Source organism: Streptomyces sp. Edi2 (assembly GCF_040253635.1).
Classification (GTDB): Bacteria; Actinomycetota; Actinomycetes; order Streptomycetales; family Streptomycetaceae; genus Streptomyces.
Genome location: NZ_JBEJGX010000003.1, coordinates 1,945,075 through 2,002,000 on the forward strand (window position 1 = coordinate 1,945,075; position 56,926 = coordinate 2,002,000).

Here is a 56,926-nt window from a genome sequence, read left to right on the forward strand (position 1 = left end):
GCGGCACCCTCATCGAGCGCCGGCTCATCGACTGGACGGCCGAGCGGATCGGCCTGGGCGAAGCGGCCGACGGGATCTTCACCAGCGGCGGCAGCCAGTCCAACCTCCAGGCCATGCTGCTCGCCCGTGACGAGGCCTGCCGCCGCGCGCTGGCCGCCGACCGCGCACCGTCCCCCGACCTCTCCACTCCGTTCGAGCAGGGGGGACCCCCGGCCGCCCGTCGCACGGACGTCCTGCCCCGGCTGCGGATCCTCACGTCCGAGGCGGGCCACTTCAGCATCCGCAAGTCGGCCACCCTGCTCGGCATGGGCGCGGAGGCCGTCATCACCGTCCCCACCGACGAGCACAAGCGGATGCGCACCGACAGCCTGGCCGCGGAACTGGCGCGCTGCCACCGCGACGGCCTGATACCCATGGCCGTCGTGGCCACCGCGGGCACCACCGACTTCGGCTCCATCGACCCGCTCCCCGAGATCGCCGGCCTGTGCGCCGGTTACGGCGCCTGGATGCATGTCGACGCCGCCTACGGCTGCGGCCTGCTGGTCTCCCGCCGCCGCGCACTGCTGACCGGCATCGAGCGCGCCGACTCGGTGACCGTCGACTACCACAAGTCCTTCTTCCAGCCGGTCAGTTCGAGCGCCGTCCTGGTCCGCGACCGCGCCACGCTGCAGCACGTCACCTACCACGCGGACTACCTCAATCCGCGCCGGATGGCGGAGGCGCGCATCCCCAACCAGGTCGACAAGTCGATCCAGACGACCCGCCGCTTCGACGCCCTCAAGCTCTGGCTCACCCTGCGCATCATGGGCGCCCGCGCCGTCGGGGAGCTCTTCGACGAGGTCATCGACCGCGCCGCGGAGGCCTGGAAACTCCTCCACGACGACCCCCGCTTCTCCGTCGTCGTCGAGCCCCGGCTGAGCACCCTGGTCTTCCGCTACGTCCCCGGCACCGACCAGGACCCCGAACTCGGCGACCGGGTCAATCTGCACGCCCGCGAGGCCCTGGCCGCCTCCGGCGAGGCGATCGTCGCGGGCACCGTCGTCGACGGCCGCCACCACCTCAAGTTCACGCTGCTCAACCCGGAGACCACGTTGGAGGACATCGCCACCGTCCTCGACCTGATCGCCGAACACGCCGGCAGCTTCCTCGCCGGGCAGCCCCGCCCGGCGCTCAGCGCGCGCTGACCCTCCCCACGGCAGACCGCCACTGCAGACCTCCCCACCGCAGACCTCCCCCATCGGAGACCTCGTGTCCGCCCCTTACGACTTCATCGCCATCGGCCTCGGCCCGTTCAACCTGGGCCTGGCCTGTCTGACCGAGCCGATCGACGGACTCGACGGCCTGTTCCTGGACGACAAACCGTCCTTCGACTGGCACCCCGGCATGATGCTGGACAGCAGCCACCTCCAGGTGCCGTTCCTGGCCGACCTGGTCACCCTCGCCGACCCCACCTCGTCCTTCTCGTTCCTGAACTACCTCAAGGAATCGGGGCGGCTGTACCCGTTCTACATCCGCGAGAGCTTCTATCCGCTGCGCGCCGAGTTCAACGACTACTGCCGCTGGGCGGCCGGAAAACTGGACAACGTCCGCTTCGCCCACCGGGTCGCCCGCGTCGAGTACGACCAGGGCGCCGAGCTGTACGTCGTCCATACCGACCACCTGCCCACCGGCGAGCGCACCACCCACCGCGCCCGCAAGCTCGTCCTGGGCACCGGCACCCCGCCCTACCTCCCCGACGCCTGCCAGGGCCTGGGCGGCGACCTGCTGCACAACGCCGGCTACCTGGACGCCAAGCCCGCCCTCCAGGCCAAGGAGAGCATCACCCTCATCGGCAGCGGCCAGAGCGCCGCGGAGATCTACTACGACCTCCTCCAGGACATCGACAGCCACGGCTACCACCTGACCTGGGCCACCCGCTCCCCGCGCTTCTTCCCCCTCGAATACACCAAGCTCACGCTGGAGATGACCTCACCGGAGTACGTGGACTACTTCCACGCCCTCCCGCCGGACACCCGCGACCACCTCAACGCCACCCAGAAACACCTCTACAAGGGCATCGACTCGGCCCTGATCAACGACATCTTCGACCTGCTCTACCAGAAGAACCTGGCCGGCCCCGTCCAAACCCGGCTGCTCACCAACACCGCGCTGCACCAGGCCGTTTACGACGAGGCGAGCGGCACCTACACCCTCGGCCTGCGCCAGGAGGAACAGGGCGCCGACTTCACCCTCGACACCCAGGGCCTGATCCTCGCCACCGGCTACCGCTACCGCGTACCGGACTTCCTCGCCCCCGTCCACGACCGGATCGCCTGGGACGACGCCGGCCGCTACGACGTGGCGCGCAACTACAGCATCGACACCACCGGCCACGGCATCTACGTGCAGAACGCCGAGCTGCACACCCATGGCTTCGTCACCCCCGACCTCGGCATGGCCGCGTACCGCAATGCCTGCATCATCCGCGAACTGCTCGGCCGCGAGTACTACCCGGTCGAAAAGGCCATCGCCTTCCAGGAATTCGCCGCCCCGGCCGGCCCGCACCACCTCATGGAGGCCCCGGCATGAGCGCTCCGCTCTTCACCCGTACCGACCCCGCACTGGGGGAGTTCTCCGTGCGCCCGGTCGACCCGTCCGCCGACGCCGAGCTGCTGCACGGCTGGGTCACCCACCCCAAGGCCGTGTTCTGGCTGATGCAGGAGTGCGACCTCGCCGCGGTCGAGAAGGAGTTCCTGCGGATAGCCGCCGACCCCTTCCACGACGCCTTCCTCGGCCTGCACAACGGCACCCCGGCCTTCCTGATGGAGCGCTACGACCCCGCCCACCGGGAGCTGGTCGGCATCCACGCCGCCGCACCGGGCGACGTCGGCATGCACTTCCTGTCGGCCCCCACCGACACCCCCGTGCACGGCTTCACCCGGGCCGTCATCACCACCGTCATGGAGATGCTCTTCGCCGACCCGGCGACCCGCCGGGTGGTCGTCGAACCCGACGCCGGCAACACCGCCGTGCACGCCCTCAACAAGGCCGTCGGCTTCGAGATCCAGCGCACCGTCTCGCTCCCCTCCAAAGACGCGTACCTCAGCACCTGCACCCGCGAACAGTTCCTGGCCACCAGAGGAGACCACCGATGACCGCCGGCAACGGGCCGACCGCCCAGGACGCCGTCGCCCACCTCACCCCCGCGCTGTGGGCCCGCGCCAACCGCCTGCTGATCCGCAAGGGGCTCGCCGAGTTCGCCCATGAGCGGCTGCTCACCCCCCGGCGCCTGCCGCAGGACGACCACTACACCGTACGCAGCGACGACGGCACCACCGTCTACCGCTTCGCCGCCCGCCGGCAGGCGCTGGACCACTGGCAGGTCGACGCCGACAGCATCACCCGCCACCGCGACGGCACCGAACTCCCCCTGGACGCCCTGGAGTTCTTCATCGAACTGCGTGACGCCCTGGGCCTCGGCGAGGACATCCTGCCGGTCTATCTGGAGGAGATCAGCTCCACCCTGTCCGGCACCGCCTACAAACTGGCCGCCGGCCTGCCCAGCGCCGCCGAGCTCGCGAAGTCGCCGTTCCAGGCCATCGAGACCGGCATGACCGAGGGCCACCCCTGCTTCGTCGCCAACAACGGCCGCCTCGGCTTCGGCATCCACGAGTACCACGCCTACGCCCCGGAGACCGCGAGCCCGCTCCGGCTGATCTGGCTCGCCGCCCACCGCGACCACGCCACCTTCACCGCCGGTGCCGGTCTCGACTACGACACCCTCATACGCGACGAACTCGACGACACCACCCGCACCCGCTTCACCAGCACCCTCACGGGCCTCGGTCTCGACCCCAACGACTACTACTTCTTCCCCGCCCACCCCTGGCAGTGGTGGAACAAGCTCTCCGTCACCTTCGCCGCCGAGGTCGCCCAGCAGCGCCTGGTGTGCCTGGGCCCCGGCGACGACGACTACCTCGCCCAGCAGTCCATCCGCACCTTCTTCAACACCACCAGCCCCGCCAAGCACTACGTCAAAACGGCCCTCTCCGTCCTCAACATGGGCTTCATGCGCGGCCTGTCCGCCTCGTACATGGAAGCCACCCCGGCCATCAACGACTGGCTCGCCCGCCTGATCGCCGCCGACGACACCTTCCGGGCCGCCCGCTTCTCGATCATCCGCGAGCGCGCCGCCATCGGCTACCACCACCGCCAGTACGAGGCCGCCACCGCCAAGGGCTCCCCGTATCTGAAAATGCTCGCCGCCCTGTGGCGCGAAAGCCCGGTACCCACCGTCGAACCCGGTCAGCGGCTGGCCACCATGGCCTCGTTGCTGCACCTCGACGACGAGGGCGGCTCGTTCGCCGCCGCCCTGATCGAGGAGTCCGGCCTGGAGTCCGCCGTCTGGCTCCGCCGCTACCTGGACGCGTACCTCACCCCCGTCCTGCACGCCTTCTACGCCTACGACCTGGTCTTCATGCCGCACGGCGAGAACGCCATCCTGGTCATCGAGGACGGCGCCGTGGACCGCGTGATCTTCAAGGACATCGCGGAGGAGATCGCCGTCATGGACCCGCACGCGGTCCTGCCCCCGGCCGTCGAACGCATCCGCGCCGACGTCCCCGAGGACAAGAAACTCCTCTCCGTCTTCACCGACGTCTTCGACTGCTTCTTCCGCTTCCTGAGCGGCACCCTCGCCGACCGCGGCATCCTCGACGAGGACACCTTCTGGCGCACCGTCGCCGCATGCGTCACCGACTACCAGGCCACGGCTCCTCACCTGGCCGACAAGTTCCGGCAGTACGACATGTTCACCGAAGAGTTCGCCCTCTCCTGCCTCAACCGCCTCCAACTGCGCAACAACCAGCAGATGGTCGACCTCCAGGACCCGGCCGGCGCCCTCCAGCTCATCGGCACCCTCCGCAACCCCCTCGCCCCCTACGCACCAGCCCCCTGACCCACACCACACAAGCAGAAGGGCGGGCCCCCACACGGGGACCCGCCCTTCTCCTTACCTCAGCTCCTCAACTCCTCAGGAACTGACCAGCCGGCTCAGCCCTTCGCCGGCCCCTCATCGTCCCGTGCACCCTCGGCGTCCCGTGCGCCTTCGCCATCCTCCCGGTCGGCGTCCCGTGCACCTTCGCCGTCCTCCCGTGCGCCATCGCTCTCGGCCGCCTCATCCATCTCGTCGGCGTCCTCCTCCAGCGCATCGGTGAACTCCACCCCGTCCAGCTCGGCGAGCCGGTCCGAAGCATCCGTCGTGCCGCCCTGGTCGGCCTCCAGCGCCCTGGCGAACCAGTCGCGCGCCTCGTCCTCGCGCCCGACCGCCAACAGCGCATCCGCGTACGCGTACCGCAGCCGCGCCGTCCACGGGTGCACCGCACTCGACGCCAGCTCCGGGCTCTGCAGCGTCACCACCGCGGCGTCCGCCTGCCCCATGTCCCGCCGGGCACCCGCCGCGACCAGCCGCATCTCGACCTGTCCGGCCCGGTCCAGCTTCTGGACCTCGGGCTCACCGGCCATGGCCATCGCCTTCTCCGGCCGCCCCAGACCGCGCTCACAGTCCGCCATGACGGGCCACAGCTCCACGCTGCCGGTCATCCGCCGTGCCGCCCGGAACTCCGCCAGCGCCTCGCTGTACTTGCCGACCGCGTACGCCGCAAAGCCCGCGGCCTCCCGCACGGCCGCAACCCTGGACGCCAGCCGCAGCGCCACCCGCGAGTACCCGTACGCCTTCTCCGGTTCCTCGTCCAGCAGCTTCGCCACCATCACCAGGTTCTTGGCAACATCGTCGGCGAGCGTCTTCGGCAGACTCAGCAGCTCCTGACGCACATCCTTGTCGATCTCGTCACCGGTGACATCCTCCGGAATCGGCAGCCGCTTGATCGGCTCCCGGTCCCGGTCCCGCCGGTCATCGCGCCGGTCATCCCGGCGGTCATCCCGCCCACGCCCCGCGCCATACGGCCGACGCCCACGCTCGTCATCCCTACGGAACCCACCACGGTCGTCCCGCCGCGGCCCACGGTCATCCCGCCGGTCGCCCCCGCGGTACCCACCGCGGTCACCACCGGACGGACGGTCATCACGACGGAAACCACCACGGTCCCCACCGCGATCATCCCGCCGGTCACCACCGCGGAAGCCACCACGGTCACCACCCGACGGACGATCATCGCGACGGAAACCACCACGGTCCCCGCCACGGTCATCACGGCGGAACCCCCCGCGGTCGCCGCCGCGGTCGTCCCGACGATCGTCACGCCGGAACCCGCCTCGGTCGCCGCCCCGGTCGTCCCGCCGGTCGCCTCCGCGGAAGCCGCCCCGGTCGCCGCCCGACGGGCGGTCATCACGCCGGAAACCACCACGGTCCCCGCCACGGTCGTCACGACGGTCACCACCGGACGGGCGGTCATCGCGACGGAACCCACCGCGGTCGCCACCCGACGGACGATCATCACGCCGGTCGTCCCTGCGGAACCCACCACGGTCATCACGACGGTCACCACCGGACGGGCGGTCATCGCGACGGAACCCACCGCGGTCACCACCCGACGGACGATCATCACGACGGAAACCACCACGGTCCCCGCCACGATCATCACGACGGTCACCAGCACGGAACCCACCACGATCGCCACCCGACGGACGATCATCACGACGGAAACCACCACGGTCCCCGCCACGGTCGTCACGACGGTCACCACCGGACGGGCGGTCATCGCGACGGAACCCACCGCGGTCGCCACCCGACGGACGATCATCACGCCGGTCGTCCCTGCGGAACCCACCACGCTCGCCGCCACGGTCATCGCGCCGGTCGCCACCACGGAATCCCCCGCGGTCACCACCCGAGGGCCGATCGTCACGACGGAAGCCGGGCCGGTCGCCACCCCGCTCATCGCGCCGGAATCCGCCGCCACGCTCATCGTCGCGACGAGGCCCACGCGGCCTGTCGTCCCGACGGTCGCCTCCGCGGAATCCGCCACGGTCGCCGCCCGACGGACGGTCATCACGACGGAACCCACCGCGGTCCCCGCCACGGTCGTCACGACGGTCAGCACCGGACGGACGGTCGTCCCGCCGGTAACCCCCGCGGTCGCCGCCGCGGTTGTCGCCACGCGGCCCCCGGTCGTCACGCCGGAAACCACCGCGGTCGCCGTCGTCGCGCCGCTGCGGCCGGCGCTCCGAACGATCGTCGGAAGAGTTGGTGGACATCGACGTGACTCCTGTCTTCGGTACTGCATTCATTCTCACGCACCGATGACTTCGGCGCGCTTCGGCATAAAAACAAAAAGGACCCTTGGTCCCAGCGTGAACGCTGGGACCAAGGGTCCTGAAAGATTGTTCGGCGGCGTCCTACTCTCCCACAGGGTCCCCCCTGCAGTACCATCGGCGCGGAAAGGCTTAGCTTCCGGGTTCGGAATGTAACCGGGCGTTTCCCTAACGCTATGACCACCGAAACCCTATCGGGTTCTAGCGAACAAGCACACTCTTCAGTTAATTGAAGTGAAACTTGGTTCAACCAGCGATTGCGACTGTTCGCAACCCGGGAACCACACAGTGGACGCGAGCAACTGAGGACAAGCCCTCGGCCTATTAGTACCAGTCAACTCCACCCGTTACCAGGCTTCCATATCTGGCCTATCAACCCAGTCGTCTACTGGGAGCCTTAACCCCTCAAAGGGGGTGGGAGTACTCATCTCGAAGCAGGCTTCCCGCTTAGATGCTTTCAGCGGTTATCCTTTCCGAACGTAGCCAACCAGCCATGCCCTTGGCAGGACAACTGGCACACCAGAGGTTCGTCCGTCCCGGTCCTCTCGTACTAGGGACAGCCCTTCTCAATACTCCTACGCGCACAGCGGATAGGGACCGAACTGTCTCACGACGTTCTAAACCCAGCTCGCGTACCGCTTTAATGGGCGAACAGCCCAACCCTTGGGACCGACTCCAGCCCCAGGATGCGACGAGCCGACATCGAGGTGCCAAACCATCCCGTCGATATGGACTCTTGGGGAAGATCAGCCTGTTATCCCCGGGGTACCTTTTATCCGTTGAGCGACGGCGCTTCCACAAGCCACCGCCGGATCACTAGTCCCTACTTTCGTACCTGCTCGACCCGTCAGTCTCACAGTCAAGCTCCCTTGTGCACTTACACTCAACACCTGATTGCCAACCAGGCTGAGGGAACCTTTGGGCGCCTCCGTTACTCTTTAGGAGGCAACCGCCCCAGTTAAACTACCCACCAGACACTGTCCCTGATCCGGATCACGGACCCAGGTTAGACATCCAGCACGACCAGAGTGGTATTTCAACAATGACTCCACAACCACTGGCGTGGCTGCTTCAAAGTCTCCCACCTATCCTACACAAGCCGAACCGAACACCAATATCAAGCTATAGTAAAGGTCCCGGGGTCTTTCCGTCCTGCTGCGCGAAACGAGCATCTTTACTCGTAATGCAATTTCACCGGGCCTATGGTTGAGACAGTCGAGAAGTCGTTACGCCATTCGTGCAGGTCGGAACTTACCCGACAAGGAATTTCGCTACCTTAGGATGGTTATAGTTACCACCGCCGTTTACTGGCGCTTAAGTTCTCAGCTTCGCCACACCGAAATGTGACTAACCGGTCCCCTTAACGTTCCAGCACCGGGCAGGCGTCAGTCCGTATACATCGCCTTACGGCTTCGCACGGACCTGTGTTTTTAGTAAACAGTCGCTTCTCGCTGGTCTCTGCGGCCACCACCAGCTCAGAGTGCAAGACTCATCACCAGCAATGGCCCCCCTTCTCCCGAAGTTACGGGGGCATTTTGCCGAGTTCCTTAACCATAGTTCACCCGAACGCCTCGGTATTCTCTACCTGACCACCTGAGTCGGTTTAGGGTACGGGCCGCCATGAAACTCGCTAGAGGCTTTTCTCGACAGCATAGGATCATCCACTTCACCACAATCGGCTCGGCATCAGGTCTCACCCTGCATGTCATCCGGATTTGCCTAGATGACGGGCTACACCCTTACCCCGGGACAACCACCGCCCGGGCTGGACTACCTTCCTGCGTCACCCCATCGCTTACCTACTACCACCTTGGATCGGCGGCTCCACCACGTCCCTTTGTCCGAAGACTCCAGGCCGGCTTCACGGCCTTAGCATTAATGGATTCGATACTGGGCGTTTCAAAGCGGGTACCGGAATATCAACCGGTTGTCCATCGACTACGCCTGTCGGCCTCGCCTTAGGTCCCGACTTACCCTGGGCAGATCAGCTTGACCCAGGAACCCTTAGTCAATCGGCGCACACGTTTCCCACGTGTGTATCGCTACTCATGCCTGCATTCTCACTCGTGAACCGTCCACAACTCGTTTCCACGGCTGCTTCACCCGGCACACGACGCTCCCCTACCCATCACAACGGACGTTGGTCCTCATGCTGCAATGACACGACTTCGGCGGTGTGCTTGAGCCCCGCTACATTGTCGGCGCGGAATCACTTGACCAGTGAGCTATTACGCACTCTTTCAAGGGTGGCTGCTTCTAAGCCAACCTCCTGGTTGTCTCTGCGACTCCACATCCTTTCCCACTTAGCACACGCTTAGGGGCCTTAGTCGATGCTCTGGGCTGTTTCCCTCTCGACCATGGAGCTTATCCCCCACAGTCTCACTGCCGCGCTCTCACTTACCGGCATTCGGAGTTTGGCTAAGGTCAGTAACCCGGTAGGGCCCATCGCCTATCCAGTGCTCTACCTCCGGCAAGAAACACACGACGCTGCACCTAAATGCATTTCGGGGAGAACCAGCTATCACGGAGTTTGATTGGCCTTTCACCCCTAACCACAGGTCATCCCCCAGGTTTTCAACCCTGGTGGGTTCGGTCCTCCACGAAGTCTTACCTCCGCTTCAACCTGCCCATGGCTAGATCACTCCGCTTCGGGTCTTGGGCACGCTACTCAACGCCCTATTCGGACTCGCTTTCGCTACGGCTTCCCCACACGGGTTAACCTCGCAACATACCGCAAACTCGCAGGCTCATTCTTCAAAAGGCACGCAGTCACGACTGCATGTGCAAGCACATACAGCGACGCTCCCACGGCTTGTAGGCACACGGTTTCAGGTACTATTTCACTCCGCTCCCGCGGTACTTTTCACCATTCCCTCACGGTACTATCCGCTATCGGTCACCAGGGAATATTTAGGCTTAACGGGTGGTCCCGCCAGATTCACACGGGATTTCTCGGGCCCCGTGCTACTTGGGTGGTTCTCAAACGAGCCGCTAATGTTTCAGCTACGGGGGTCTTACCCTCTACGCCGGACCTTTCGCATGTCCTTCGCCTACATCAACGGTTTCTGACTCGTCTCACAGCCGGCAGACTGCAAAAGAGAACTCCCACAACCCCAACCACGCAACCCCTGCCGGGTATCACACGTGACTGGTTTGGCCTCATCCGGTTTCGCTCGCCACTACTCCCGGAATCACGGTTGTTTTCTCTTCCTGCGGGTACTGAGATGTTTCACTTCCCCGCGTTCCCTCCACACTGCCTATGTGTTCAGCAGCGGGTGACAGCCCATGACGACTGCCGGGTTTCCCCATTCGGACACCCCCGGATCAAAGCTTGGTTGACAGCTCCCCGGGGCCTATCGTGGCCTCCCACGTCCTTCATCGGTTCCTGGTACCAAGGCATCCACCGTGCGCCCTTAAAAACTTGGCCACAGATGCTCGCGTCCACTGTGCAGTTCTCAAGCAACGACCAGCCACCCACCACCCCAACCCGAAGGCTGAGTTCACTGGGGCCGGCATCGCGAAGGTCCAGACTCAACGGTCCGTACCCTCAGATACCCAACAACGTGCCCGGCCCACTCCATCAATCCCCACGTTCCACGCCGAAGCAGTACTAGTGACAACCAACCGAGTGTGCCGAATAGTCAACGTTCCACCCATGAGCAACCAGCATCAGACATTCGCTGATGTACTGGCCTCTGACCCGGACAAGTCCGAGTAAGAAGTGCTCCTTAGAAAGGAGGTGATCCAGCCGCACCTTCCGGTACGGCTACCTTGTTACGACTTCGTCCCAATCGCCAGTCCCACCTTCGACGATTCCCTCCCACAAGGGGTTGGGCCACCGGCTTCGGGTGTTACCGACTTTCGTGACGTGACGGGCGGTGTGTACAAGGCCCGGGAACGTATTCACCGCAGCAATGCTGATCTGCGATTACTAGCAACTCCGACTTCATGGGGTCGAGTTGCAGACCCCAATCCGAACTGAGACCGGCTTTTTGAGATTCGCTCCACCTCGCGGTATCGCAGCTCATTGTACCGGCCATTGTAGCACGTGTGCAGCCCAAGACATAAGGGGCATGATGACTTGACGTCGTCCCCACCTTCCTCCGAGTTGACCCCGGCAGTCTCCTGTGAGTCCCCATCACCCCGAAGGGCATGCTGGCAACACAGAACAAGGGTTGCGCTCGTTGCGGGACTTAACCCAACATCTCACGACACGAGCTGACGACAGCCATGCACCACCTGTACACCGACCACAAGGGGGCGCCTGTCTCCAGACGTTTCCGGTGTATGTCAAGCCTTGGTAAGGTTCTTCGCGTTGCGTCGAATTAAGCCACATGCTCCGCTGCTTGTGCGGGCCCCCGTCAATTCCTTTGAGTTTTAGCCTTGCGGCCGTACTCCCCAGGCGGGGAACTTAATGCGTTAGCTGCGGCACGGACGACGTGGAATGTCGCCCACACCTAGTTCCCAACGTTTACGGCGTGGACTACCAGGGTATCTAATCCTGTTCGCTCCCCACGCTTTCGCTCCTCAGCGTCAGTATCGGCCCAGAGATCCGCCTTCGCCACCGGTGTTCCTCCTGATATCTGCGCATTTCACCGCTACACCAGGAATTCCGATCTCCCCTACCGAACTCTAGCCTGCCCGTATCGAATGCAGACCCGGGGTTAAGCCCCGGGCTTTCACATCCGACGTGACAAGCCGCCTACGAGCTCTTTACGCCCAATAATTCCGGACAACGCTTGCGCCCTACGTATTACCGCGGCTGCTGGCACGTAGTTAGCCGGCGCTTCTTCTGCAGGTACCGTCACTCTCGCTTCTTCCCTGCTGAAAGAGGTTTACAACCCGAAGGCCGTCATCCCTCACGCGGCGTCGCTGCATCAGGCTTTCGCCCATTGTGCAATATTCCCCACTGCTGCCTCCCGTAGGAGTCTGGGCCGTGTCTCAGTCCCAGTGTGGCCGGTCGCCCTCTCAGGCCGGCTACCCGTCGTCGCCTTGGTAGGCCATCACCCCACCAACAAGCTGATAGGCCGCGGGCTCATCCTTCACCGCCGGAGCTTTCCACCACCAGACCATGCGGTCGGTAGTCGTATCCGGTATTAGACCCCGTTTCCAGGGCTTGTCCCAGAGTGAAGGGCAGATTGCCCACGTGTTACTCACCCGTTCGCCACTAATCCCCTCCCGAAGGAGGTTCATCGTTCGACTTGCATGTGTTAAGCACGCCGCCAGCGTTCGTCCTGAGCCAGGATCAAACTCTCCGTGAATGTTTACCGGTAATCCGGTGAACACACACGAGAGCGGAACAACCAGACGGAATAAGTCCGGTCGTTCACAGCGTCCTCGCTGTGTGTGCCACCCCGACCGCATGGGCCGTGATGGACTTTTTCAAAGGAACCTCATCTCCCGGATGTTTCCGGTCGACGGGGTATCAACATATCTGGCGTTGACTTTTGGCACGCTGTTGAGTTCTCAAGGAACGGACGCTTCCTTTGTTCCTGTTTCACCAGGATCTCCGGGCGCTTCCCTTCGGTCTTGCGTTTCCGACTCTATCAGATCCTTGCGGGCCCGATTTTCGCCGGTGCGTTTCCGCCTTTCGGCTTCTTCGCGTTTCCAACCTTACCAGATCCGTTTCCGTCTCCGGCTCCCTGTTGGAGCGGGTCGGCCGTCCAGCTTTCGCTTTCCGGCCTTTCCGACTCTAGCAGACCCGGATTCTTTCGATTCCGGTTCCGATATTCGTCGGAGGTCCGCCGTGGGGCAGTTATTCACTGCGGCCCTTTCGGCGTGGTTACTACTTTAGCGGCTTACCCCGGCGACTCATAATTGAGGCGCCCGGATCAAATTTCGGCAACGCGAAATAGGACCCATTAGGGAGTCGATCGGAGTAGTTGGTTGTGCCGCCTGGCGGTCTGCGCAAATAGCGCTGCCCGTCTCCAGCGGCTCGGGCCACGTTAGGCGGTCGGCGACACAGAGTCAAGTAGCGGTGGTGGCGCGGCGCCGGGGGGTGTGGGGGCGGTAGGGGCTGACCGTGGGATCGTCCGCGATCCAGTAGCGCCAGGGGTGGTCGGCTCCGCCGCCGCCGACGCCGGTGCGCGGGCCGCTGCGTACCAGCTCGGGAGCGGGCGGGCGGCCGTGCAGGACGGAGAGGGGGGCGGTGGCGTTGCTGCACAGGTCGGTGCCGTCGAGGGTGCGGTCGATGTCGAGGGCGGTGGCCAGGCGGGCCGGGCCCTTGGCCAGTTCGTTGGTGTTGCGGGCCTTGGGACGGCGGGTGGCCGCCAGGGAGGCGCCGGTAAGGATCTCCCCGGCACGCAGGAGGACACCGCTCGCTTTGTCCTCGGGACCGCAGACCGCGTTGAGGCTGAACCACATCCCGTAGATGAAGTAGACGTACGCATGACCGGGCGGGCCGAACATGGTGGCGTTGCGCGCGGTGCGGCCTCGGTAGGCGTGGGAGCCGGGATCGGTGTCGCCGTCGTACGCCTCGACCTCGGTGAGACGGAGTTCGATCGGACCGTCCGGGGTGTTGCGGCAAAGGATGCGGCCCAGCAGGTCGGGGGCCACGTCCACCACGGGACGGTCGAAGAAGTCGTGGGTGAGCGGCATACGTTCCGGTACGTCGGTCATGCGGACCGAGAGTAGTGCAGCCGTTGGGGAGGCCGGCTGGCCATGGGGACCCCGGGGTTGGGAAAGTGTGGGCCGTGGAACCGGGTCGTACGGTTTCGCGTGCGTAGGGATCAAGCCGAGAGCTCGGCGCGCACTACACAGCACAGGCGTTCCGCCTGGGGAGGACGAGCATGGGATTCAAGAAGCTGCTGGCGAGCCTGGGCGCCGGGGGTGCGTCGGTGGAGACGGTGCTCTTTGAGGAGAACGTCGTCCCGGGTGGGGTCGTACAGGGTGAGGTGCGGATCCAGGGCGGGTCCGTGGCCCAGGACATCCAGGGGCTGTCCGTCGGACTGCAGGCGCGGGTCGAGGTCGAGAGCGGCGACGAGGAGTACAAGCGCAACATCGAGTTCACCAAGGTGCAGCTGGGCGGTGCCTTTGCGGTGCAGCCGGGTGCGGCGCACACCGTGCCGTTCGGGCTGGAGATCCCGTGGGAGACGCCGATCACCACGTTCCTGGGGACGCATCTGCACGGGATGAACGTCGGGGTGACGACGGAGCTGGCGATCGCGCGGGCGGTGGACTCCGGCGACCTGGATCCGGTGAATGTGCATCCGCTGCCGGCGCAGCAGGCGATCCTCGACGCGTTCGGGCGGCTGGGTTTCCGTTTCAAGGCCGCTGATCTCGAGCAGGGGCACATCAGGGGAACGCGACAGCGGCTCCCCTTCTACCAGGAGATCGAGTTCCACGCGCCGCAGCAGTACCGGGGCCTGAACCAGGTCGAGCTGTCGTTCGTGGCGGACGACCGGGAGATGGACGTCGTCCTGGAGATGGACAAGAAGCCCGGTCTGTTCAGCGAGGGGTCGGACACCTACCGGTCGTTCACGGTCGGGCTGAACGACTTCGAGGGGACCGACTGGGCGGGTTACCTCAACCAGTGGCTGGCGGAGGTCGGCGGTAAGCGGAACTGGCTCTAACCTGGCCGGACAGGTGTCAGCAAGCGACCAGGAGGTGTTGCAGTGTCCGAGCCGAAGCGGCGGCCGCTCCCGCACGATTTCCATCCGCCGGTGCCGGAGTTCACGGCGCTGAGCGACGAGGTGGAGCCGGGCGGGACGCTGCGGCCCGAGCAGGTGTTCGCCGAGGGGAACCGTTCGCCGCAACTGCGGTGGGAGGGTGCGCCCGCGGGGACGAAGAGCTACGCCGTCACCTGCTACGACCCGGACGCGCCGACGGGCAGTGGTTTCTGGCACTGGTCGCTGTTCGACATTCCGGCGTCGGTGACGGAGCTGCCGGCCGGTGCCGGGTCCGGGGAGATGAAGGGGCTGCCCGAGGGTGCCGTACATGTCCGTAACGACTACGGGACGCGGGACTTCGGGGGCGCCGCGCCGCCGCCCGGGGACGGTCCGCACCGCTATGTGTTCACGGTGTACGCGGTGGACCAGGAAAAGCTCGGTCCGGACGGGGATGCCTCGCCGGCGGTGGTGGGCTTCAATCTGCGGTTCCACACGCTCGGGCGGGCTCAGCTGATCGCCGAGTACGAGATTCCCGCGGCGGGCTGAGCGCCGTAATTCCGTTGCGCCCCGGCGCTTCCCACACGACAGTGGTTGCCGTGCCGCCGCCCGTAAAAGGGGCGGCGGGCAGCAGGTACCGCAGTGGCGGGAGCGGCGGGGCGCAGGTGTGTCGCCCGCTGTTCGCCGGAGCCCGTTCGTGTCGCGGGTGTCCTCATCGGCTGCCGTTCGCTCCGGGTCCCGGTAATTCACGGGGGTGGGACCCGGAGCACACTCATTTCTGCGGCCCGTCCGGCGGCGCCGGTCAGCTCTTTTTTCATCTCCTGATCGTCCTCCATTTCCCTTGTGGCATGCGGAAATTGCGTTGTTCGGGGAATACCTGCCGCTGCACAGTGGAGCAGCTTCGCCGCGGGGGCGGAGCGGGTCCGGGAGGTGGGCGGGATGCGCGAGACGCTGGTGCTCAATGCGAGCTTCGAGCCGCTGTCGACGGTGTCGCTGCGGCGTGCGGTGGTGCTGGTCATGCAGGACAAAGCGGTCATCGAACACGCTCACCCGGGGCTGCGGATCCGGGCCGCCGCGGTGGACGTACCGGTGCCGCAGGTGATCAGACTCTGCCGGTACGTACGGGTGCCGTTCCGACAACGGGCGGCCTGGTCGCGGCGCGGGGTACTGGTGCGTGACCAGTACCGGTGTGCGTACTGCGGGCGCCGGGCGACGACCGTGGACCATGTCGTGCCGCGGTCGCACGGGGGCGGGGACACCTGGCTGAATACCGTTGCCTCGTGCGCGGAGGACAATCACCGCAAGGCGGACCGGACGCCCGAGCAGGCGGGGATGCAGCTGCTGCGGCGGCCCTTCGAGCCGACGCCGGCCGATGCGCTGCTGTCGACGCTGGGGGTGTCGGTGCGGGAGGGGCTGCCGGAGTGGCTGGCGCTTCCTGCGTAGGGCGCGGCCGCCCCGCCCGCCGGGCACCGGGCCACCGGGTACCGGGCGGTCGCCCGACTCGCCTTATTTGAGGACGAGTTGGGCGATGGCCAGCAGGCCGACGATGACGATGATGGCGCGCAGGGCGGTGGGGGGCAGACGGCGTCCCACCTTCGCGCCGACCTGGCCGCCGAGGGCGGACCCGACTGCGATCAGGCCGACGGCGGCCCAGTCGAAGTGCGCCACGAAGAGGAAGAAGACCGCGGCGACGCCGTTCACGATCGCGGCGAGGACGTTCTTGAGGGCGTTGAGCCGCTGCAGGTCCTCGGAGAGCAGCAGCCCCATCAGGGAGAGGTAGAGCACGCCCTGGGCGGCGCCGAAGTAGCCCCCGTAGGCGCTGGCGACGAGCAGGCCGGCCGGCAGGGCGAGGCCACCGTCGGGGTGGGGGGTGGTGCCGTTGCGCTCGCGGCGGGCGCGGAGTGCGGCGGCCAGCTTGGGCTGGACGATGACGAGTACCAGCGCGACGGCGATCAGGGCGGGGACGATCGCGTCGAAGGCCTTCGAGGGCAGTGCGAGCAGCAGGATCGCGCCGGCCAGGCCCCCGAGGAGGGCGACGAGGCCGAAGCGGAGGATCCGGCTGCGCTGGCCGGCGAGTTCGCGGCGGTAGCCGATGGCTCCGCTGATCGAACCGGGCACCAGGCCAAGGGTGTTGGACACATTGGCGGTGACGGGTGGCACGCCGAAGGCGAGCAGCACCGGGAAGGTGATCAGGGTGCCGGACCCGACGACGGTGTTGATCGTGCCGGCGCCGATTCCGGCGGCGAAGATGGCGATGGCTTCCCAGATGGTCACGCGGATCCCCCCGTGCATGAGCGGTACGGTTCCGCCCGATCATGCACCAGGGCCCGGCGGTGTCGGCCGATCGGGGGGGTCAGTCGATCGGGGGTGCTTCGCGGTTCGGCGAGCTGGGCTTGGGGATGGAGCCGCCACCGGTCGGCGGGGTGAAGTTGCCGAGGGCGCCGCCGAGGCCCTTGAGGGCGTCGCCGATCTCGCTCGGCACGATCCAGAGCTTGTTGGCGTCGCCTTCGGCGATCTTCGGGAGCATCTGGAGGTACTGGTAGGAGAGCAGCTTCTGGTCCGGGTCACCGGCGTGGATCGACTCGAAGACCACCCGGATCGCCTGGGCCTCACCCTCGGCGCGCAGGGCCGCGGCCTTGGCCTCACCCTCGGCGCGCAGGATCGAGGACTGCTTCTCACCCTCGGCGGTGAGGATCTGGGACTGCCGGACACCTTCGGCCTGGAGGATGGCGGCGCGCTTGTCACGGTCGGCGCGCATCTGCTTCTCCATCGAGTCCTGGATGGAGGTCGGCGGCTCGATGGCCTTCAGCTCGACGCGGTTGACGCGGATGCCCCACTTGCCGGTGGCCTCGTCGAGCACCCCGCGCAGCGCCGCGTTGATCTCCTCGCGGGAGGTCAGGGTCCGCTCCAGGTCCATGCCGCCGATGATGTTCCGCAGGGTGGTGACGGTCAGCTGCTCGATGGCCTGGATGTAGCTGGCGACCTCGTAGGTCGCGGCGCGGGCGTCGGTCACCTGGTAGTAGATGACGGTGTCGATGTTCACGACCAGGTTGTCCTGGGTGATCACCGGCTGCGGCGGGAACGGCACGACCTGTTCGCGGAGGTCGATGCGGTTGCGGATGGAGTCGATGAACGGGACGACGATGTTCAGGCCCGCGTTGAGGGTGCGGGTGTAGCGGCCGAAGCGTTCGACGATGGCGGCGCTGGCCTGTGGGATGACCTGGATCGTTTTGATGAGTGCGATGAACACGAGCACCACCAGGATGATCAGGACGATGATGATCGGTTCCACAGCGGCTCCCGTGCCCTTCGTTGCTGGTCCGCGCCGGCCGGATGACCGGCTTGCCATTGATCAGTCTTTCAGAGTCGTGGCTCGTCGCGCAGCGTGTTCGGGTCAGATGACGACGGCGGTGGCGCCTTCGATCTCGACGACGTCCACCTGTTGGCCGGGCTCGTAGACCTGGCTGCCGTCGAGGGAGCGGGCGGACCAGATCTCACCCGCGAGTTTGATACGGCCGCCGACCCCGCCGTCGACCCGCTCCAGGACCGTGGCGCTCCTGCCCTTGAGCGCGTCGATGCCGGAGGCGAGTTGGGGGCTCTGGCCGCGGTGGCGGTTGGCGAGGGGGCGCACGACGGCGATCAGCGCCACCGACACGGCGGCGAACACGAGGAATTGCGGGACGGTGCCGCCACCGAGGCCCGCGGTGACGGCACCGGCGACGGCACCGACCGCGAGCATCCCGAATTCGGGCATCGCGGTCACGACGAGGGGAATGCCCAGTCCTACGGCGGCGATCAGCCACCACACCCATGGATCCACGGCTTCATGGTAGATCCGTGGGGCGGCCCGGGACAGGGCGCGATCGGTCAGGGGCCGGAAGCGCGCGGTGCCGCGGCCGGATCCCCGGACGGTGGCCGGGGGACGGCTCGTTGAGGGGCGGCTCGTGGAGGGGGCGGTCCGCGACGGACGGTCAGGTCAGGGGCAGGCCCTGCGCGGTCCAGCGGTCGTTGCCGTTGCGCTCGACGACCAGCGGGAGGCCGAAGCAGTGGGAGAGGTTGCTGGAGGTGAGTTCGAGCTCCAGGGGGCCGGCGGCCAGCACCTTGCCCTGACGGATCATCAGGACGTGGGTGAAGCCCGGGGCGATCTCCTCGACGTGGTGGGTGACCATGATCATCGAGGGGGCGTACGGGTCGCGGGCCAGGCGGCCGAGGCGGCGGACCAGGTCCTCGCGGCCGCCGAGGTCGAGACCGGCGGCCGGCTCGTCCAGCAGCAGCAGCTCGGGGTCGGTCATCATGGCGCGGGCGATCAGGGTGCGCTTGCGCTCGCCCTCGGAGAGGGTGCCGAACTTCCGGTCCAGGTAGTCGTTCATCCCGAGGCGGTCGAGGAAGGCGCGGGCGCGCTGCTCGTCGATGTCCTCGTAGCTCTCCTGCCAGCCCGCCGTCATGCCGTACGCGGCGGTGAGCACGGTCTGCAGGACGGTCTGGCTGCGGGGCAGCTTGTCGGCCAGCGCGATGCCGGCGATGCCGATGCGCGGGCGCAGGTCGAAGACGTCGACCCTGCCCAGCTGCTCGCCGAGGATCGAGGCGGAGCCGGAGCTCGGGAAGAGATAGCTGGAGGCGAGGTTGAGCAGGGTGGTCTTGCCGGCGCCGTTGGGGCCGAGGATCACCCAGCGCTCCCCTTCCTTCACCGACCAGGAGACCTGGTCCACCAGAGCCCGTCCTTCGCGGACCACGGATACGTCCACCAGCTCCAGCACATCGCTCATGAGCGCGTTGTCTCCCATTGCTTCTCGGTCGTCGCGTACACCTGTAGGCGCAGCCCCCTGCAAACCTACGCCACTCGTTGTCGGTGCTCTTCCCTAGGCTGGGGACCATGCTCGATGAACCACGTTCAGGACGGCTTGCGGCATGGGGAAATGCCCTTTTGGCCGGACTTGTCTCACCTGATGAAGCCGCGCACCGGATCGCGGACGACGATGCGGTGCACCGCGTGGAGGGCCTGCCCGGGGAGGAGGCGCCGGTCGGCCTGACACTCGCGCTGGGGCGGCTGCGGACGCTGGGGGCGAGGGGCCTGCAGGTGGCCCTGCCGGCTCCCGGGCATCCGCTGGGACTGTGCGGACCGCCGGAATTCAATGCGCGGGCGCTGGAGGCCGAGGAGGCGGTGCTCGCCCCGGGGGCCGGGCTGGGACTGATTCCGGAGACGTACGAGGCCGGGCCGGAGGGTGGCACCGGCCCCGATGTACATGTGGAGGTGGTCTGGCGCTGCCTGCCGGTGCGGGAGGCGCCGCCGGCCGACGTGCCCTCGCTGGGCGAGGCGGAGCGGGAGCTGGCTCAGGCGCTGCGGGAGGCCACCGAACTGCTCTCGAAGCTGGACGTGGCCGGGGCGGGCCCGGTGGCGCAGGCGGCGCTGGAGGCGTACCGGGCGCGGGCGGAGGCCGGCCGGCAGGTGCTGGCTCCCGGATATCCGCCGCGGGCGGTGCGGGTATTGGAGCTGGCGCAGCGCGTGGGCGCCCTCATCGATATCGCGCAGCAGGCCGGCGGGGACGGCAGGGAGCACGGTGCGGCGGTGAGCTCGTCCGAGATCGCGGCCCGCACCGAGGCGCTGCGGCCGGTGGAGCGGACGGCCCGGCGGGCGCAGGTGGCGGCGTACAACTCCGCGGTGGAGGAGAGGGAGCGGCACCGGGGGTGAACGGAAGCGGCCCCGCCGGACCATTGTGTGGTCGGCGGGGCCTTCGCCGAACGGGCCGGACGCCTCTGGGCAGGCGAAGCCGTCCGGTCCGTTCGGACAACCTCAGTTGTTCGCGGTGGCGTTGCCGAAGGCGGGGTTGAGCGCGCCGATGACGGTGGCGGTGTTGCCGGTGGCGTTCACGGGGACGTGCACGGGGACCTGGGCGAGATTGCCCGAGCCGATGCCGGGGGAGAGCACGGCCGTGCCGTCGGCCTGCGGGCCACTGGCCGCGAAGGCGGATCCGGCGGCCGCACCGAGGGCGATCCCGGTGGCGGCGAGGACGAGTGCGGCCTTCTTGGCGGTGTTCATGGGGGCGTGTTCCTCACGTGGTGGCACAGGGCCGTAAGACGATGGCGGAGGGTGGGGGACCGGCCGCACGTCCGAGCAAGGACGGGGCCGGTCCGGCCCGACCCGCGCGGACCATGGCATCGCGGGGGTCGGACGAGGTCCTGCGGACGTCCTGGGATCAGACGTTGACGCAGGGGTTGCCGAAGGTGGGGTTGAGGGCACCGATGACGGTGGCGGTGACGCCGCAGGCGTTCACGGGGACGTGCACCGGGACCTGGATGACGTTGCCGGAGACGATTCCCGGGGAGTGCACGGCGCCGCCCTGGGCCTGCGGGGAGTGGGCCGAGGCGACGCCGGCGCCCGCGAGGGCGAGACCGCTCGCCACCATCGTGATGGCCGCTGCGCGCTTGATGTTCTTCACTTCTCTAGCTCCTCGTTGCCGTTGCCGTGGCCAGCCGCCACGACTGCACTGGACAACGGCCCGGGCCGAGAAGGGATACGCCGAATGGGCTACGGCTACACGACAGTATGAATCTCGGATCTGAAGACGACATTCCGCTTGTGTGGACGGTAGAGGAGCACCGCCGTATCCGGTGCTCCCCCACGGGCGTTCAGGCCCCGATGCCGTGCCGTACGGCCCACAGTGCGGCCTGCGTCCGGTCGGCGAGGTCCAGCTTCATGAGGATGTTGGAGACATGGGTCTTGACGGTCTTCTCGGACAGCACCAGCGCCCGGGCGATCTCACGGTTGGAGCGGCCGTCCGCGATCAGGCCCAGGACCTCGCGCTCCCGGTCGGTGAGGGAAGTGCCGCGCCCCTGGCCGCCGTTGTTCTCCTCCTGGGACAGCAGTGCGCCGGCCACCTCGGGCTGCAGCAGGACATGGCCCGCGTGGACGGAGCGAATGGCGCCGGCCAGCGCGTCCGGGTCGATGTCCTTGTAGACGTAGCCGGCCGCGCCGGCGCGCAGTGCCGGGACGACGGTGCGCTGTTCGGTGAAGCTGGTGACCACCAGCACCCGGGCGGGGTTGTCCAGTTCGCGCAGCCTGCGGAGCGCCTCGATGCCGTCCATGCCGGGCATCTTGACGTCCATCAGGACGACGTCCGGGCGCAGCTCTTCGGCTGCGGCGATGCCCTCGGCGCCGTCGGAGGCCTCCCCCACCACCTCGATGTCGTCCTGGACCTCCAGGAACGTCCGCAGCCCACGGCGCACGACCTGGTGATCGTCGACGAGCAGTACGCGGATCGCCTGGCCGCCGTCCGCGGTGCGCCCGGAGGCCGCCCCTGCTTCGTCCGCGGGATTCCCCATCGCGCCGCTCCTGTCCGTGTCAGCCACCGGGCACCTCCATCTCGACAGTGGTGCCCTTGCCGGGCTCCGATTCCACGGTGAGCTTTCCGCCGACGCCGCTCGCGCGGTCACGCATCGAGACCAGGCCCAGGTGGCGGCCGGCCCGGCGGACCGCGCCGGGGTCGAATCCGCAGCCGTCGTCGGCGATCCGCAGCAGCGCGCCCTGGCCGCTGCGGGTGAGGGTCACCTCGACCTGCCCGGCACCGGAGTGCCGCAAGGCGTTGTGCAGCGCCTCCTGGGCCACCCGGAGCAACGCCTCCTCCTGGGCCGCGGGGAGCGCCCGGAAGCCGTGGGCCGCGAAGGTGACGCGTGCGGAGTGCGCCCGGTCCAGGACCTGGGCCTGGGAGCGCAGGGTGGCGACCAGGCCGTCCTCGTCCAGAGCGGCGGGGCGCAGTTCGATGACGGCGGCCCGCAGCTCGTCGGCGGCCTCCGCGGCCAGCTCGGCGACCTGGTGCAGCTCGTCCTTGGCGCGCGCCGGGTCGCGGTCGACCAGGGCGGTGGCGGCCTGGGCGGTGAGGCGGAGCGAGAAGAGCTTCTGGGCGACCGCGTCGTGCAGCTCGTGGGCGAGGCGGGCGCGCTCCCCGGCGATGGTCAGCTCGCGGCTGCGCTCGTAGAGGCGGGCGTTGGTCAGGGCGATGGCGGCGTGCTGGGCGAGTATCCCGAGCAGCCGCTCGTCCTCCTCGGTGAAACCGCAGCCGCCGGCCGGCTTGGGGCAGCGCTTGTTCGCCAGGAAGAGGGCGCCGAGGATCTCGTCGCCGTCGGCGACCGGCAGGCCGAGGAAGTCGGACATGTCCGGGTGGGCCGACGGCCAGCCGCCGAAACGGGGGTCCGCACGGACGTCGGCGAGCCGTTCCGGGGTGGCGTTGTGCAGCATCGCGGCGAGGATGCCGTGCTGGCGGGGCAGCGGGCCGATGGCCTTCCACTGGTCGGCGCTGACGCCGTCCACCACGAACTGGGCGAAGCCGCCGTGGTCGTCGGGCACGCCCAGGGCGGCGTACTCGGCATCCAGCAGCTCGCGGGCCGAGGCCACGATCGTCTTGAGGACGTCGCGCACCTCCAGATGCCTGCTCATCGCCAGGATCGCGGTGCTCACCGCGGGGATCCCGGCTCCCGGTCCATTGGTCATGGGCTCACCGTACCGGCGGGGCGACCAGGCCGTATCGGTCCGGCGGCGGCTGCCGTCTACGTCCCCCGGCCTAGGGCGAATGCCCTGGCCACAGAGGTCCGGCGCCCGACGTCCACGGGCCCTCGGCGTTCCTACGGTGAGGGCAGGGCCGGGATCCCGGCCCGGACCGAAAGGGGACGCGATCATGCCGGTGGCGGTCATCACGGGGGCATCGAAGGGACTGGGCCGGGCACTCGCCGCGGCGCTGGCGGCACGGGGGTGGGACCTGGTCGTGGACGCCAGGTCGGCCGGGCCGCTGGAGGAGGCGGCGCGGGAGCTGCGCGGGACGGGGGTGCGGGTGGTCGCGTTGCCCGGGGACGTGACGGACCGGGGGCACCGGGCGGCGCTGGTGGCCGCGGCCGGTGCACTGGGCGGGCTCGATCTGCTGGTGAACAACGCGAGCGTGCTGGGGGCCGAGCCGCTGGCGCGGCTGGCGGACCATCCGCTGGACGGGCTGCGGGCGGCACTGGAGGTGAATGTGGTGGCACCGCTCGGACTGGTCCAGGAGGCTTTGCCGCTCTTGCGGGATTCCTCCTACCTGCCCTCGTATGAGGAAGTTCTCCCCTATATAGGAAACACTCCTTATGGAGAGGATGTCGGAAATGGTGCGACATACGAATCGCACCCTTACATCGAGAATGACCGAAATGCCGGATCGTCCGATTCGCCCGCTTTTGGAGCGGTAAGCGATACGACTATCGGGGCGAAAGGGACATTTGCCCGGGCGGGTGGAGCGGTGCTCAACATCAGCTCGGACGCGGCCGTCGAGGCGTACCCGGCCTGGGGCGGGTACGGCGCCACGAAGGCGGCGCTGGACCAGCAGTCGGCGGTGCTCGCGGTGGAGGAGCCGGGGCTGCGGGTGTGGTGGGTGGACCCGGGTGACATGCGGACCGATCTGTACGCGGCCGCCGTACCGGACGAGGACACCTCGGGGCGGCCGCTGCCCGGGACCGTGGTCCCCGGACTGCTGCGCCTGCTGGACGACCAGGCCCCTAGCGGGCGGTATCACGCGGCGGCCGGGGCCGGCCCGTCCGACGGGGCACCCGCGTCCGAGGGGGCGGGCTCCCGGTGACCACGAAGGCGGTGGAGGCGGTAGAGGCGGTGCAGGTCCCGGCGGAGCTGTCGGCCGCGGTCCCGGCCGAGCAGCGGGGACCGGGCCTCGGCCGGGACGCGGTACGGCTGATGGTGAGCCGGGGTGCGGCCGAGACCGGCCACCACGGCTTCGACGAGCTGCCGGACCTGCTGGCCGCCGGGGATGTGCTGGTGGTGAACACCTCGCGGACGCTGCCGGCCGCGGTGGACGGCCGGGTCGGTGACGGCCGGGGGCGCGGCGAGCCGGTGGTGGTGCACTTCTCCACGCGGGCGGACCGGTGGCACCCGGCGGGACGGGCGGTGGCCGGCTGCTGGGCGGTGGAGCTGCGGAGTCCGGACGGGCGGGGCAGTACCGTGCCGCGGGCGGGCGGCCCGGCCGGCACGGTGGTGCGACTGCCCGGCGGGGCGCGGCTGACGCTGGAGGCTCCGCTGGACCCCGGAAGTACCCGCCTGTGGTGGGCGCGGGTGGCGGGCGCGGAGGTGCCCGGGCTGATGCGGCGCCACGGGCGGCCGATCCGCTACGGCTACACGGACCGGGACCAGCCGCTGGACGCGTATCAGACGGTGTTCGCGGTGGACTCCCCCGGCGGCGGCAGCGCGGAGATGCCGAGTGCCGCCCGGCCCTTCACCGCCGCGCTGGTGGCCCGGCTGGTCAGCAAGGGGGTGCAGTTCGCGCCGGTCTCGCTGCATACGGGGGTCGCCTCGGCGGAGGCGTTCGAGCCGCCGTATGCGGAGCGGTTCGTGGTGCCGCCGGCCACGGCGTGGCTGGTGAACGCCGCGCGGGCCCGGCGCAGGACGGCGGCGCGGCGGCAGCGTCCGGGCGCCCCGGCCGGGCGGATCGTGGCGGTGGGGACCACGGCCGTACGGGCCCTGGAGTCGGCGACCGGCACGGACGGGCGGGTGCGGGCCGCGGCCGGCTGGACGGAACTCGTGGTCACACCGGAGCGCGGGGTGCGGGCGGTGGACGGCCTGCTCACCGGGCTGCACGAGCCCACCGCCTCCCATCTGCTGATGCTGCAGGCGGTGGCGGCCGACGGAGAAACGCTGCGACGGGCCTATGCGGCGGCGGTGCAGCGGCGCTATCTGTGGCACGAATTCGGCGATCTGCATCTCGTGCTGCCCGACTGAGCTCGGGGCGCGGTGGGTGCGCAGCGGCACGCACCCCGGGCGGGCCACGTGACGGGGTATTCCAGGAATCCGTCGCCGGGTCGTAGGGGGGATATGACGCATACGGACTGTGCGTTTGCAATTACGTCCGGCGAGACAAACACCGTCGCACTGTGACGCCGCGCATAGGACGCAGGTCACTTACGAGCCGGGTTAGTGGACCACCCACTACTGCGTGAGCTGGGAAAGTCCTATTCGGGACGCAATATCAGCCGCCAGGGTTCCACTAACCCGGATCGTACGTCACACCTTTGCCGGGGGAATTTCCGGCCGCTAAGAATGGCCCCGTCGCTCGGCGCCGTGAAGGGAATTACGGCGTTCGCCACCATTCCGGGCCCGTGCGGCGTCCCCCCATCGGAAGGTCTGTCCCGCCATGCCTCAGCACGCCTCTTCTGGTCTCCGCCGCCTGACCCGGACGCAGAAGCTCTCCGTCGCCGGTGTCGCCGCAGCCGGTGCCGCAGCTCTGGTCTTCACCACCGTTCCGGGTACCGACACCGATCAGGGCACGGCGCAGGCCACCACTGTCGACGTGAAGCCGGTCGCCTTCAGCGCGGTCGGTACCGCCGCCCAGGCCCAGCAGGCCACGATCGCCAAGCAGGCCGACAGCTCCGCCGCCAAGGGCAAGGCCGAGGCCGCCGCCAAGAAGGCCGCGGCCGTCAAGGCCGCCAAGGCGAAGGTCCAGGCCGAGAAGGCGCGCGCCACGAAGGCCGCCGCGAACCGGTCCGCCGTGCGCACCGCGATACCCGCCGCCGCAAAGCCGGCCGTGAAGCCGGTGCCCGCGAAGACCGCCGCCAAGCCGGCCGCCAAGACCTACCCGGACAACCTGGACGGCTGGATCCGCGAGTCCCTGGCCATCATGGCCAAGAAGGGCATCCCCGGCTCGTACGAGGGCATCCACCGCAACATCATGCGCGAGTCCAGCGGTAACCCGATGGCCATCAACAACTGGGACATCAACGCCATCAACGGCACCCCGTCGAAGGGCCTGCTGCAGGTCATCGCGCCGACCTTCAAGACGTACCACGTCGAAGGAACCTCCTGGAACCTCTACGACCCGGTCGCCAACATCACCGCCGCCTGCAACTACGCGGCCGCCAAGTACGGCTCGATGGACAACGTCAACTCGGCGTACTGAGCCACCGGTTCAGGGCGTACTGAGCCGCCGGTTCAGGCAGTCCGCAGTCGCGCACACCGCCGAGGGGCGGCACCCGGTTCCGGGTGCCGCCCCTCGGGCGTGCGGTGCGGTGCGCGGTGCGGCGCTACTTGCGCATGACCTCGGGCTCGTGGCGGCGCAGCAGCCGTGCGACGGCGAAGGCGAGCCCGACGCCCAGGCTGATCAGGATGATCATGTCCATCACGTAGACGCCGGTCTGGTGCTTCCACAGCGGGTCCGGGTTGCCCGGCTCCCAGGGCAGCAGGGTGTTCATATCGGCGGTGGCGCCCATCGCCGCGACGGCCCAGCGCGACGGCATCAGCCAGGCGAACTGTGCGACGCCCGGGGTGTCGAAGAGCTGGAAGAGCACGCCGGTGAACACCACCTGGACGATGGCGAACATGACCAGCAGCGGCATGGTCTTCTCGGCGGTCTTCACCAGCGAGGAGATGATCAGGCCGAACATCATCGAGGTGAAGCCGAGCGCGATGATCGCCAGCGCCAGCTCGATCTGCGGGGCCTTCGCCAGGATCAGGCCCTCGGAGGGCAGGTTCCGGGTCGAGAAGCCGATCGCCGCGATGATCACGCCCTGGATGGCCGTGACCACGCCGAGCACGATCACCTTGGACATCAGATACGCCGACCGCGACAGGCCGGTGGCCCGTTCGCGCTCGTAGATCACCCGTTCCTTGATGAGTTCGCGCACCGAGTTGGCGGCGCCCGAGAAGCACATGCCGACCGCGAGGATCAGCATGATGGTGCTCGCATCGCGGTTGGTGCGGCCCCTGGCCATCGGCCCGTAGCCGAGGCCGTAGTCGCTGGGGATCAGCAACGAGACCACGCCGAGCACCGCGGGCAGGATCACCATCAGCCCCAGGAAACCCCGGTCGGAGGCGAGCACCGAGACATAGCGGCGCATCAGCGTCCACAGCTGCGAGCCCCAGCTCTGGGACTTGTGTATCCGGGCCGGCGGCACCTGGACATTGACCGACTGCGGGGCGACGGCATCGATGTCCGCGGCGTACAGCTGGTAGTGCGGGGAGCCGCGCCAGCGCCCCATCCAGTCGTAGTCGCGGTAGTTCTCGAACGCCGAGAAGACATCCGCCCAGGTGTCGTACTGGAAGAAATTGAGCGCTTCCTCGGGCGGGCCGAAGTAGGCCACGCCGCCGCCCGGCGCCATCACCAGCAGCTTGTCGCACAGCGCGAGTTCGGCCACCGAGTGGGTGACGACCAGGACCGTACGGCCGTCGTCGGCGAGGCCGCGCAGCAGCTGCATGACATCGCGGTCCATGCCCGGGTCGAGACCCGAGGTCGGCTCGTCCAGGAAGATCAGTGACGGCTTGGTCAGCAGCTCCAGGGCCACCGACACCCGCTTGCGCTGGCCGCCGGAGAGCGAGGTGACCTTCTTGTCCTTGTGGACGTGGAGCTTGAGCTCGTGCAGCACCTCGTCGATCCGGGCCTTGCGCTCGGCGTCCGCGGTGTCACCGGGGAAGCGGAGCTTGGCCGCGTACCTGAGGGCCTTCTCGACGGTCAGCTCCTTGTGCAGGATGTCGTCCTGCGGGACCAGACCGATGCGCTGGCGCAGTTCGGCGAACTGCTTGTAGAGGTTCCGGTTGTCGTAGAGGACATCGCCCTGGTTGGCGGGGCGGTAGCCGGTCAGCGCCTTGAGCAGCGTCGACTTGCCGGATCCTGACGGGCCGATGACCGCGACCAGGGACTTCTCCGGGACGCCGAAGGAGACGTCCTTCAGGATCTGCTTGCCGCCGTCGACGGTGACCGTGAGGTGGCGGGCCGAGAAGGAGACCTCACCGGTGTCGACGAACTCCTCGAGGCGGTCGCCGACCAGCCGGAAGGTGGAGTGGCCGACGCCGATGATGTCGTTCGGGCCGACCGGCGCCTTGCCGGACTTGGGGACCGGCTGGCCGTTGATGTAGGTGCCGTTGTGGCTGCCGAGGTCGTGGATCTCGAACCGGCCGTCGGGGGTGGCGCGGAACTCGGCGTGGTGGCGGGAGACCTGGAGGTCGGAGACGACCAGCTCGTTCTCCAGCGCACGGCCGATGCGCATCACCCGCCCCGAGTCGAGGCGGTGGAACGTGGTCGGGCTGCGGTCGCCGTGGGCCGGGGTGCCGGCCTGCGGGGACTGCGGGGCGTGCTGCGGGGGCACGGCCTGCGAAGGCTGCTGGTCCTGCTGCGGCTGAGCCTGCGAGGGCTGCTGGGCCTGCTGCGGCGGGATGTACGGCGGCTGCTGCTGGTCCTGCGGCGGCGCCTGCCAGCCCTGCTGGGCGGGCGGCTGGTGCGCGGGCGGCGCCTGGTGCGCGGGGGGCGCCTGCCATCCCTGCGCGGGCTGCTGCTGCGGCGTCATGGCGGGCTGCGCGCCGAAGGCGTCGGCGGCCTGCGCCCCGGCGGACAGGGTCACCCGGGGGCCGTCGGTGGCGTTGCCCAGGTGCACGGTCGCGCCGGGGCCGATCTCCATCTGGTGGATCCGCCGGCCCTGGACATACGTGCCGTTGGTGCTGCCTTGGTCTTCGATGAGCCAGCTGTGGCCGGCCCAGCGCACGGTGGCGTGCCGCCAGGAGACCCTGGCGTCGTCGAGCACCATGTCGCCCTGCGGATCACGGCCCACGTTGTAGGACCGGGACGGGTCGAGCGTCCAGGTCCTTCCGTTCAATTCGAGTACGAGTTCAGGCACTCCACGCCCCAATACATAGTCCCCCGAGTGACGCCCTGTATGGGAAGTCCAGGGATGGTGAACATCGTGAGGAACTATTTCAGGCTCGGCGCCCGGACCGGTAACCGGGACGGGGCCGGGGTGCAAGTGCGCGCGCCGGTGCCCGCCAAAGCCTCCCGGAGGGCGGGAAGCACCCATGGATACCCGGAGATCATCGGATAACGGGTGTTCCGGACGGAAAGGGCTCCGTCGGGAGCGGTACGGCCCGCCGTGGACGCCATGCAGGTGCACGGCGGAGGCCGCATTATGGGAGAAAGCGGATACGTACCCGACCGGCCGCCCGGTCCGCCGCGTCTGCGCACCGTCGGCGCGCCGAATCCGCCGCCCCGGCAGACGGGTTGGCGCGCCGGGACGGACTCCCTGGTCGGACGGCGCGCGGCGCGCCGGACACGACTCGGTAACGATCGACGGACCGCCGGGGCCGGAGGCACAGGGGTGCGGGCGCGGCGGCACCGGGCCGCGCCGGTCCGAACCCCGGACACCCGTACGGACGCGACCGCCCGGCGGTTACCGTAAGGGCACCATGAGCGCATCGCAGACCCCGCCTGCCACCGCCGTACCGGGCGATGACGTACCGACCCTTCTCGTGAAGATCTTCGGGAAGGACCGGCCCGGCATCACCGCAGGTCTCTTCGACACCCTCGCTGCCTACTCCGTCGATGTCGTGGACATCGAACAGATGGTGACCCGGGGGCGCATCACACTGTGCGCGCTGGTCACCGCCCCCTCCCCCGCCGAGGGCTCCTCCGGCACCTCCGAAGGCGACCTCCGGGCCACCGTGCACAGCTGGGCCGAGTCGCTGAACCTCCAGGCGGAGATCATCTCCGGCCGCGGCGACAACCGGCCGCGCGGCACCGGGCGTTCGCACGTCACGGTGCTGGGACATCCGCTCACCGCGGAGACCGCCGCCGCGATCGCCGCCGCCATAACGGGCACCGGCGGCAACATCGACCGCATCTTCCGGCTGGCCAAGTACCCGGTGACCGCCGTCGAGTTCGCGGTATCCGGCGCGGCGACCGAGGCGCTGCGCAGCGTGCTGGCCCCCGAGGCCGCACGGCTCGGCGTGGATGTCGCGGTGGTGGCGGCCGGGCTGCAGCGCAGGGCGCAGCGGCTGGTGGTCATGGACGTCGACTCGACGCTCATCCAGGACGAGGTCATCGAGCTGTTCGCGGCGCACGCCGGCTGTGAGGCCGAGGTCGCCGAGGTCACCGCCGCCGCGATGCGCGGTGAGCTGGACTTCGAGCAGTCGCTGCACGCCCGGGTCGAGCTGCTCGGCGGGCTCGACGCCTCCGTGGTCGAGGCCGTGCGCAAGGAGGTACGGCTCACCCCCGGGGCCCGCACCCTGGTACGGACCCTCAAGCGGCTCGGCTATCAAGTCGGCGTCGTATCGGGCGGTTTCACGCAGGTCACCGACGCACTCCAGGAGGAGCTGGGGCTGGACTTCGCCTCGGCCAACACCCTGGAGATCGTCGACGGGAAGCTCACCGGCCGGGTCACCGGCGACATCGTGGACCGGGCCGGCAAGGCGCGGCTGCTGCGGGAGTTCGCGCAGCAGGCCGGGGTGCCGCTCGCGCAGACCGTGGCGATCGGGGACGGCGCCAACGACCTCGACATGCTCAACACGGCCGGGCTCGGTGTCGCCTTCAACGCCAAGCCGGTGGTGCGGGAGGCGGCGCACACCGCGGTGAACGTGCCGTTCCTGGACACCGTGCTGTATCTGCTGGGGATCACCCGCGAAGAGGTCGAGGCGGCGGACACCCTGGTCGGCTGAGCGGTCCGGGCCGACCCGGACCGGTCGGCGCCGAACTGCTCGGAGCGGCCCGGAACGGCCCGGTCGGCACGGCCGCGGCCCGGCCGGCGCGGAAACGGCTCCGACCGAAGCGGCCGCGGATACGGAGCCCCGCCCGGCGAAGGACGACGACGGAGAGAAGAGGGCCCCGGCACCTGTGTGCCGGGGCCCTCTCGCGTGCGTCATGCTTCCCCGCACCGCGTGCGCGCGGGGTTCTCGGCGTTATCCACGTTGTCCGCGTTATCCGTGGGGCGTCCAGTAGGCGACCAGGCGTCCGACGCCGTGCTCGACGGACTTCCAGGAGCCGTTGAAGGAGAGCACCGCGAGCGAGGCCGTGGGGAAGCCGCTGCGGTTCATCCGGGGCAGCAGATCGCCCTCGGCGTCGCCGGAGAGCGCGTCGGCGAGGGCGTGCACGCCGGGGTTGTGCCCGACCAGCATCAGGTCGGTGACGTCGTCGGAGGTCTCGTTCAGCAGCGCGATGAGCTCGCCCAGGGAGGCTTCGTAGATCCGCTCCTCATAGACGGTCTTGGGTCGCTGCGGGAGCTCGTGGACGGCGAGCTTCCAGGTCTCGCGGGTACGCGCTGACGTCGAGCACAGGGTCAGATCGGGGGTGATCCCGGCTCCGGCCAGCCAGCGGCCGGCGACCGGGGCATCCTTGCGGCCGCGCTCGGCGAGCGGACGCTCATGATCGCTGGTCTCCGACCATTCGGCCTTGGCGTGTCGGAGGAGGACAATCCGGCGGGGTGTATCGGCGCTCATGCGTCCCAGCTTCGCACGAAAGGCGGCACGGGGCGCGGGGTGTTGAAGTGCTCCCCCTGCGGGATGAGGCGCGGGCGGCGGGCCGGCGTCAGGCACCGCCGCGCACGATCCGGGCGAGGAGTTCCAGCAGCGCAACCAGGCCCTGCGGGGTGCTCGCGGCCCTCGCCTCGGCGGGAGCGGCGACGAGTATCAGCAGGGCCGCGAAGGAGATCACCGGCAGGGCCAGTGCCCACCACGGCAGGCGCATCCGCAGGCGGGGACGGCGGGCCTCGGCGGCGGCCGGCCGGCTGGACGCAGCGGACATGCGCATCGCCTCCGTGGCGCATCGAAGGGCGGCGCGACCGCGGACCACGGCGCACCCACCGCTGTGTGCGGTGCTCTTCGAAGCTACGGATTCCCGGCGGCCGTTCCTATCCGGGAAGCCCCCCACTCGACCCTGGCGTCGGCCCCCTAGGGGAACGGGGGGCACCCCCACCCGGGGCGGCCTCGGCCCGGCCGACCTCAGCCCGGCCGACCTCAGCCCGGCCGACCTCAGCCGGGGCGGCCCCTTGGCCGGGACGGCCGCCTGGCCGGGACACCTAGGGGATGCCCCTACGGCGCCGCGGCGCTCGCAATGATCGCGACGAGGACGGTCACGCCGAGCATGACGCCCAGCACGAGGAGCAGCTTCTTCTGGCTGCCCTGCGGATTCGGTTCGAGCACTGGCATGCGCCCAGTGTCGCACTCAGGTCTCGTCCTCGATCCGGCGGTCCCGCCCGGCCAGCACGCCCACCGCGATCTGCGGCACCATCAGCCCTGCCATCAGGGCGATCGGCAGCCCCCAGCCGCCGCTGTGCTGGTAGAGCGTGCCGACCAGCAGCGGCCCGGGAACGGAGATCAGATAGCCGACGCTCTGGGTGAAGGCCGAGAGCTTGACGACCCCGGCGGAGCTGGTCGAACGCATCCCGATCATCGTCAGGGCCAGCGGGAAGGCGCAGTTGGAGATGCCCATCAGCACCGCCCAGGCCCAGGCTCCGGCGGCCGGTGCCAGCCACAGTCCGGCGTAACCGGCCAGGCCGCACAGGCCGAGCAGCACCGCGAGCGGACCCTGATGCCGCATCCGGGCCGCCAGCCGCGGCAGGACGAAGGAGAGCGGGACGCCCATCGCCATGGTGACCGCCAGCAGCACTCCCGCGGTGCCCGCCGAGACCCCGGCGTCGCGGAAGATCTGCGGTATCCAGCCCATCGTGATGTACGCGGCGGTGGCCTGCAGGCCGAAGAAGACGGCCAGTGCCCAGGCCGTCGGTGAGGAGGTGATCCGTACGGTGGTTTCCGCGGTGGGTGCCGCGCCGTCCGCGGCCGGCCCGGCGGCGGCCCTGCGCTGCCGTGCCACCAGGAGCCAGGGCAGCACGGCGAGCGCGGCGAGCGCCGCCCACACCGCCAGGCCGGTCCGCCAACTGCCGCCGAGCGCATCGGTCATGGGCACGGTGAGCGCCGCGGCGAGCGAGGTGCCCAGGGCCAGCGCCATGGAGTAGAGCCCGGTCATCGGGCCGACCCGGTCGGCGAACCAGTTCTTGATGACCACCGGCATCAGGACGTTGCTGACCGCGATGCCGGCCAGGGCGAGCCCGCTGGCGGCGAGGAAGCCGCCGGTGCCGCCGGCATACGGGCGCACGGCAACGCCCACGGTGATCGCGACCATACCGGCGCAAACGATCGCCCCGGGCCCGAAGCGCCTGGCCAGGCGGGGTGCGGCGAGGCCGAAGGCGGCGAAGCACAGCGCGGGTACGGAGGTCAGCAGGCCGGCGACGGTGCCGCTCATGCCGAGGCCGTCACGGACCTCCTCCAGCAGCGCGCCGAGGCTGGTGATGGCCGGGCGGAGGTTGAGCGCGGCGAGGACGAGACCGGCGATCAGGATCCACCGCAGCCGGTGGCCGGCCGGCCCGGTCGCCGGGAGGCGGCTCTCCGTAGTGGCTCCGCCGAGGCCCGGCTGCGGGCGTCCGGTGCCGTGGGCGGGCCGGTCGGCGGGGGTCGTGCGGGGCTCGGCGGCGGGGCCGAGGGTCGCGAGGTCGTCGTCTGCCATGGACACCATCATAGAATCATGGGATGAATGCCTGTCCAGTCGATATCGATAGCCTCTGCTGTCGCGGCCGGCACCGGCGACCACCGGGCTCCGCCGGGCGCCGCACCGCCCCCTTCCGCCGTCCCCGTCACCCCGGAGTGCAGCCATGCCTCTGACTTCGCCCCGCCGGTCCGCGCTGGCCGACCAGGTGATCGCGCAGCTGCGCGCCCAGATCACGTCCGGCGAGTGGCCGGTGGGCTCCCGCATCCCGACCGAGCCGGCGCTCGTCGAGCAGCTCGGGGTGGCCCGCAACACCGTCCGCGAGGCCGTACGGGCGCTGGCGCACAACGGGCTGCTGGACATCCGGCAGGGCTCGGGCACGTACGTGGTGGCGACCAGTGAACTGGCCGGGGTGATGAACCGCCGGTTCGCGGCGGCCGAGCCCGGGCACGTCGCCGAGCTGCGCAGCGCGCTGGAGGCGTCGGCCGCCCGGCTCGCCGCCGAGCGCCGTACCGCACAGGACCTGCGGCAGATCGATGCCCTGCTGGAGCGGCGCGAGCGCGCCTGGGAGTCCGGCGGGGCGGCGGCCTTCGTGGAGGCGGACGCGACCTTGCACATGGCGATCGTGGCGGCCTCGCACAACGAGGTGCTGGCCGAGATCTACGCGGACCTCGGGGGCGTGCTGCGCGACTTCCTGCGGGCCGATGTGGGCGAGGAGCTGCGGCCCGAGGCGCATATGGACCATGCCCGGCTGGTCGAGGCGATCCGGGCGGGCGACGGCGACCGGGCCGCCGCCGAGGCGGGCGCCCACCCCTTCGGCTGCCGGCCCGGCCTCCCGGACCGGGGCTGACCCACAACACACCGCATACGCCTCACACGCCGCATACGCCTCACACACCGCACGCGCCACACACGCCGCACCCCCCGCCTCCGGCACACCGCACCCCGGCGTGGCCCCGCCGACTCCCGCCCCGTAAAGCCACACAACCCGCCCGCAAACGCGTCCTGCCCGCCCCGGCGGACCGGGACGGGCAGGACGGACGAGCAGCGCGGACGGGCAGCGCAAAGGCGCCGGCGCGTCAGGCACCCATCATGTGCACACCACCGTCGACGTGGACGATCTCGCCCGTCGTCCGGGGGAAGAAGTCGGACAGCATGCCGACGACTCCGCGGCCGGCCGGCTCCGGGTCGGCCAGGTCCCAGCCGATCGGGGCGCGGTGGTTCCACACGTCCGCCAGCTCCTCGAAGCCGGGGATGGACTTGGCGGCCATCGACTTGATGGGGCCGGCCGAGACCAGGTTGCAGCGGATGTTCTTGGCGCCGAGGTCACGCGCCAGGTAGCGGTTGGTGCTCTCCAGTGCCGCCTTGGCCACGCCCATCCAGTCGTACTTCGGCCAGGCGATCTGCGCGTCGAAGGTGAGGCCGACGACCGCGCCGCCGTGCTCCATGAGCGGCAGGCAGGCCATGGTCAGCGACTTGTACGAGTACGCCGAGACCTGCACCGCGGTGCCCACGTCCGACCACTCCGCCTCCAGGAAGTTGAAGGCGCCCTGCGGGCCGAAGGCGATGGAGTGCACGATGCCGTCGAGGCGGGCGCCCTCACCCTGGTGCTCGCGGATCTTGTCGGCCAGCCCGTCCAGGTGCTCCTGGTTGGTGACGTCCAGCTCGATGACCGGCGCGGGCTTGGGCAGCCGCTTGGCGATCCGCTCGACGAGCGAGAGCCGGCCGAAGCCGGTGAGGATGACCTCGGCGCCCTCGTTCTGGGCGACCTTGGCCGCCTGGAACGCGATCGACGACTCGGTCAGGACTCCCGTGACCAGGATCCGCTTGCCTGCGAGGATTCCACTCATGCTGATCAGTGACCCATGCCCAATCCGCCGTCGACAGGAATGACGGCTCCGGTGATGTACGCGGCCTCGTCGGAGGCCAGGAAGCGGACCGAGGCGGCGATCTCCTCGGGCTGCGCATACCGCGCGAGCGGTACCTGCTTGACGATGCCCTCCCGCTGCTCGTCGGTGAGCACACGGGTCATGTCGGTGTCGACGAAGCCGGGGGCGACGACGTTGACGGTGATGTTGCGGCTGCCCAGCTCCCGGGCGAGCGAGCGGGCGAAGCCCACCAGGCCGGCCTTGGAGGCGGCGTAGTTCGCCTGGCCCGGGGCGCCCATCAGGCCCACCACGGACGAGATCAGCACGACCCGGCCCTTGCGGGCCCGCAGCATCGCCCGGTTGGCGCGCTTGACCACCCGGAACGTGCCGGTGAGGTTGGTCTCCAGGACCGAGGTGAAGTCCTCCTCGGACATCCGCATCAGCAGCTGGTCACGGGTGACGCCGGCGTTGGCCACCAGCACCTCGACCGGACCCTGCTTCTCCTCGATCTCCTTGTACGCCTGCTCGACCTGCTCGCTGTCCGTGATGTCGCACTTCACGGCCATAAACCCCGCGGGCGGCTCGCCCGAGCGGTAGGTGATGGCGACCTTGTCGCCTGCCTCGGCGAAGGCACGGGCAATGGCGAGGCCAATGCCGCGGTTACCTCCGGTGACCAGAACCGAGCGGCTCAAGAGATCACCCTTTCCGTTTCCTGTCCGGCCTGCGTTCGATACGAAACTATCGGTCACGGAGCCTTTAGGTGGAATCCAGCACGGACAGGCACGGGCGCCGGTCACTGTCGGGTCTCCACAGAACCACCACCGCGGCACGCCCCCCGGCGGCCCCCGTGCGTGCCCCCGGCGCGCCCCCGGCGGCCACTTCCCGTGCCCGCACCGGCGCCCGGCACCTGCCGCACGCCCTGGCCGACACCCGGCGCCGCACACCGCCGCACACAGTCGTGCCCTGGGCCAACGGCGCCCGGCAGGGCATGATGCAGGCGCCGACCACGGGAGGACTCCTTGCCTGCACCCCATGCCGTTGACGAAACATTCCTGGCGCTGCCGTTGCACGCGCTGGCCGACGCGGCGCTGGCCCGCGCTCGCGCGCTGGGCGCCGACCATGCGGACTTCCGCCTGGAGCGGATCCGCAGCGCGTCCTGGCGGCTGCGGGACGCCCGTACGTCCGGGACCTCGGACACCACCGACCTCGGGTACGCGGTCCGGGTGGTGCACGGCGGGGCCTGGGGCTTCGCCTCCGGGGTGGATCTGACCATGGACGCGGCAGCGCGGGTGGCCTCGCAGGCGGTGGCGATGGCCAAGCTGTCGGCCAAGGTCATCCGGGCGGCCGGCTCCGACGAGAGGGTCGAGCTGGCCGACGAGCCCGCCCACCCGGACCGCACCTGGGTCTCCTCGTACGAGATCAACCCGTTCGACGTACCGGACGCCGAGAAGAGCGGGCTGCTGGCCGAGTGGAGCGCCCGGCTGCTGGGCGCCGAGGGCGTGGCCCACGCGGACGCCTCGCTGCTGGCCGTCCAGGAGAACAAGTTCTACGCCGACAGCGCGGGCACCGGCACCACCCAGCAGCGGGTGCGTCTGCACCCCGAACTGACCGCCGTCGCGGTGGACCCGGTGACCGGCGACTTCGACTCGATGCGCACCCTCGCCCCGCCGGCCGGCCGCGGCTGGGAGTACCTGACCGGCGACCACCACGACTGGGACGGTGAGCTGGCCCGTATCCCCGAGCACCTGGCCGAGAAGATGCGCGCGCCGCACGTCGAGGCCGGCACGTACGACCTGGTGGTGGATCCGTCCAATCTGTGGCTGACGATCCACGAGTCGATCGGGCACGCGACGGAGCTGGACCGGGCGCTGGGCTACGAGGCGGCGTACGCGGGCACCTCGTTCGCCACCTTCGACCAGCTCGGGAAGCTGGCGTACGGCTCCGCGCTGATGAATGTCACGGGCGACCGGACCGTCGAACACGGCCTCGCGACCATCGGCTACGACGACGAGGGGGTGGCCGCCCAGTCCTGGGACCTGGTCAAGGACGGGACCCTGGTCGGCTACCAACTCGACCGCAGAATCGCGAAACTGGCGGGCTTCGACCGCTCCAACGGCTGCGCCTACGCGGACTCCCCCGGCCATGTGCCGGTCCAGCGGATGGCGAACGTCTCGCTGCAGCCGGCCCCGGACGGCCCGTCCACCGAGGAGCTGATCTCCGGGGTGGAGCGCGGCATCTATGTCGTCGGCGACCGGTCCTGGTCGATCGATATGCAGCGGTACAACTTCCAGTTCACCCAGCAGCGGGCCTACGCGATCCGCAACGGGCGGCTGGCCGGGCAACTGCGTGATGTCGCCTACCAGGCGACCACCACCGACTTCTGGGGCTCGATGACCGCGGTCGGCGGACCCCGGACCTATGTCCTCGGAGGGGCTTTCAACTGCGGAAAGGCCCAGCCCGGACAGGTCGCCGCGGTGTCCCACGGCTGCCCCTCGGCGCTGTTCCGGAACGTGAACATCCTGAACACTGCGAAGGAGTCGGGGCGTTCTTGAGCCCTCAGCGGCCGACGAACGGCATCATGCCGGGGAACCCCCGACGTCGCGCCGGCTGGAAAGAGCCACCTGGCCAATCGTGGAGAGCTTCAGGGAGGCTTCTGCGTCGACGACGATCCACCCCTTTTCAAGAAGAGACTGGAGCTGTGTCCGGACCTCGTCACCCAGCTCTTCGGCCAGGTCGTCATCCGTCGGGGAGTCGCCGGACCGGAGTCGCTCAGCGATGCGGAAGATGAGGCCTTCTTCCTCCGCCGTGATGTGGAAGTCCATGGGAGGAAGGTACGGGCACAGACGCATGGGCGCCTCCGGTAATCCACCCCGAGCCGGCTCCGGCTGCCGCACCGGTACCCACAGCACCATGGGATCTCGCAGCTACGGTCCCACCGGGGCGCGTCTCTCCTCAGCGGGCGGCCGGTCTCTGCCTCCACCAGCCCGTAGCCCCCTCGTCAAGGTCTGCTCCCAGGTCGGCATCACGTCATCACCAGCCCCCCGAGGAGTCCGGTTCGAACCGGTGGGGACAGGGATGGAGGATCGCCCACGAAATGCCGTCTGACCTGCACAGATCACCGTCAGAGGGGTGTGCCCTCCGCTCCTCCGGTGAAGCGTCCGGCAGGCCGGCCGAGCCAGGACACGAACATCCCGTCCGGATCCCAGGTGGCACGGAGATCGTCGAGCCGGCGGAGGTTCTCGTCGGTCACGAAGCGGTAGGGGCGGTTGAGCAGGTTCTCGTCGGCCAGCTGGATGCCACTGGCGTAGGGCTCCCACGCGCGCATGCGGTCGGTCACCCACCGGGTGTACTTGCTGTCGTCGGCCGGATCGGTCCAGGCCGCATAGAGCGCGTAATACAGTTCGTCCTCCACGGAGTAGGCCATCGGCGGGCGTGGGGGCTGTCCCTCGCGGCCTGCCCAGTTGAACATCACCAGGTGCGACGGTGCCGGTGGCCAGGTCTTCAGCATCTCCTCGAAGTGGGGCCACAGGTCGTCGAACTAGGCGTGGGTCCACATGTTGCTTGGTCTCGTCGTAGTGCGGGTCGGTGCCGAAGCGGCTCAAGGTTGCGGTGTCCGTCACCTCGTTGAGGCGGGTCGTCAGCGCTTGAGCGCGTGCGGGACAGGACTCGTAGACCGACAGCTGCTCCCTCGCCTCCTCCTCGGTGTCGGTGAAGGCCGTCGCGTTGAGGGCGATGAGCGGCTCATCGCCGGTCATCGGGTCGCGGCTGCACAGGAGATTGATCTCCGCCGGCGTCCGGCGGCCGATCTCGTGCACGAAGCGGTAGACGTCGTACGCGGCCGAGGCCGGCCAGAAGTAGCCGCTGTTCATCGTGACCCGCCTGCGCGGATAGAGCTTGACGTAGAACCTGGTGACGACGGCGAAGAAGCCTGGACCGGCTCCGCGGGACGCCCAGAACAGGTCCGGGTTCTCCGTCTCGTCGGCATGGACCTGCTCGCCGGCGGCGGTGACCGCGTCGATGCCGGTGACCGACATGCAGGCCGGTCCGTAGTCCCGCCCGGCCCAGGCGAACCCGCCCTGCAGCAGGTACCCGCCGAGGGAGACACCTGAGCAGTGCCCCGTGGGAAAGAACAGGTTGTGACCTGCCAGCATCGAGCTGAGCTCTGATCCTTTGATGCCGGGTTGGGCGGTGCCGGTCGTCGCTTCCCGGTCGACCGTCACGTGCCGCAGGTGCGAGAGGTCGATCAGTACCGTGCCGTCACGCAGGTGCGAGGCGGACCAGCTGTGGCCGCCGGAGCGCACCGCGATCTGCAGGCCCTCCTGCCTGGCGAGCTTGACCGCTCCGACGACGTCGTCCTCGTTGTTCGCCGGCACGATCACTTCGGGGTATCGCTCCGGCACCCCTGCGTGCCAGCAGGCTGCACGACGCAAGCTCTCGTAGCGGTCGTCACCTCGCCGCAACACCCTGCCTTCGCTACGAGGCGCCATGCCCTCTCCCTCTTGGGGTCTTCCGTGAATTGGTTCCCGCTGCCCGCTGCAGAACGGCTCTTTACGGCTGGTCGCGCCCTTCATCGCGGGTGAACTCATCGAAGAGGTCCGGAAGAAACGCGGCGAGGTGGTTCATCTCCTGGGAGCAATGCACGACCATGGCACGGGCCTGCTCCGCGCCGGATTTCCTCAAGCCGTCAGCTGCCGTTTCGAGCTCACCGGTCAGGGATGCTGCTCCGCGGGGGGCGACGTACTTCCCGCCCATCCAGAAGCGTGAGCGCATCTCACTGCCGCCCTTCACCCGCCGTACGTGATGAATCAGATAGCCCCAGTCGAGCGGGACGCGGGACAGCCCGACCACACCGCAGACCGCGGTCGCCTCGTCCGGGTCGAGACTGTCTTCGCTGAACCCGAACCTGCTGGGCCGGACGAAGCGGATGGCGAGCTCGCCGAGGGCGCTGCCGACGTATTCATCGACGAACGACGTGCCCCCGATGTACCTCTCGCGGTACAGCGCACTTCGGTCCGCGGGGCCTCCTGACCATGCGGCGTAGACGTGGGCTCGCGGGTACCACAGTTTGTACCGCTGGGTCTCCGTGGCGTGCCACCAGAACCACCAGTCCAGCATGTCCGGGGATACCCCGGGCATACCGGTCAGCGTGGCGATGTGCAGGGAACCGTCGTCGCAGAGGCTGTATCCGTTCTCCAGGTCGTGGTAGCCGGTGTCGCTCAGCGTCCCGGCAGCGTCGAAGTCCAGGCACAGCAAAGGCGCCTGCGGACCGAGTGCGAGCGCCTCCCTGACGTGTTCCGGCAGCGGCGCCATTACGGGATTCCAGTACTTCGCGTACCACTTGCCGTCGAGTTCGCCGGCCTGCATTCCTATGTGGGGCCGGCGCCCCGGGTCGGCCCGTGGTTCCACCGCGTCAGCCATCCGACACCTCCCTCACGGCGCCGCAGGCGCCGTCATCCGGTCAGCCTCACGACTCTCGACGCCGCGAGCACCCGCCCTTTGGCGTCAAGTGCCCTGACCTGGAAGTACGGACCCCGGTTAGCTGTCGCGAGCGCCGTCTCGAACCCCGTCCGGGAGGCACGTCCGACGACCACCGACAAGGAATGGGGCTCCGTTCCGGCAAGCAGTTGCCACGCTCTGGTCTCCGTGGAGCCGTTCCACGAGGCATACACGACGCTGTGCCCATCCCTGAGTCGTGCCGCCGCACTCGGCGGGTAGTACGGCCGGCCGACCCATCGGTTACGGAAGGTGCGGTACGAGATATCGGAGCCCGGCATCTTCGCGTCGTAGAGCAGGCTCTGCAAGCCGTTGTTCTCGGAGTTCCCCGGATACGCGTACTCCGAGTAGTAGGAATTCTGGCCCCACCCGATGAACTGGTTCCCGTTGGGAAGAGCCTGGGTATTGCCTTGGGAGGCGGAAAACAAGGGCGGCGCGTGATAGTAGGTCGTTTCCACGGTCGCCCTGCGGCGGGGAAAGTCAAGGTTGAGGATCAGGCCGTGTGACTGCTGCTCCGGCGTGCCGTCCGGCTGGTTGCAGCAACCGTCATCGAACATGCTGATGCGGTTTCCGGGCCGGAACCTGGCGTCGTGCTGCCAGAAGAAGTCCGCGTTGCGGCCGAAGGTGAAGTCGCTCTTCTTCCCGCCGAGTTGCCAGCGGATCCGGCCGGACCTCTTGGAGATGTCGTAGACCGCCCACATGTTGCGTGCCGAGATCAGCAGCTCGCCGTCCGGTCCCTCGTCGATCGAGTTCATGTGGTAGGCATCCCACACCCCTCCGGATGAGGACGCATCGGACGCGGCAACCTCGGAGTCGGCCGGATCGACGTGATCCAGAATGTCCCACGAGAAGACGAGTTTCCCCGTGGCGAGGTCGACCTCCTGGACCTCGCTGTCCAGGATGGCCCCGTCCTTCGGACCGCCGTAGGCACTGAGGTCCATGGGAACCGGCCTGGACGCGATGAACAGCGCGGTTCCGCTGCGGGTCAGGATGAATTCGTGCTCGTCCGGATGGAAGCCGTGACGGGCGAAGACCGTCCTGACCAGGCGGTAGTGGCTGTCGTAGAGGTAGTAACACCCGCCCGGTTCCGGAGCGCCGCCCGGCAGGTTCGTGTACGCGGGGGGAATCGCAATGGACCCCTGCCACCAGGTCAGCACGGGTTCTGCGGTGCGTTTCCGGGAGTCGTAGTAGGTCTGAACCTTGAAGTCGGCGTTCTGGAGGCTGGTCGAGGGCAACGGCCGGAACCAGAACGGCTCACCCGAGTTGTCGGAGATCAGTGCCCCGGTCTGGCCGATCATGGTGCTGCCGATGGTGTACGGGGCGACGAAGATTCTGCCGGGTGCCGTTCCGGGGCGCTGCGCGGTCACCGTGACCCGCATGGGATGAAGTCGTGGCTCGGAGACGAAGTTCCACACCCCGCTGCCCGAAGTGACCAGCTCCGGCGCGGGCGGGCTCCCGGTCGGAGGAGCCGGCTCCGTCGCACACAAGCGAGGCTCCGTTGGCGGACTCGCCGCGGCGGGAGGTGCACCGCTCACGAAGGCCAGCCCCGCGGCCAGTGCGCAGGCCCCTGAGGTGCGGCTCATCCGGCTCATGGCCCTGCGGGCAAACAGCTTTCGCTCCGCCATCGTCTCTCCGTTGCGATGCGTCAAAGGCCTGAGCCCCGGGAGTCCCGGCAGCACGAGCAGGTCCCTGGGGTCCTGCGCTCTCTGGTGACGCTATGCACCACTGGCATGGGATGCCTGCTGGAGGGTCCGTCCGGAGGACCCTCGTACGGGATCGGCCGGATCTGCAGGGCGCTGACGTTGCATGTGCCCCGCATGGCCGGGCGTGCGAAGCGGCACCGGACTCTCGACGACCCCCGGAAAAGGACGATTCCGGACGCGGTGTGCGCAAGTGGCTCCTGGGCTGGATGAGTTCCGCGAGAATGCCGGACCGGCCGTGTGTCAGTTGGTGCCCCGGCGTCGCGCCGGCTGGAAAGAGCCACCCGGGCGACCGTGGCGAGGTTCAGCGAACGCCCCGTCTGCCACTGCGGGTACCCGGCACCCTAAGGTCTCTGCGCCCCCGCCCCCTGGGACGTCTCCCCCTCAGGCGGCCCCCTCGGGCGGCCCCTCAGCCCTGGCCCCGCTCGGTCGCCGAAGTGGCCTGGCCCCCCATCGGGCTCAGTCCGCCCTTGGCAGAGCACTCCATGGCCGTGCAGACCGCTCGATAAGCTCTGCTCCCAGGTCGACACCACATCCGCACTCCGCCCCGCACAGTGCGCTTTCCACCAGGAGGCCGGTCGATGAGCACCCGTACACCGCGCAGGAACAGGCCGCACGAGATCGTCGAGCGGGCTCTGGAGCTCTCCCGGGCCGACGGCTGTGTGGTCATCGCCGATGAGCGCTCCGGCGGCAATCTGCGCTGGGCGGGCAATGCGCTCACCACGAACGGCGTGACCCGCGGGCGCACCCTGACGGTCGTGGCGACCGTGGACGGCGGACAGGGCACGGCGTCCGGTGTCGTCTCCCGCTCCGCGGTGACCGCGGACGACCTGGAACCGCTGGTGCGGGCGGCCGAGGCGGCCGCCCGGGACGCCGGGCCCGCCGAGGACGCCCAGCCGCTGGTCGGCGGCGAGAAGGTGTCCGCCGACTTCACCGAGGCGCCCGCGGAGACCTCCTCGGAGGTGTTCGCGGCGTTCGCCCCGGCGCTGGGTGAGTCCTTCCGGCAGGCCCGGGCGGGCGGCCGTGAGCTGTACGGCTTCGCCCGCCACGAGGTCGTCTCCTCGTATCTGGGTACCTCGACCGGGCTGCGGCTGCGGCACGACCAGCCCACCGGGACGCTGGAGCTGAACGCCAAGTCCGCAGGTACTGGCGCGGCCGGACCCCGCTCGGCCTGGGCCGGCCGGGCGACCCGCGACTTCACCGATGTCGATCCGCGGGAGCTGGACGGTGAGCTGGAGCGGCGGCTGGGCTGGGCCGGGCGGCGGATCGAGCTGCCCGCCGGGCGGTACGACACCCTGCTGCCGCCGACCGCCGTGGGCGACCTGCTGGTCTACCAGATGTGGTCCTCCGGGGCCCGGGACGCCGTCGAGGGCCGCACGGTCTTCTCCCGGCCGGCCGACGGCGACGCGGCGGGCCGGCCCGGGGCGGGTACCCGGCTGGGCGAGCGGCTGAGCGAGCTGCCGCTGACGCTGCGCAGCGACCCGCGGGCGCCCGGTCTGGAGTGCGCACCGTTCGTGCTGGCGCACTCCTCCGGCGACGATGCGTCCGTTTTCGACAACGGGCTGCCGCTGACGGCCACCGAGTGGATGCGCGAGGGGGTGCTGAACCGGCTGCCGACCACCCGGCACAGCGCCGGGCTGACCGGCCTTCCGGTGGCGCCGGGGATCGACAACCTCCTCCTGGAGGGCGGTGGTTCACGCTCGCTGGAGGAGATGGTGGCCGCCGCCGGACACGACGGCCCGACGCTGCTGCTGACCTGCCTGTGGTACATCCGCGAGGTCGACCCGGCGACGCTGCTGCTGACCGGGCTGACCCGGGACGGGGTCTACCTGGTCGAGCAGGGCGAGGTGGTCGGTGAGGTGAACAACTTCCGGTTCAACGAGTCGCCGGTGGACCTGCTGTCCCGGGCCGTGGAGGCGGGCCGTACGGAGCGGACCCTGCCGCGGGAGTGGGGCGACTACTTCACCCGGGCCGCGATGCCGGCGCTGCGCGTCCCTGACTTCCATATGAGCTCGGTCAGCCGCGGGGTGTGAGGCCGCGGGCGTCCGCCCGGCCGGTGGCACGGGCCGGGCGGACGGCGGCGGGCCGGGCGGGCGACGGGCCGGCGGGCTCTGGGCAGCCGGCGGGCTGCCCGGTGGCAGCGGGCCGACCGGGCGGACCGCCGGACGGGCGCACGGCAGGCGGACCGCGGACGGCGGACGGCGGACGGCGGACGGCGGACGGCGGACGGCGCGGGAGCGTCCTCCAGGGCGAATAGACTGTCCGCTTGTCCACCCGTTCGGGAACCACGATCGATCAGGAACGCCATGACACGCCTCGGCGAATCCGTCGCCCGCGCCAGCACTCTGCTCTCCGCCGACCTCTCCTCGGACACCACCGTCCAGGAGCTGCTCCAGGAGACGGGCGCGCGGCGCTATCTCGACCTGACGGACCTGCCCGCCAAGGAGCAGGCCGAGCTGATCGCGGCCCGTACGGTCGAGGTCCTGCCGGGCGTGGAGAAGCTGGCCGAGCGGATCGAGGAGCGCCGGGCCGCCGGCAAGGGTCTGCACATCAAGTTGGGCATCGACCCGACGGCCACCGATGTGCACCTGGGACATGCGGTGCCGCTGATCGTCCTGAGCCGGTTCCAGCGGCTGGGGCATGACGTCACCCTGATCATCGGCGACTTCACGGCCAAGATCGGCGACCCATCGGGCCGTACGGCCGAGCGCCCGCCGCTGACCGACGAGGACATCGCGCACAACCTCGCCACGTACCGCGAACAGGTGCGGCCCTTCTTCGACTTCGAGAAGGTCAGCTTCCGGCAGAACAGCGAGTGGCTGGCGCCGTACACCTTCCCGGAACTGCTCATGCTGCTCGCCCAGGTGCCGGCCTCCCAGCTGCTGCAGCGCGAGGACTTCCGCAACCGGCTGGCGGCCGGCTCCGGCCTGACCATGACGGAGCTGCTGTACCCCGTCGCGCAGGGCCTGGACTCGGTGGCGCTGGAGTGCGATGTGGAGCTGGGCGGCTCCGACCAGCTGCTCAATCTGCAGATGGGCCGCAAGCTGATGGAGCTGCGCGGGCAGCGGCCGCAGCTGGTGGTGACCATGCCGCTGATCGAGGGCACGGACGGCACCGGCGCCAAGATGTCCAAGTCCAAGGGCAATTACGTCGGGCTGAGCGCCCCCGCCGACGATGTCTTCGGCAAGATCATGTCGGTGCCGGACCGGCTGATGGAGCCGTACCTGAAGGCCTGGACGGAGTGGACGGACGGGGAGATCGCGCTCGCCCTGGGCCGGGTCGCGGACCGCTCGCTGCACCCGATGGACCTCAAGAAGGTCCTGGCGGGCGAGGTCGTGGCGGCGCTGTACGGCATGGAGGCGGCGATGGCGGCGCGGGCCGGTTTCGTCGCGCAGTTCTCCAAGAAGTCGTTCTCCGATGTGGACTCGCTCCCGGTCGTCGATGTCGCCGCGCACGGCGCGGAGACGGTGGCGACGGTGCTGACCAAGATCCTGGAGTTCACGCCCAGCGCCTCGGCGGCGCGGCGGCTGGCCAAGCAGAATGCGCTGCGGCTGGTCGTGGAGGGCGAGGACGGGCAGCAGACCGTGACGCTCGCGGAGGCCGATTCGGTCCGGCCGCTGGGTGAGGTGCTGGCCGAGAAGCTGGCGGACACGGCCGGGGTCGCGTACCTCAAGGCCGGACGGAAGCTGGCTCAGCTCGACGGCCGCTGAGAGCGCGGATGACACGGGCGGCCGGTGCGCATCGCTGCGCGCCGGCCGCCCGTGTCATCCGCGTCTCGGGGAGACACCGCCTAGGCGGCATGTCTCTTGCGGCCGCGCATGGAGGCCCAGATGCGGTCACCGACGGCGACGACGACCACCGCGCCGGCCAGTTGCAGCAGGTGCCGGATCCAGTCGATGCCCCGGGTCTCGTTGACCCCGATGCCGGTCGCCACCCAGTTGCCGAGGACGCTGCCCAGCATGCCGAAGATCACGGTCAGCCAGAGCGGGATCTGCTGCTTGCCCGGGATGATGGCCTTCGCGATCAGGCCGAGCACCAGGCCCACGATGATGGCCCACAACCACGTCATGTCGACTCCTCCTGCGGCACCGTGCAGATGACACTCGCCCGCTCAGTGTCGCCCGGCATCGGCTACGGCGCACGCCGGGACCGTCGTACGCACCGGTGCGGTGAGCAGGCTCCGCCGGAACGCGGGGACAGACCCCGCGGAACGGGGCATGACCCGGTCTCGAAGGCGGCGCAGCCGCGGCGTACCGTGGAAACCGACCGGATAACGGGGAGAATCCGGCACGACTGAGCAGGCGGTGGAACGTGATGCGGAAGCAGAGCAGCGACCAGGCCTTCCGGATCACCGGGGCGCGGCAGGGCCTGTCCGAGGATGTGCGCGGACGGCAGCGGCGGTATGTGATCTCGATGGCGGTGCGGACGGTGGCCGTCGTGCTCACCGTCGTGCTGTGGAACATCGAACGGCCCGTCGCCATCGCGACGCTGGTGCTCGGTCTGACGCTGCCCTATATCGCGGTGGTGATCGCCAACGCGGGCCGGGAGAACGCCCCTTCGCTCCCGAAGACCTTTGTCGCGGGCGCGACCCGGCCGATGCTGACACCGGGGGCCGGCGACGCTCCGGCGGAATCCGTTCCGGAGCGGCCGGCGGCGGGCCCCACCGCGTCACCACATGACCCCAGCTGATCATCACCCGGTCTGCAAAGCTCAAGAAAAGCTCAGATCAATCATGGAGTTCCGGTGCACCAGGCACCCTCCCCCGTGACATACTGCGTACGCGCTCCGCATCCCCCGTCGGAGCGACGGACCGACGCCGGGCGGCTCCCCCCGTGGCTGCCCGGCGTCGTCATGTCCGCAGGTCCGCGGGGTGCGGTGGACCGGGCCCGGGGCTGTGCGCGCAGGACGTAGGGTTGAGGCCGTGAACTCCCCGAACTCCCAGGAACCCGCCGAGGACACCGTCATCTGTTCCGCGAAGGGCTGCCGCGCCGCCGCCGTATGGGTGCTGGCCTGGAACAACCCGAAGCTGCACACCCCGGACCGGCGCAAGACCTGGCTGGCCTGCGAGGAGCACCGGGAGCACCTGTCGCAGTTCCTCGGCGTGCGCGGTTTCCTCAAGGATGTCGTGAGGCTGGAGGAGTGGGAGGCGTCGTCGGCCGCCGGTCACTGACGCCGGCCTCAGACGCCGTTCACTGACGCCGTTCACTGACACAGGTCGCCGACGCAGGCCGCCGGCGCCGGACCGGCTCAGCCGCCGATCGAGGACATCGGGCGCTCCGGCTGCAGGAACGAGGGGTCGTCCAGGCCGGAGCCTGCCTTCTTGCCCCACATCGCGTGCTCCCATATGCGGGCGATCTCGTCATCCGGGGCCCCGGAGCGCAGGGCGGTACGCAGATCCGTCTCCTCGGTGGCGAACAGGCAGGTACGGATCTGGCCGTCGGCGGTCAGCCGCGTACGGTCGCAGGCCCGGCAGAACGGGCGGGTGACGGAGGCGATCACACCGACGCGGTGCGGTCCGCCGTCGACGATCCAGCGTTCGGCGGGCGCGGAGCCCCGCTCGTCCTGGCCCTCGGGGGTGAGGGTGAAGCGGGTGCGCAGCGAGGTGAGGATGTCGCCCGCGGTGATCATGCCGTCGCGCTTCCAGCCGTGCTGGGCGTCCAGCGGCATCTGCTCGATGAAGCGGAGCTCGTAGTCATGGGCGATGGCCCAGGCCAGCAGGTCGGGGGCCTCGTCGTCGTTGAGCCCCGGCATCAGGACGGTGTTGACCTTGACCGGGGTCAGACCGGCCGCGCGGGCCGCCTCCAGACCGCGCAGGACATCGTCGTGCCGCTTGCGGCGGGTCAGGGCCTGGAAGACGTCCGGCCGCAGGGTGTCGAGGGAGACGTTGACGCGGTCCAGGCCGGCGTCGCGGAGTGCGGCGGCGGTGCGCTGCAGGCCGATGCCGTTGGTGGTCAGCGACATCTGGGGGCGCGGGGCGAGGGCGGCGACGCGCTCGACGATGCCGGGCAGGCCGGGGCGGAGCAGCGGTTCACCGCCGGTGAAGCGGACCTCTTCGATGCCCAGGTCCCGTACGGCGATGCCGATCAGCCGGACGATTTCGTCGTCGGTGAGCAGGTCGGGCTTGGCCAGCCACTGCAGCCCCTCTTCCGGCATGCAGTACGTACATCGCAGATTGCACCGGTCGGTCAGTGAAACGCGCAGGTCGGTGGCCACACGACCATAAGTGTCGATGAGCACTGGGCCCCCTCCCCAAGAGTGTTGGCTCGGTACCTCTCCTCCGGTGGATCAGTACGCCTTCGAGCCTACGCGATGGGTGTGACAGTGAGCAGGGGGGAGAAGCACGAGGTGGGCGGGGTGGAGTCGTAGAGATCTACGATGCCACCCCGCCCACCTCCTGTAGGGACGGCTCAGCCGGGCCGCCGGCGGGGCCGCCTCAGTGCGCTCCGGTGCCGGTCAGCGAGCGGACCTCCAGTTCGGCGTACTTCTTGGCGTCCGGCTCCTCCTTGGACAGCAGGGACCCCAGCCAGCCGAGCAGGAAGCCCAGCGGGATGGAGATCAGGCCAGGGTTCTCCAGGGGGAAGACGGCGAAGTCGGCGCCGGGGAACATCGAGGTCTCCTTGCCGGAGACGACCGGGGAGAAGAGGACCAGGAGGACGGAGGAGACGAGGCCTCCGTAAATGGACCACAGGGCGCCCCGGGTGGTGAACCGCTTCCAGAACAGGCTGTACAGGAGGGTCGGGAGGTTGGCGGAGGCGGCGACCGCGAAGGCGAGTGCCACCAGGCCGGCGACGTTCAGGCCGCGGGCGAAGACCCCCAGGACGATGGCGACGGCTCCGATACCGACGGTCGCCCAGCGGGCCGCGCCGACCTCTTCCTTCTCGGTGGCCTTGCCCTTGCGCAGGACGTTGACGTACAGGTCGTGCGCGAAGGACGAGGACGAGGCGAGGGTGAGGCCGGCGACCACCGCGAGGATGGTCGCGAAGGCGACCGCGGAGATGACGGCGAGCAGGATCGCGCCCCCGGTGGAGCCCGCGCCACCGCCGATCTCCTGCGCGAGCAGCGGAGCCGCGGTGTTGCCCGCCTTGTTGGACGCGGTGATCGTCCCGGGCTTGATCAGGGCCGCGGCGCCGAACCCGAGCGCGATGGTCATCAGGTAGAAGACGCCGATGATGCCGATCGCCCAGTTCACGGACTTCCGGGCGGCCTTGGCGGTGGGGACCGTGTAGAAGCGGATGAGGATGTGCGGCAGGCCCGCGGTGCCCAGGACGAGGGCGAGACCCAGCGAAATGAAGTCGATCTTCGAGGTGACGGTGGCGCCGTACTTGAGGCCGGGCTCCAGGAAGGCGGCACCCTTGCCGCTGTTCTCGGCGGCGGCGCCCAGCAGGTCGGAGAGGTTGAAGTGGAACTTGAGCGCCACCAGGAAGGTGATCAGCAGGGTGCCGGCGATCAGCAGGACCGCCTTGACCATCTGGACCCAGGTGGTGCCCTTCATCCCGCCGATGGTGACGTAGAGGATCATCACGATCCCGACGAGGACGACGACCAGGATCTTGCCCGCCTCGCTGGTGATGCCCAGGAGCAGGGTGACCAGGGCGCCCGCACCGGCCATCTGGGCGAGCAGGTAGAAGATCGAGACGATGATGGTGGAGGTGCCGGCGGCGGTGCGGACCGGGCGCTGGCGCATCCGGTAGGCGAGCACGTCGCCCATGGTGAAGCGGCCGGAGTTGCGCAGCGGTTCGGCGACCAGGAGGAGCGCGACGAGCCAGGCGACGAGGAAGCCGATGGAGTAGAGGAAGCCGTCGTAGCCGAAGAGGGCGATGGCGCCGGCGATGCCGAGGAAGGAGGCGGCGGACATGTAGTCGCCGGAGATGGCCAGGCCGTTCTGGAATCCGCTGAACTGGCGGCCGCCGGCGTAGAAGTCCTCCACGCCCTTGGTCTGCCGGCCCGCCCAGACGGTGAGGCCGAGGGTGGCGGCGACGAAGACCGCGAAGAGGGTGACGATCAGGGTGCGGTGCTCGCCCGCGCCGCCGGCCGCGAGGCCGAGCGCGAGGGGAGGGTGCAGGGGGCTCATGCGTCACCTTCCAGGCGGGACTTGATGGCCTCGGCCTTGGGGTCGAGCCGGGTGGCGGCGTGCCGGGAGTACCACCAGGCGATGAGGAAGGTCGTGACGAACTGGGCGATGCCGAGGACGAAGGCCACATTGATATGGCCGAGGACCTTGGTGCCCATGAAGCCGCCGGCGTAGCTCGACAGCAGCACGTACCCGAGGTACCAGAGGATGAAGGCGACGGTCAGCGGGAAGGCGAACGAGCGGTGTGCGCGGCGGAGTTCATCGAATTCCGCACTCGACTGCACCTGGATGTAGTCGGGCGGCTCATGCGTCCCCGGGTCGAGGGTCGGTGCGGCGCTCACGGAATCTCCTGACGCGAAGGGGCGGGCCCGGGCCGGTCCGGCGGATCGGCCCGGGAAGAGCCCGGCCGACGGTAAAGCTCACGTAAGTGATCTGGATCACGCATGGTAGAGGCGCGTCAGACGATACGACAGGGGTCCGTTGGTTGAATCCCAGAAGAAACCGGGGGAATGCCCGCGCCGTACCGCCACCGCGCGCGGGGCGCTTCGTTGAGCCCGGTGTGAATCCGCCGCCACAGCAGGCCCCGCAGCCCCCCGTTCCCCGCCGGCGCCCCTACGGCAGCATCCGGCTGCCGGCGCCACTCACCCTCGCCCCGTCGGAACCACGGCCGGGGACGGCCACCGTCGCGCGCCGCTGGTACGGACCGCGGATCGCGCTGCCCCCGCTGAGCATCACCACCCTGCGGCGCGACGGCTAGACCGGACCAGGCAGGCGTCCAAGACGGACGAAATCGGGTGACGCACTATCAATTTCACACTCCTGGCGGGTTTTCTCCCCGTTTTTTCGCCGAAGTCCATTGCTGCACACGAGTGGTCGCCGATAACTTCACATCTCACTTGCAACCGCCCGTGCGCAACCCGCGCACGGGCGGTCTCACGGATGATGTGGAGTATCCATGGCACATCCTCGATCCAGACGCATGCGGGCGCTGGCCGTACCGCTCGGACTGGCTCTGACGGCGTCCCTCGGTTTCCTCCCGAACGCGGCCACCGCCGCGTCCCAGGACTCCGCCCCGGCCGCAGCGGCCTCGGCCGACGGCCCGCTGCTGTCGTACGTCGTGAACACCACGCCCGGCCATGCCGCGGTCGGCAAGGTCGAGAAGGCGATAGCCAAGGCCGGCGGGAAGGTGGTCATCGCCCACGATCAGATAGGCGTGATCGTCGTCCACTCGGCCAACCCCGAGTTCGCCGCGTCGATGCGCGCGGTACCGGGCGTGCAGTCGGCGGGCGCGACCCGCACCGCGCCGCTGAAGGCGCAGGGCACCACCGACGTCGGCAAGCCGCAGAAGATCGACCTGCCGAAGTCCCAGCTGGCGGCGGCCGGCAAGGCGGCGAAGGCGAACAGCGAGGAGCCGCTCGAACCGCTGCAGTGGGACCTGCCCGCCATCAAGGCCGACAAGGCCGCGAAGGTGAACCCGGGCAGCAAGAACGTCACCGTCGCCATCATCGACACCGGTGTGGACGACACCCACCCCGACCTGAAGGCCAACTTCTCCGCGAAGCAGTCCGCCAACTGCGTGGGCGGCGTGGCCGACACCTCCAAGGGCGCCTGGCGGCCCTGGAACCCGGACGAGGACTACCACGGCACCCACGTCGCGGGCACGATCGCCGCGGCCCGTAACGGCGTCGGCGTGGCGGGGGTCGCGCCGGGCGTGAAGATCTCCGCCCTCAAGGTCAGCGAGCCGGAGACGAGCCTCTTCTACGCCGAGAGCGTGGTGTGCGCCTTCGTCTTCGCGGCCGACCACGGCGTCGAGGTCACGAACAACAGCTACTACGTCGACCCGTGGATGTTCAACTGCAAGGACGACGCCGACCAGGCCGCCATCATCGACGCGGTCGGCCGTGCGGCGAGCTACGCCCAGCGCAAGGGGGCGATCAACATCGCCGCGGCGGGCAACTCGGGCCTCGACCTGGCGGCCCCTCAGCTCCCCGACGCCTCCAGCCCGAACGACTCCACCCCGGTCGAGCGCACCATCAACCCGAAGACCTGCTGGGACGTTCCCACCCAGCTGCCGGGCACGGTGACGGTCGCGGCGACCGGCGTCAACAAGGCCAAGTCGTACTACTCGAACTACGGCCTCGGCCAGATCGATGTGGCCGCTCCGGGCGGCGACTCGCGGCAGGTGCCCGAACTGCCCGCCAAGAACGGCAACATCCTCTCCACCATGCCGGGCGGTGACTGGGCCTACCTGGCCGGCACGTCCATGGCGACCCCGCACGTCGCGGGCGTTGCGGCGCTGCTCAAGAGCACCCACCCGAAGTCCAGCCCGCAGGAGATCCAGTGGCTCCTCAAGGAGCAGGCGGACAACCCCGGCTGCCCCACGGGTGACGCGACCTGCACCGGCACCAAGCATGTCAACGGCCACTTCGGCTACGGCATCGTCGATGCGCTGGACGCGGTGAAGAAGTAACTCCCCGGCTTTTCCGGGAGGTTGAGGGGAAGGGTCGGGTGGTGCGTCACCCGGCCCTTTGCCTTGCGGGTGCGCCGCCCCGGGCGGGTGCCGCGGGCCCGGGCGGGTGCCGCGGGCTCCCGGGGCGGGTGGTCAGGCCGGGGCGCGGCCGGGGGCGATCGGGTCGCGACCGAGGAAGGCGGCCAGCCGGTCCGTGGCGTGCGCGCCGGGCGGGGCGGGGCGCTCGGGGGCGAACGAGCTGCCCTCGGTGCGCGGTGCGGCGCCGTAGATCCGGCGGGCCGCCGCCAGGGTCTCCTCGGCGACCGCGGGTGCCAGGCCGGTCGGTGCGCCCGTCGCCCGGGCCAGGTCCCAGCCGTGTGCGAGGAGTTCGACCACCACCTGCTGGACGAGCATGGCGCCGGGCGCGTCGTAGGGACCGTAGGTGCGCCGGAGCATCCCGCTTCCGCTGAAGGCGGCGAGGGCGGCCCGCGCCGAGTCCTCGAAGGCGGCGCGGTGATCGTCGCCGAGGTGACCGGCGGCGTGGTCGGTGCGCGGGGCGTCCTCGGCGATCGAGGCGGCCATCAGGTTCTCCCACACCATGTGGTCGAGCAACTGCCGTACGCGCCACCCCGCGCACGGTGTCGGCAGGTCCAAGTCCTCGGGCCGTACGGCGGCGACCAGCGCGGACACGTCCCGGATCACCTGCTCGTAGGCGTACATCACCCGGTCCGGGTCGGTGCCGTCGAACGCGGACCGGTCCAGTTCGTACGGCCGGGGGTGGGCGCGCAGCGCGGCCGCGGTCCAGGCGCCCGCGCGGTCCCAGCGGGGCGGGGCGGGCCGGCCGGTGACGGTGCACAGCAATTGCCAGTAGCGCTCGACGGCCGGCTCGGCGGCGGTCTCCAGTTGCTCCAGCAGCCGACCGCGGGCCTGCGGGCCGTCCTCGGCGGGTGGGTCGGGGGTGCCGGCCTGGGTGGGGAGCCAGGCGGCGATCAGCTCGGCGAGGAAGGGCTCCGCGGCCGGGGAGTCGGGGGCGATGCCGGCCGCGACGGTCTCCTCTCCTCGCAGCCGCATCAGCTCCGCGACACGCACGGCGGCCTGTTGCTGCGCGGCCTGTTCTTGCGCGGCCTGCTCCGGCTCCCGTTCCTGCGCCGCTTGTTCCTGCGCGGCCGGCGTCTCCCCCGCGGCGCGCGTCCCGCTCGCGGCATGCGCCCCGCTCGCCGCCGGCCCGGTGCGCGCGCTGTACTCGGCCAGCCGGCGCAGCGCCGCCCGTAGGTCCGGGCCCCGGACCAGGGCGGTCAGTGCGGTCCAGGCGTCGATCTGCTCGGGGGTGGGGTCGTCGGGCAGATCGGGCACGGCGGCCAGCAGACCGCTGCGGTAGGCGGGGGCGTCCACACCGTCGAGGGCGTCCTCGACGAAGTCCGTGATGATGCGGCGGCGTTCCCGGTCCGACAGGCGGGCCAGCTCGGTCATGGTCGGCAGCTCCTCTGCTGCGCTCCCCCGCGCGGCCACCGACCGCAGCACGGCGCGCTGCAGTTGCAGAGTGCGTATCTGTGCGTCCAGCGCATCCGCCCACTGCGCGGCCGTCTCGGCGACGGTGCACTCGCGGTGCAGCACGGAGCGGATCGCCGCCAGCCCGATGCCCAGGTCGCGCAGGCTGCGCACGGTCTCCAGGCGGGCCGGGGCGTCCGCGCCGTACAGCCGGTAGCCCGCGGGGGTGCGGGCGGTGGGCGGCAGCAGGCCCTGCTCCGACCAATTCCTGATGGTCTTGACCGGAACGCCGGTCAGGCGCGCCAGCGCGCCGATGGTGAGCAGGTCCGTGCCGTCCTCGTACATGCCGTCCACTGTCGGGTCTCCCACGGGGGAGACTCAAGCGGCGGTGCGTCCGGCCACCCGGGCCCGCGCCGCACCGGCCTCCGGTGCGGGCCGGGGAGCGGTGCCGGCCGCGCGCAGCACACCGCCGGCCAGCGCGTACTGGGCCGCGATATAGGTGAACATGACGCAGAACTGCGGGGCGGGCAGCTGCGGCCAGTGGGCGATGCCGCTCGCGATCAGGGTGTCGGAGAGGAGGAAGAGCAGCCCGCCGGCGGCGGCCAGGGCTCCCGCCCGGAGCGCGCCGAAGGCCATCGAGGTGAGCAGCAGGCTGTAGCCGGCCACCGGGATCCGCAGATCGGCCGGGAGGTCCGGCCACAGGAGCACCACGGTGCCGGCGAGCAGCGCGGCATACGCAGCGGCGGCGGCGACCGTCCGCCCCCGCCGTCCGGCCTCCGGCGCCGCCCCGTGCCGGGCGAACAGCAGCAGATAGCAGACGTGTCCGGCGGCGAACGAGCCCATCCCCACCAGGAAGGCGACGTCCCCGCCGATCTGGAGGAAGGTGTCCCCGCCGAAGCCGCACAGCAGCGCACCGGCGAGCAGCGGGGGGCCGCCGCGCGCCAGCACGTAAGCGGCGAGCACCGGCATCAGCGCGGGCTTGGTGAGGTGTGCGACGGCCGTGACGCCGCCGAGCAGCGCCCCGAGGTGTACGACGGCCAGTGCGGCGAAGACCCACAGCAGGGGCCGGACGGCCCGCGGCCACCGCGCCGTCATGCGGCCGGCTCCCCGACGGAGGCGGGAGCCTCGGCCCCCGGCCGTCCATCCACCGGGGTCTGCACCGCGGCGGCCCGCCCGGCCGGCTGCCAGCCCGGCCCGCGGAACACCCGCCCGGCGCGCTCGCGCCAACTGTCCGCGGCCCGTATGTCGCGCGCGATGGCGGCGTACTCATGGGTGGCCACCCGCAGCGGGTTGAAGGTTTTGATGTTCTTGGTGAGTCCGTAGACCGGCCGCTCGGTTTCGGCCACGAACGAGCCGAACATCCGGTCCCAGATGATCAGGATCCCGCCGAAGTTGCGGTCCAGGTAGCCGCCCTGCGAGGCGTGGTGGACGCGGTGGTGGGAGGGGGTGTTGAGCACGAACTCGAAGGGCCGGGGCAGTTTGCCGATCCGCTCGGTGTGCACCCAGAACTGGTAGACGAGGTTGGCGCCGGAGGTGAAGGCGACCACGGCCGGATGGACGCCGAGCGCGATCATCGGGACGTAGAAGGGCCAGACGGTCCAGGTCGTCCAGGGCTGGCGCAGGGCGGTGCTGAGGTTGAACTTCTCGCTGGAGTGGTGCACCACGTGGCAGGCCCACAGGACGCGGATGACGTGGTGGCCGCGGTGCGACCAGTAGTAGAAGAAGTCCTGGGCGAGCTGCATCAGGGGC

At 69.5% G+C, this 56,926-nt stretch carries 49 protein-coding genes, 3 rRNA genes and 1 pseudogene (2 of these 53 running past the window's edge); 20 read left to right on the forward strand and 33 right to left on the reverse strand.

All coding sequences use genetic code 11. From position 1 onward, the window contains the following. The 4 genes from ABR737_RS12035 to ABR737_RS12050 all read left to right on the forward strand — a co-directional run. Window positions 1-1,184, forward strand: the 3' portion of a protein-coding gene (locus ABR737_RS12035; RefSeq protein WP_350250180.1) for a pyridoxal phosphate-dependent decarboxylase family protein. Its footprint begins 388 nt before the window's first position; 1,184 of the gene's 1,572 nt are visible here — the last part of the coding sequence; the start codon falls outside the window, past its left edge; the stop codon is at window positions 1,182-1,184. Window positions 1,185-1,248: 64 nt separating this feature from the next. Next, window positions 1,249-2,568 carry a lysine N(6)-hydroxylase/L-ornithine N(5)-oxygenase family protein gene (locus tag ABR737_RS12040; RefSeq protein WP_350250181.1) on the forward strand — a complete coding sequence of 440 codons (1,320 nt, stop codon included), beginning with the start codon at window positions 1,249-1,251 and terminating at the stop codon, window positions 2,566-2,568. Continuing rightward, complete coding sequence (locus ABR737_RS12045) at window positions 2,565-3,134, forward strand: GNAT family N-acetyltransferase (RefSeq protein WP_350250182.1); 570 nt, start codon at window positions 2,565-2,567, stop codon at window positions 3,132-3,134. The genes ABR737_RS12040 and ABR737_RS12045 overlap by 4 nt, the downstream gene beginning before the upstream one ends. Further along, a complete protein-coding gene (locus tag ABR737_RS12050) occupies window positions 3,131-4,936 on the forward strand; it encodes an IucA/IucC family protein (RefSeq protein WP_350250183.1) in 1,806 nt (601 codons plus the stop codon). Before ABR737_RS12045 ends, ABR737_RS12050 begins: the two co-directional genes overlap by 4 nt. A gap of 95 nt (window positions 4,937-5,031) precedes the next feature. Here the strand turns inward: ABR737_RS12050 and ABR737_RS12055 are convergent, their stop codons facing one another. From ABR737_RS12055 to ABR737_RS12080, 6 genes are all read right to left on the reverse strand, one after another. Next, the gene (locus ABR737_RS12055) at window positions 5,032-5,856 is read right to left on the reverse strand and encodes a tetratricopeptide repeat protein (protein ID WP_350256758.1); all 825 of its coding nucleotides are present in this window, start codon (window positions 5,854-5,856) and stop codon (window positions 5,032-5,034) included. Then, entirely contained in the window at window positions 5,793-7,097 is a 1,305-nt protein-coding gene (locus ABR737_RS12060) for a hypothetical protein (RefSeq protein WP_350257157.1), read from the reverse strand. The genes ABR737_RS12055 and ABR737_RS12060 overlap by 64 nt, the downstream gene beginning before the upstream one ends. A 225-nt stretch (window positions 7,098-7,322) precedes the next feature. Then, a 5S ribosomal RNA gene (gene rrf / locus ABR737_RS12065) occupies window positions 7,323-7,439 on the reverse strand. Window positions 7,440-7,555: 116 nt separating this feature from the next. Next, a 23S ribosomal RNA gene (locus tag ABR737_RS12070) occupies window positions 7,556-10,678 on the reverse strand. A 305-nt stretch (window positions 10,679-10,983) separates the two neighbouring features. After that, window positions 10,984-12,512 (reverse strand): 16S ribosomal RNA (locus ABR737_RS12075). Together the 16S, 23S and 5S rRNA genes form the textbook arrangement of a ribosomal RNA operon. 706 nt (window positions 12,513-13,218) lie before the next feature. Next, window positions 13,219-13,869, reverse strand: coding sequence for a DNA-3-methyladenine glycosylase (locus ABR737_RS12080; RefSeq protein ID WP_350250184.1), 651 nt, complete (start codon window positions 13,867-13,869; stop codon window positions 13,219-13,221). Between the two features lie 170 nt (window positions 13,870-14,039). On the opposite strand from ABR737_RS12080, the gene ABR737_RS12085 reads away from it, so the two are divergent. The 3 genes from ABR737_RS12085 to ABR737_RS12095 all read left to right on the forward strand — a co-directional run bounded on the left by ABR737_RS12085 (window position 14,040) and on the right by ABR737_RS12095 (window position 16,298). Beyond that, window positions 14,040-14,822 (forward strand): sporulation protein, encoded by a 783-nt coding sequence (locus tag ABR737_RS12085; protein WP_350250185.1) that lies wholly within the window; start codon window positions 14,040-14,042, stop codon window positions 14,820-14,822. A gap of 42 nt (window positions 14,823-14,864) precedes the next feature. Beyond that, window positions 14,865-15,404 (forward strand): YbhB/YbcL family Raf kinase inhibitor-like protein, encoded by a 540-nt coding sequence (locus ABR737_RS12090; protein WP_350250186.1) that lies wholly within the window; start codon window positions 14,865-14,867, stop codon window positions 15,402-15,404. A 390-nt stretch (window positions 15,405-15,794) separates the two neighbouring features. Further along, window positions 15,795-16,298: an HNH endonuclease gene (locus ABR737_RS12095; RefSeq protein ID WP_350250187.1), complete on the forward strand. Its 504-nt coding sequence runs from the start codon at window positions 15,795-15,797 to the stop codon at window positions 16,296-16,298. Between the two features lie 63 nt (window positions 16,299-16,361). Here the strand turns inward: ABR737_RS12095 and ABR737_RS12100 are convergent, their stop codons facing one another. The 4 genes from ABR737_RS12100 to ABR737_RS12115 all read right to left on the reverse strand — a co-directional run bounded on the left by ABR737_RS12100 (window position 16,362) and on the right by ABR737_RS12115 (window position 19,621). Next, window positions 16,362-17,129 carry a sulfite exporter TauE/SafE family protein gene (locus ABR737_RS12100; protein WP_350250188.1) on the reverse strand — a complete coding sequence of 256 codons (768 nt, stop codon included), beginning with the start codon at window positions 17,127-17,129 and terminating at the stop codon, window positions 16,362-16,364. Between the two features lie 79 nt (window positions 17,130-17,208). Then, window positions 17,209-18,147 (reverse strand): SPFH domain-containing protein, encoded by a 939-nt coding sequence (locus ABR737_RS12105; RefSeq protein ID WP_030087611.1) that lies wholly within the window; start codon window positions 18,145-18,147, stop codon window positions 17,209-17,211. A gap of 102 nt (window positions 18,148-18,249) precedes the next feature. Then, the gene (locus tag ABR737_RS12110; RefSeq protein ID WP_350256759.1) at window positions 18,250-18,663 is read right to left on the reverse strand and encodes an NfeD family protein; all 414 of its coding nucleotides are present in this window, start codon (window positions 18,661-18,663) and stop codon (window positions 18,250-18,252) included. A gap of 163 nt (window positions 18,664-18,826) precedes the next feature. Next, complete coding sequence (locus ABR737_RS12115) at window positions 18,827-19,621, reverse strand: ABC transporter ATP-binding protein (RefSeq protein WP_311626890.1); 795 nt, start codon at window positions 19,619-19,621, stop codon at window positions 18,827-18,829. Window positions 19,622-19,728: 107 nt separating this feature from the next. On the opposite strand from ABR737_RS12115, the gene ABR737_RS12120 reads away from it, so the two are divergent. Then, window positions 19,729-20,544: an Rv1486c family protein gene (locus tag ABR737_RS12120; RefSeq protein WP_350250189.1), complete on the forward strand. Its 816-nt coding sequence runs from the start codon at window positions 19,729-19,731 to the stop codon at window positions 20,542-20,544. Window positions 20,545-20,646: 102 nt separating this feature from the next. Here ABR737_RS12120 and ABR737_RS12125 read toward each other — a convergent pair whose 3' ends face one another. From ABR737_RS12125 to ABR737_RS12140, 4 genes are all read right to left on the reverse strand, one after another. Beyond that, complete coding sequence (locus ABR737_RS12125) at window positions 20,647-20,892, reverse strand: chaplin (protein WP_350250190.1); 246 nt, start codon at window positions 20,890-20,892, stop codon at window positions 20,647-20,649. Window positions 20,893-21,049: 157 nt separating this feature from the next. Next, window positions 21,050-21,292 (reverse strand): chaplin, encoded by a 243-nt coding sequence (locus ABR737_RS12130; protein WP_350250191.1) that lies wholly within the window; start codon window positions 21,290-21,292, stop codon window positions 21,050-21,052. A 190-nt stretch (window positions 21,293-21,482) separates the two neighbouring features. Beyond that, window positions 21,483-22,175, reverse strand: coding sequence for a response regulator (locus ABR737_RS12135; RefSeq protein ID WP_350256760.1), 693 nt, complete (start codon window positions 22,173-22,175; stop codon window positions 21,483-21,485). 19 nt (window positions 22,176-22,194) lie between these two features. Beyond that, on the reverse strand, window positions 22,195-23,340 hold the full coding sequence (locus tag ABR737_RS12140) for a GAF domain-containing sensor histidine kinase (RefSeq protein ID WP_350250192.1): 1,146 nt from the start codon (window positions 23,338-23,340) through the stop codon (window positions 22,195-22,197). 184 nt (window positions 23,341-23,524) lie between these two features. On the opposite strand from ABR737_RS12140, the gene ABR737_RS12145 reads away from it, so the two are divergent. The 3 genes from ABR737_RS12145 (at window position 23,525) to ABR737_RS12155 (ending at window position 26,773) form a co-directional block, all read left to right on the forward strand. After that, the gene (locus ABR737_RS12145) at window positions 23,525-24,451 is read left to right on the forward strand and encodes an SDR family NAD(P)-dependent oxidoreductase (protein WP_350250193.1); all 927 of its coding nucleotides are present in this window, start codon (window positions 23,525-23,527) and stop codon (window positions 24,449-24,451) included. After that, a complete protein-coding gene (locus ABR737_RS12150) occupies window positions 24,448-25,599 on the forward strand; it encodes an S-adenosylmethionine:tRNA ribosyltransferase-isomerase (protein WP_502964309.1) in 1,152 nt (383 codons plus the stop codon). The genes ABR737_RS12145 and ABR737_RS12150 overlap by 4 nt, the downstream gene beginning before the upstream one ends. Window positions 25,600-26,011: 412 nt before the next feature. Then, window positions 26,012-26,773, forward strand: a complete 762-nt coding sequence (locus ABR737_RS12155; RefSeq protein WP_350250194.1) for a transglycosylase SLT domain-containing protein — start codon at window positions 26,012-26,014, stop codon at window positions 26,771-26,773. Window positions 26,774-26,897: 124 nt separating this feature from the next. Here the strand turns inward: ABR737_RS12155 and ABR737_RS12160 are convergent, their stop codons facing one another. Further along, the gene (locus tag ABR737_RS12160; protein ID WP_350250195.1) at window positions 26,898-29,480 is read right to left on the reverse strand and encodes an ABC transporter ATP-binding protein/permease; all 2,583 of its coding nucleotides are present in this window, start codon (window positions 29,478-29,480) and stop codon (window positions 26,898-26,900) included. A 562-nt stretch (window positions 29,481-30,042) separates the two neighbouring features. On the opposite strand from ABR737_RS12160, the gene serB reads away from it, so the two are divergent. Next, on the forward strand, window positions 30,043-31,290 hold the full coding sequence (gene serB, locus ABR737_RS12165) for a phosphoserine phosphatase SerB (protein WP_350250196.1): 1,248 nt from the start codon (window positions 30,043-30,045) through the stop codon (window positions 31,288-31,290). Window positions 31,291-31,548: 258 nt separating this feature from the next. On the opposite strand, the gene ABR737_RS12170 is transcribed toward serB, so the two are convergent. The 4 genes from ABR737_RS12170 to ABR737_RS12185 form a co-directional block, all read right to left on the reverse strand. Then, window positions 31,549-32,067 (reverse strand): SixA phosphatase family protein, encoded by a 519-nt coding sequence (locus tag ABR737_RS12170; protein WP_336054676.1) that lies wholly within the window; start codon window positions 32,065-32,067, stop codon window positions 31,549-31,551. Window positions 32,068-32,155: 88 nt separating this feature from the next. After that, on the reverse strand, window positions 32,156-32,371 hold the full coding sequence (locus tag ABR737_RS12175; protein ID WP_350250197.1) for a hypothetical protein: 216 nt from the start codon (window positions 32,369-32,371) through the stop codon (window positions 32,156-32,158). Window positions 32,372-32,658: 287 nt separating this feature from the next. Beyond that, a complete protein-coding gene (locus ABR737_RS12180) occupies window positions 32,659-32,775 on the reverse strand; it encodes an SGM_5486 family transporter-associated protein (RefSeq protein ID WP_350250198.1) in 117 nt (38 codons plus the stop codon). A gap of 16 nt (window positions 32,776-32,791) precedes the next feature. Beyond that, entirely contained in the window at window positions 32,792-34,129 is a 1,338-nt protein-coding gene (locus tag ABR737_RS12185) for a CynX/NimT family MFS transporter (protein ID WP_350250199.1), read from the reverse strand. A gap of 145 nt (window positions 34,130-34,274) precedes the next feature. Between ABR737_RS12185 and ABR737_RS12190 the strand changes: the two genes are divergently transcribed. Continuing rightward, complete coding sequence (locus ABR737_RS12190; RefSeq protein ID WP_350250200.1) at window positions 34,275-34,958, forward strand: FadR/GntR family transcriptional regulator; 684 nt, start codon at window positions 34,275-34,277, stop codon at window positions 34,956-34,958. Between the two features lie 229 nt (window positions 34,959-35,187). Here ABR737_RS12190 and fabI read toward each other — a convergent pair whose 3' ends face one another. Next, a complete protein-coding gene (gene fabI, locus ABR737_RS12195; protein WP_189102722.1) occupies window positions 35,188-35,958 on the reverse strand; it encodes an enoyl-ACP reductase FabI in 771 nt (256 codons plus the stop codon). Window positions 35,959-35,963: 5 nt separating this feature from the next. Further along, entirely contained in the window at window positions 35,964-36,668 is a 705-nt protein-coding gene (gene fabG, locus ABR737_RS12200) for a 3-oxoacyl-[acyl-carrier-protein] reductase (RefSeq protein WP_350250201.1), read from the reverse strand. A gap of 327 nt (window positions 36,669-36,995) precedes the next feature. Between fabG and ABR737_RS12205 the strand changes: the two genes are divergently transcribed. After that, window positions 36,996-38,528, forward strand: coding sequence for a TldD/PmbA family protein (locus tag ABR737_RS12205; protein WP_350250202.1), 1,533 nt, complete (start codon window positions 36,996-36,998; stop codon window positions 38,526-38,528). A gap of 24 nt (window positions 38,529-38,552) precedes the next feature. Here the strand turns inward: ABR737_RS12205 and ABR737_RS12210 are convergent, their stop codons facing one another. From ABR737_RS12210 to ABR737_RS12230, 5 genes and pseudogenes are all read right to left on the reverse strand, one after another. Then, window positions 38,553-38,798: a hypothetical protein gene (locus ABR737_RS12210; protein ID WP_350250203.1), complete on the reverse strand. Its 246-nt coding sequence runs from the start codon at window positions 38,796-38,798 to the stop codon at window positions 38,553-38,555. 299 nt (window positions 38,799-39,097) lie between these two features. Continuing rightward, a complete protein-coding gene (locus tag ABR737_RS12215) occupies window positions 39,098-39,484 on the reverse strand; it encodes a hypothetical protein (protein ID WP_350257158.1) in 387 nt (128 codons plus the stop codon). Between the two features lie 484 nt (window positions 39,485-39,968). After that, window positions 39,969-40,562 (reverse strand): annotated as a pseudogene (locus tag ABR737_RS12220) (FAD-binding oxidoreductase); the annotation flags it as partial. After that, window positions 40,525-41,394 (reverse strand): DAPG hydrolase family protein, encoded by an 870-nt coding sequence (locus ABR737_RS12225; protein ID WP_350250204.1) that lies wholly within the window; start codon window positions 41,392-41,394, stop codon window positions 40,525-40,527. The gene ABR737_RS12225 and the pseudogene ABR737_RS12220, both read right to left, overlap by 38 nt. 32 nt (window positions 41,395-41,426) lie before the next feature. Next, a complete protein-coding gene (locus ABR737_RS12230) occupies window positions 41,427-42,848 on the reverse strand; it encodes an arylsulfotransferase family protein (RefSeq protein WP_350250205.1) in 1,422 nt (473 codons plus the stop codon). A 902-nt stretch (window positions 42,849-43,750) separates the two neighbouring features. Between ABR737_RS12230 and ABR737_RS12235 the strand changes: the two genes are divergently transcribed. Both ABR737_RS12235 and tyrS read left to right on the forward strand, forming a co-directional pair. Beyond that, complete coding sequence (locus tag ABR737_RS12235; RefSeq protein ID WP_350250206.1) at window positions 43,751-45,202, forward strand: metallopeptidase TldD-related protein; 1,452 nt, start codon at window positions 43,751-43,753, stop codon at window positions 45,200-45,202. A 273-nt stretch (window positions 45,203-45,475) separates the two neighbouring features. After that, entirely contained in the window at window positions 45,476-46,879 is a 1,404-nt protein-coding gene (gene tyrS, locus ABR737_RS12240) for a tyrosine--tRNA ligase (RefSeq protein ID WP_350250207.1), read from the forward strand. An 80-nt stretch (window positions 46,880-46,959) separates the two neighbouring features. On the opposite strand, the gene ABR737_RS12245 is transcribed toward tyrS, so the two are convergent. Then, window positions 46,960-47,238 carry a GlsB/YeaQ/YmgE family stress response membrane protein gene (locus tag ABR737_RS12245; protein ID WP_350250208.1) on the reverse strand — a complete coding sequence of 93 codons (279 nt, stop codon included), beginning with the start codon at window positions 47,236-47,238 and terminating at the stop codon, window positions 46,960-46,962. 245 nt (window positions 47,239-47,483) lie between these two features. Between ABR737_RS12245 and ABR737_RS12250 the strand changes: the two genes are divergently transcribed. Together ABR737_RS12250 and ABR737_RS12255 are read left to right on the forward strand one after the other, a co-directional pair. After that, window positions 47,484-47,858 carry a DUF3099 domain-containing protein gene (locus ABR737_RS12250; RefSeq protein WP_350250209.1) on the forward strand — a complete coding sequence of 125 codons (375 nt, stop codon included), beginning with the start codon at window positions 47,484-47,486 and terminating at the stop codon, window positions 47,856-47,858. Window positions 47,859-48,090: 232 nt separating this feature from the next. Then, a complete protein-coding gene (locus ABR737_RS12255; RefSeq protein ID WP_350250210.1) occupies window positions 48,091-48,339 on the forward strand; it encodes a hypothetical protein in 249 nt (82 codons plus the stop codon). 77 nt (window positions 48,340-48,416) lie between these two features. Here the strand turns inward: ABR737_RS12255 and moaA are convergent, their stop codons facing one another. The 3 genes from moaA to ABR737_RS12270 all read right to left on the reverse strand — a co-directional run bounded on the left by moaA (window position 48,417) and on the right by ABR737_RS12270 (window position 51,581). Then, the gene (gene moaA, locus ABR737_RS12260) at window positions 48,417-49,406 is read right to left on the reverse strand and encodes a GTP 3',8-cyclase MoaA (RefSeq protein WP_350250211.1); all 990 of its coding nucleotides are present in this window, start codon (window positions 49,404-49,406) and stop codon (window positions 48,417-48,419) included. A 196-nt stretch (window positions 49,407-49,602) separates the two neighbouring features. Then, window positions 49,603-51,240 carry a monocarboxylic acid transporter gene (locus ABR737_RS12265; protein WP_350250212.1) on the reverse strand — a complete coding sequence of 546 codons (1,638 nt, stop codon included), beginning with the start codon at window positions 51,238-51,240 and terminating at the stop codon, window positions 49,603-49,605. Next, on the reverse strand, window positions 51,237-51,581 hold the full coding sequence (locus tag ABR737_RS12270) for a DUF485 domain-containing protein (RefSeq protein ID WP_350250213.1): 345 nt from the start codon (window positions 51,579-51,581) through the stop codon (window positions 51,237-51,239). Before ABR737_RS12270 ends, ABR737_RS12265 begins: the two co-directional genes overlap by 4 nt. Before the next feature lie 218 nt (window positions 51,582-51,799). On the opposite strand from ABR737_RS12270, the gene ABR737_RS12275 reads away from it, so the two are divergent. Together ABR737_RS12275 and ABR737_RS12280 are read left to right on the forward strand one after the other, a co-directional pair. Beyond that, the gene (locus ABR737_RS12275) at window positions 51,800-51,997 is read left to right on the forward strand and encodes a hypothetical protein (protein ID WP_350250214.1); all 198 of its coding nucleotides are present in this window, start codon (window positions 51,800-51,802) and stop codon (window positions 51,995-51,997) included. A gap of 198 nt (window positions 51,998-52,195) precedes the next feature. Next, entirely contained in the window at window positions 52,196-53,710 is a 1,515-nt protein-coding gene (locus ABR737_RS12280) for a S8 family serine peptidase (RefSeq protein ID WP_350250215.1), read from the forward strand. Window positions 53,711-53,842: 132 nt separating this feature from the next. Here the strand turns inward: ABR737_RS12280 and ABR737_RS12285 are convergent, their stop codons facing one another. The 3 genes in view from ABR737_RS12285 to ABR737_RS12295 are tightly spaced (at most 9 nt apart) and all read right to left on the reverse strand, a layout consistent with a single transcriptional unit that may run on beyond the window. After that, window positions 53,843-55,546 (reverse strand): TIGR03086 family metal-binding protein, encoded by a 1,704-nt coding sequence (locus ABR737_RS12285; protein ID WP_350250216.1) that lies wholly within the window; start codon window positions 55,544-55,546, stop codon window positions 53,843-53,845. Window positions 55,547-55,555: 9 nt separating this feature from the next. Further along, window positions 55,556-56,272 (reverse strand): lysoplasmalogenase, encoded by a 717-nt coding sequence (locus ABR737_RS12290; protein ID WP_350250217.1) that lies wholly within the window; start codon window positions 56,270-56,272, stop codon window positions 55,556-55,558. Then, window positions 56,269-56,926, reverse strand: partial view of a sterol desaturase family protein gene (locus ABR737_RS12295; protein ID WP_350250218.1) — the 3' portion only. 254 nt of this gene lie beyond the right edge of the window; only the last 658 of its 912 coding nucleotides appear in the window; the start codon falls outside the window, past its right edge — the gene reads right to left on this strand; the stop codon is at window positions 56,269-56,271. The genes ABR737_RS12290 and ABR737_RS12295 overlap by 4 nt, the downstream gene beginning before the upstream one ends.

Bases quoted from the DNA above. Each gene is read 5' to 3' on its own strand.
- ABR737_RS12125 (WP_350250190.1), bottom strand. From the start codon at position 20,892: ATGAACACCGCCAAGAAGGCCGCACTCGTCCTCGCCGCCACCGGGATC.
- ABR737_RS12280 (WP_350250215.1), top strand. From the start codon at position 52,196: ATGGCACATCCTCGATCCAGACGCATGCGGGCGCTGGCCGTACCGCTC.
- ABR737_RS12215 (WP_350257158.1), bottom strand. From the start codon at position 39,484: ATGCTGAAGACCTGGCCACCGGCACCGTCGCACCTGGTGATGTTCAAC.
- ABR737_RS12170 (WP_336054676.1), bottom strand. From the start codon at position 32,067: ATGAGCGCCGATACACCCCGCCGGATTGTCCTCCTCCGACACGCCAAG.
- ABR737_RS12145 (WP_350250193.1), top strand. From the start codon at position 23,525: ATGCCGGTGGCGGTCATCACGGGGGCATCGAAGGGACTGGGCCGGGCA.
- ABR737_RS12180 (WP_350250198.1), bottom strand. From the start codon at position 32,775: ATGCCAGTGCTCGAACCGAATCCGCAGGGCAGCCAGAAGAAGCTGCTC.
- tyrS (WP_350250207.1), top strand. From the start codon at position 45,476: ATGACACGCCTCGGCGAATCCGTCGCCCGCGCCAGCACTCTGCTCTCC.
- ABR737_RS12095 (WP_350250187.1), top strand. From the start codon at position 15,795: ATGCGCGAGACGCTGGTGCTCAATGCGAGCTTCGAGCCGCTGTCGACG.
- ABR737_RS12245 (WP_350250208.1), bottom strand. From the start codon at position 47,238: ATGACGTGGTTGTGGGCCATCATCGTGGGCCTGGTGCTCGGCCTGATC.
- ABR737_RS12225 (WP_350250204.1), bottom strand. From the start codon at position 41,394: ATGGCTGACGCGGTGGAACCACGGGCCGACCCGGGGCGCCGGCCCCAC.
- ABR737_RS12135 (WP_350256760.1), bottom strand. From the start codon at position 22,175: ATGGGGAATCCCGCGGACGAAGCAGGGGCGGCCTCCGGGCGCACCGCG.
- ABR737_RS12120 (WP_350250189.1), top strand. From the start codon at position 19,729: ATGCTCGATGAACCACGTTCAGGACGGCTTGCGGCATGGGGAAATGCC.
- ABR737_RS12050 (WP_350250183.1), top strand. From the start codon at position 3,131: ATGACCGCCGGCAACGGGCCGACCGCCCAGGACGCCGTCGCCCACCTC.
- ABR737_RS12175 (WP_350250197.1), bottom strand. From the start codon at position 32,371: ATGTCCGCTGCGTCCAGCCGGCCGGCCGCCGCCGAGGCCCGCCGTCCC.
- ABR737_RS12085 (WP_350250185.1), top strand. From the start codon at position 14,040: ATGGGATTCAAGAAGCTGCTGGCGAGCCTGGGCGCCGGGGGTGCGTCG.
- ABR737_RS12045 (WP_350250182.1), top strand. From the start codon at position 2,565: ATGAGCGCTCCGCTCTTCACCCGTACCGACCCCGCACTGGGGGAGTTC.
- ABR737_RS12230 (WP_350250205.1), bottom strand. From the start codon at position 42,848: ATGCGGGTCACGGTGACCGCGCAGCGCCCCGGAACGGCACCCGGCAGA.
- ABR737_RS12265 (WP_350250212.1), bottom strand. From the start codon at position 51,240: ATGAGCCCCCTGCACCCTCCCCTCGCGCTCGGCCTCGCGGCCGGCGGC.
- ABR737_RS12140 (WP_350250192.1), bottom strand. From the start codon at position 23,340: ATGACCAATGGACCGGGAGCCGGGATCCCCGCGGTGAGCACCGCGATC.
- ABR737_RS12235 (WP_350250206.1), top strand. From the start codon at position 43,751: ATGAGCACCCGTACACCGCGCAGGAACAGGCCGCACGAGATCGTCGAG.
- ABR737_RS12290 (WP_350250217.1), bottom strand. From the start codon at position 56,272: ATGACGGCGCGGTGGCCGCGGGCCGTCCGGCCCCTGCTGTGGGTCTTC.
- ABR737_RS12080 (WP_350250184.1), bottom strand. From the start codon at position 13,869: ATGACCGACGTACCGGAACGTATGCCGCTCACCCACGACTTCTTCGAC.
- ABR737_RS12210 (WP_350250203.1), bottom strand. From the start codon at position 38,798: ATGGACTTCCACATCACGGCGGAGGAAGAAGGCCTCATCTTCCGCATC.
- ABR737_RS12155 (WP_350250194.1), top strand. From the start codon at position 26,012: ATGCCTCAGCACGCCTCTTCTGGTCTCCGCCGCCTGACCCGGACGCAG.
- ABR737_RS12185 (WP_350250199.1), bottom strand. From the start codon at position 34,129: ATGGCAGACGACGACCTCGCGACCCTCGGCCCCGCCGCCGAGCCCCGC.
- fabI (WP_189102722.1), bottom strand. From the start codon at position 35,958: ATGAGTGGAATCCTCGCAGGCAAGCGGATCCTGGTCACGGGAGTCCTG.
- ABR737_RS12250 (WP_350250209.1), top strand. From the start codon at position 47,484: ATGCGGAAGCAGAGCAGCGACCAGGCCTTCCGGATCACCGGGGCGCGG.
- serB (WP_350250196.1), top strand. From the start codon at position 30,043: ATGAGCGCATCGCAGACCCCGCCTGCCACCGCCGTACCGGGCGATGAC.
- ABR737_RS12115 (WP_311626890.1), bottom strand. From the start codon at position 19,621: ATGAGCGATGTGCTGGAGCTGGTGGACGTATCCGTGGTCCGCGAAGGA.
- ABR737_RS12190 (WP_350250200.1), top strand. From the start codon at position 34,275: ATGCCTCTGACTTCGCCCCGCCGGTCCGCGCTGGCCGACCAGGTGATC.